The following is a 43659-nucleotide window of genomic DNA, read 5'->3' on the forward strand; positions in this document are numbered from 1 at the left end:
GGACGATCAGGTCTGGTTGAATCCGGAACGGATTCGGCCAGAAGCATTAAAACGCGCAGCTTGAGATGACGCGACAACTACGTTGACAAACGCCGGTTCCACGTTGATGAAACATGGGAGCATACGTCTGAGAGAGACGTTTTCCGAAAATTCTTGGGCCAGCCGGGACTATTGCGATTTCCTGTTGTCGAGGTACCGATTAATATGCGGGTCCTTCATATACAAATTCTTCTTGAGCAGCAGGCAACGCGTGAGTCGTATCGGCGGCGGTTTATGTGTACCAGTTTGATGGACGCATTGGAGCTTTTCAAGGCATTCGAAGATTCTAGCGCAACCATGAGTTGTCAAAGTCAACACTCCGATGGCGAATCGTACGTGATTGAAGATATAGGCGAGATTTTTCGCACTACGGACAGCGCTGGGGCTGTCAATCATTTTTGCGTCGTGAGCGGGGGGAGAGTGATTCCGAACAATTTGCAAGGGAATCTTCGAACTGACAGAGTTACAACTGAGATCGTTTGGCGTGCAACTCCACATCCCAATAGCTCAGCCAATTGAGAGGTGTTGCCGTAAATATGTATAAGCCGTTTCATTTGCTTTACGTACTTTTATTTGCTGCAGTGGGCCGCTAGACTTATTACGCAGCTACGCCGGTTTCGGAAGCGCATGCGAGCCAATAGAGATGTCTGATTGCAAGGATTAGATTGATGAGTGAAACAGGTGCACCACTTCTAATCATCGATGTCGAAGCCACGTGCTTCGAGGCTACTTTCTTACTGGAGCAAATGGAAATCATCGAAGTGGGTGCAGCATGGGTGAACGAGTCAGGAAAGATCTTAGCAGAGCGTCAGTTTTTTGTTAAACCCATTGCGACCCCTCAATTGAGTCCATTTTGTAAAAGGCTGACTGGGGTAAGTCAAGAAAATGTGGATGAAGCGCTGCCATGGGCTTTGGCCATAAAAAGGCTCGAAGAGTTCGCTAGGGTATATGGCACAGTTAACAGCCGCTGGGGAAGTTGGGGTGAATATGACCGCAAACAGATCGCTCTCGACTGCTCACGCCATGCTGTTGGTAATCCACTTCGGCTTTTGGCTCATGTGAATCTCAAGGCGAGATTTGCGAAAGAACGAAAGATCAAGCAGGTGGGTATGATTGGGGCCTTGCGGATTATAGGGTACGAACATATCGGTGATCATCATCGGGCCTTGCCCGATGTTCGTAATATCGCGAAGATTCTACCGTTTTGCGGAAGAGTTTGACGGCTCGAGGCTTGTTTCGCGTGGGGAAGTACATGGAGTCGCGCTTTCCCAAATGCTGATATTCCTTGATTTCGATGGCGTTTTGCATCCTGACGGATGTAATCCGTCGAGCTATTTCAGTCAAGCTCCGCTGTTGGAGGCGATCTTACGCCAATCAGCTGATTTTGAAGTGGTTATATCATCGTCCTGGAGGCACAGACGGCCTTTTGATGAGCTTGTCCTACTTTTCAGCACGGATGTGAGGAAGTACATCGTCGGAATTACCCCCGATTCTCGCTATGTCGAGATGCCCGTAAGACTTGGACTTTACCCTCGCCAAGCGGAAATTGAAGTTTGGTTGCGAGAGAACGCACGGGCGACTGATAATTGGGTCGCAATTGACGATCGCCCCTGGCTATTTAAGCCATTTTTTCCACGGTTGATCAAGACTCAACCTGATTGCGGAATGACGTTGCAGACTTGTGAGGAGTTGTTGCGCAGGAAAGGGTCATTGTAACGGTGACAGAAGCACCCGCGAATCATAATCAATGATGTCATTCAAATTTATATCGATGCACACTCGCAGTTCAGATCGGCATCACGTGTACAGCGAACGAGGAGGCCATTGGATTAGCCTCAATGAGGCATCGCGCATGTCCGGATTCAGTTGGCCCTTTATAAGGGCTTTGACCATAAGCGGCCTCTATCGCGGCAGAGTCTTAACGATTGCTGGACGTACATTGATCAGATGTGAAGAATTCGTAGAATGGTACAAACGCCACGGGCGTTCAGCAAAACTAGAAGCTTCGGCCATTCAAAGTGTTGAGGATACTCGTTCCGCTCCTCGTGAGGAGATATTGTAGGGTGATGCTAGGGACCAAATTGGTTGCTCTTTTGAACTATTTGCGCAGATCAACTTTTAACGATGGATTGGATGCAGTGTCAATCGACAGGGCAAGTCGTATCTGTATTATTTAGCGCCGCAGTCAGGCGACATATGTTCCTTGGCGATTACGCGCAGCATTGATAATTGCTTCACGTTGATCTAGAGCGTCTTTGGGGGCTACAGGTGAAGGCCTAATTGTGTCGTCGTTTGATATCCAGCCATTACGGAAGTGAAACCACGCGGCTATAGACCACGTGTCCGTACACGCTCCGTAAGCATCTAATACGGCTTTAATGACTGGCCGCGGCTTGTACATTGAATCAAATTGATACCTAGCGAAGAACTCGTTGCCTTTATAGGAGACGCTATATACGCAGCCAGTTTGCTTCCATTCCTCTACAACCTTTTTTGCACTCGTCGTATTTCGTTGAAAGCTATTGATGTCATCGGCAGTCCACCACTCGGTGTCTTGAAAGATTTCCTCTTTCGTCGCATCGATTTGTGTTGCGTCGAGAATTTCATTTTTTGAGCTCGGTAGCATGTAACCAGTATGCCACGATTTAGAGATGTTGGAAACTGAAGACTAGTTTGGCTTAACGAGCCCCGCTCGCACAGCTGCGCTTCAAACTTGCCATTCAGCGACAACAGGCGCTTGCTATAGCTGTAGCGTTCGAATTGGCGGCCGTTCGTAAAGCGACTCGCTAATATTTACTATGCTGTTTGCATCCAGGGGCAGTAGTCCTGCTTTGTACATGCCTGGAGTTCCGATGTGATCTCGATCGGCAGAGGTCAAGGTACCGACGGGTTAGTGGACGACGTGGGGCGGTCAGTTCGAAAATCTGCAGAGGGCGGCCAAGCGGCTGCAGTTAGCTATGCCGGCTTCGCTGCTGCGGGTGTTCGCACTCCTGTTCGTCATGTTTAGTAACGCAAGGACGGCCTGCTGTTGTTTACCGGCATACCGTTTTCGCTCTGTGGATGCGTGGCGTTCCCATGTCGATCCCGGCAGCAGTTGGCTTCATTGCGGTCTCTGGCGTGGCCGTGCTGAACGGGCTCGTCATGATCGGGTTCATCAGATGCCTGCGCGAAGCTGGGAAGCCGCTTCTAGACGCAGTGCACGACGACGCGCTGACGAGGTTCGGCCCGGTTCTCGTGACTGCACTCGTCGCATCGCTCGGCTTCGTGCCGATGGCAATTGCTACCGGTGCGGATACGCAGCGGGCCCTTGCGACGGTCGTCATCGGCGGCTTCCTGTCGTCCATCGCGCCGACCCTGCTGCTGTTACTTCCATTAATGTACTACCTGGTCCATAGAAAGGACGACCAAGCCTGATGACATGTCCGGAAGACTTGGGGGTGTAGCGCAGCCCACGCCATGCCATGCCGTCCCGAAATCTGCATTCAGTCGGGCCGAATCTGCTGTGCGCTACAACGCGGTTCACTTACTGCATCGTACGACTGATGTGATGCGGCAGTAGTTCCTACGAAATGGTCGTTATGCGCGATGCATTCGATTTAACGAATCATCGGCACCGGTTCACGCTTACGTTACAAAAAGTTGCTTGTTCGTAAATTTCCATTATGTATAGTTATCAACTGCACGATTACACGGCGTTATCGGCAGCAGAGAACGACAACAACATACTGGGGAAGCAAGCATGGCGACGGCAAAAAAAACGGCAAACGTTGAACAAGAAACTGCGCCACGAGCGCGCATTCACAAACTGACGATATCGAACTTCCGATGCATCGGACAGACTCCTGTAACGATCGAACTGGACGAAATCGTCGTCTTGGTGGGACCAAACAACGCAGGGAAAAGCTCCATCCTCAGAGGTTACGAGGTAGTGATGCAAAGTGGGAACCAAGGACATCTGGAGCTCGACGATTTTCCGAATGGTGTCCTGCCTGATGCGGACTCTGGTGTAGTGCCCAGCATCGAGCTGGAAACGGTTCTGTACGCGGAAAGCAAGCCGCCTGCTGCACATTGGATCAACGAAAAGCCGTCCGGCGAGCGTCACGTGCGAGAACGCTGGACGTGGAGGAAACCTGGTGCGCCGAAAAAGGTTGGTTTCAACGTTGAAAAAGATTGCTGGGATGACGAGCACGGGCCATGGGGAGCTGCCGGTGTGGCCCAAGTCAATCGGCCGGAGCCACATCGAATTGAAGCGTTCGATAATCCGGCAACACAAGCTGCGGCAATCGTCGGTCTGCTCGAGGAGGCCATCAAGCAGAAGGTGAAGGAGGTCACGGGCTCAAAGAGCGAAGAGGGTCAAGAAAAGAGCTCTTATGAAAAACTCCTGGATTCCGTGAAGACCTTGCGGAAGGAGGTAGCCGAAGATGCCGCAACTGCGATTGACGACGTCAGGAAGAGCCTGAATGAATCGCTGGCTGAGGTATTCCCTGGCTATGCGATCGCTCTGGACGCTAAGGCGGAGGATGACGTCGAAAAAACGATCTCCTTGTTCAAAATTGCGCCATCTCTTCGTATGGGGCCCAATGACGGCTACCAGTCGTCGCTTGAACGGCAGGGAAGCGGCGCACGTCGAACGCTGCTTTGGACAGCACTACGCATTCTTGCTGAGCATAAAAGGCTGCCAACCAAAAAGGACGTTGCGGCGTCTGAACGGCCGCACTTGCTTTTGCTGGACGAGCCAGAAATGTGCCTGCATCCTAACGCGGTTCGCGATGCTTGCAACGTCTTGTACTCCCTGCCATCGACGAAAAAGTGGCAGGTGATGGTTACCACCCACTCGCCCGTTTTCATCGATCTCTCTCGTGACAACACATCGATTGTGCGAGTAGAACGTGGAACAGGAGGCAACGTAACCGGAACTACGATCTATCGTCCAACAAAGGCAAAGTTAAGTCCCGACGAAAAGGAAGAACTCAAATTGCTCAACATGTACGATCCCCATGTCGCCGAATTCTTTTTTGGCGGCCGTACAATTGTCGTCGAAGGCGATACCGAACATTCAGCATTCAGAGAAATTATTCAAGCCGAGAAGGACCGATTCAAAGACGTGCACGTTGTTCGCGCCCGCGGCAAGTACACGATCGTCGCATTGTGCAAGATCCTGAATCAGTTCGGAAATCCGTATGCCGTACTTCACGATGCCGATACCCCGACGATCACCACCAAGAAGGGTGAAGCAAAGAACCCAGCCTGGGCTGCGAACCAGCAGATCAAGGACATTGCCGCGGAAGCTCCAAACGGTGCCGTGGTTATTGCGTCGCTGCCCAACTTCGAAGTTGCCATGTTCGGCAAGCCGGCAGATGGCGAAAAGCCCTACGCGGCTTGGGAGAAGGTCAGGAAGAATGCGCAGGGCAGGGCGAAAGTAGCCCTGTTGCTGTCTTGCTTGGTGGAGGGGAAGGGCGAGACTCCAGCTGGAACCCTCAAGTGGGAAACGCAGGATGATCTCAAGACTGCCGTTTCGCTATATCTAAAAACAGTGGATCTCGTAGAGGCCGCGGATGCGATCGAGGCTGTTGTCGCCGCAGCAACTGAACAAACCGCGAACCCTGTGGCCTAGCCGAACCGGAGAATGTAGAGTGCAGCAAAAGGGATACCGCGGCACGCTACAGGGAAAGGAGTGAGCGTGCTACGGGGCAGATCAGCGTGCGCTACCAGGCGAAACTACGGAAGCCAAAGTTGGTTTCGCCTCGCATTGAACTGGTAGAGGTCAACTTCGTTTCGAGTAATAGCTGAGCCCGTTATGACAGCCTGGGACGCGTCGTAATTGAACGACCCAGCCACAGTTACCGGCAAGCCGTCTCTTGGCACCTCCACGCCGAAGAAATTAAGCGAGAATCCCTTACTGTCTCTGCGACAAGCGATCGTAAAGCGCCCGATAAAACTACCTGCCAGGTAGCTTTTGCCAAACGTGCTGCCACTGATGTCGCGCGCTTCCCCATTGACCGTCAACGTCATCTTCCCTCGCTGTTCGGTGAGCTTGATTTCACGGTCATTGCATCTGCCTTCAAGCACGGAACGCTCTACCTGAAGGACGTGAAAACTGTCGTCGGAGCTCACGATCCCCAGAATCGTCACCTATCGGCGCGAGTGCGCGCATTTGTAGAGTTCGTGCGCTCAGCAGTGAAATCATAACTTGCAGAATAAGTTCAAGATCGATGCCCTAGCTTTTTCAAGCAAGTTGGCCGTCGCTACACGTCTACTGTCGACCCGGCAGCAGACCTACCTGGGCTGTCTGCTCCCGACCCTAGGCAGACGTTGCCTCTAATCCGGGGCTCAGGTATTTCTCCTCCTCTTTAAATGATAATTGGTGTTATCACTCTAGAGCTAATTGCCTGGCTCCCACCGGGCGACAGCAGGGCCTTGTCGAGAACACAATCAGATGCGCTAAGCCCAGTTTTGACATTGTGGGAATTATGTCACTGGTTCGAAGCAAGACCTGCTTGTTTGATAACGCCTGAAAACGGTGCTTATGGCCGCGGACGTGCTTTCCAGGCGTAATCACTCAGTACTGCACAGTAGGCTCAATGGTTGGCACTTCTAAATCCAGCAGTGGCAATCGTCACAGCCCATGCCTCACCGTACTAGTGCAGCTACCGTGAGCAGATGATGTAGCGGACGAAGTTCTTTCTCCAGACTGCCGCGCCGCCCTTTGTGAAGGCAAGGGACAGGCCATCGGCAGCAATGTCACTTCAGCTTGAGAATCCGACGCGCGCCAGTAAGAACGATGACGGCAATTACAGTGCCAACGATCAGATCCGGATAAGGCGAACCGGTCCAGATGACAAGTGCCCCGGCCGCGATCACGCCGAGGTTTGCGATGACGTCGTTCGCAGAGAAGATATAGCTTGCCTTCATATGGGCTCCGCGATCGCGCTTCTTGGCGATCAACACTAGGCAGGCAACGTTCGCAACGAGGGCCACAGCGCCGACACCCATCATCAACGCCGATTCGGGTTCGCTGCCGAAGAAGGCGCGGCGAACCACTTCACTCAGGGCGCCCAGGGCCAATACGAGCTGCAACCATCCAGCCACGTGGGCTGCACGGGTCTTCAGCGCAGCCGCACGGCCAACCGCGTACAAGGCCAGACCGTAGACGGCAGCGTCGGCGAACATGTCCAGCGAATCAGCCACCAACCCGGCTGATTGTGCAATCAATCCCCACACCAGCTCGACCACGAACATCACGGCATTGATGGCGAGCAGCAGTCGAAGCGTCTTTGCCTCCGATGCGTCACCGGCCTTGTCGCTATCAGGGGCCGCTTGAGACAAGTCAGGTCGGGATCCAATCAAATGGGTGCCGAAGTTTAGCGGGGCGAGCTTCGCCAATATGGGATTGACGTCTGCCGTGTGCGAGACGTGGAGCTGCCGCTGGGGGAGATCGAAGTTGAGCGATTGGATGCCATCGACATCAGCGAGTGCCATGCGGATCATGTTTTCCTCGGATGGGCAGTCCATCTTCGGAATTCCAAGTGTGCTGATCGTACGCTGGCTGGCTGGCTTGGCCGGGCGCGATCCGCGAAGTTCGACGCCGAGTCGCAAGGATTGCAGCGCCTCGACAATGGCATCTGCGTTCCCATGGTGCAGCACAGTGACAGTGCGGGTATTGAGGTCGAAGGCGATGTGATCGACGTCGTCGACTTTGCCCAAAGCCATCCTGATCAGGTTTTCCTCGGACGGACAGTCCATTTTAGAAACGAACAGTTCGGTTTCAAGGCGGGTTGCCGCTGTGGTTTGATCTTGTGTCATGACAATGAACCTATGGTGACTGATTATCGGAGGATAAACCTTCAACCAGCTTCAAGGTCAAGTGTGTTCAGCGGCCTGCGATCGGCGCCAGGCTGAGTGAGCTACCCGGCTTCTCCCGGCGGCGTGAGGGCATCGATGATCCGGCAATCGGCAAATCGACCGCCCCGGCATGAAACCAGCAGACGGGAAAGATGTTCTTTCAATAAGTTGAGGTCTCTGATCTTTTGCTCGACCTCGGCAAGGTGTTGTTCTGTCAGCGCTGTCACGGCGCAGCAGTCGCCGTCTCGCTGGTCGGAGAAGGCCAACAGGCTTCGAACCTGATCGACCGTGAACCCAATCTCCCGCGCACGGCGAACAAAGCTCAGGCGGGCTACATCCTCGCTCCCGTACAGCCGGTAGTTGCTGCCGGAGCGGGATGGAGAGTCGAGCAACCCAATTTTCTCGTAATAGCGAATCGTCGCTGGGGGCATCTGCGCCGCAGCGGACAGCTGTCCTATCGTAAATGTGCGTGACATGTGCTTGACATTAAAGTGGGTTTAAGGTTTATAAAGCTCATTTATTAATCCGTCAAGCAAAAATCCAATCATGCGCATCAAGATGAACGCTTCCGTCGCCACGGCCCTGCTGGTCATGTGTATGGCTGCAGGCTCTGCCTTTGCTGAGGGCACTCCACTGACGCTTGCCGAGGCGGTCGCACGGGCTAGACTCCAGGCACCGCAATTGCAGGGCGCTGAAGCAAGCTTGCGCGTCGCAGATGCCAACGTGCGGCAGTCCGGACTCCGGCCGAACCCGACACTGTCCCTTGAGGCCGAAAATGTCTGGGGATCGGGACGCTACTCCGGTTTCGGTGGAGGAGAAAAGACGGTTGCGCTGTCGATGCCGCTGGAGCTCGGTGGTAAGCGCGGCGCGAGGATGCGCGTGGCACAGGCTGAACGGGTCGCCGCGGGTATTGGGGCGCGCTCCGCGGAAGCGGAGCTGACATTTCTGATTACCGAGGCGTTCGTAACCCTTGCTGCCAGCGAGCGCTATGTCGTGATCGCAAAGGCTGCTCATGAACTGGCCGCGCGTGCTCACCATGCAGCACGCGAACGGGTACGCGTCGGAAAAGCATCTCCGATAGAGGAGCAAAGGGCGGACGTGCTGCGGATCAATGCGGAGGTTCGGCTGGGCAAAGCACTACGCGCCGCCGAACTGGCCCAGAAAACGATCGCACGGCTGACAGGCTCGGCGATGCCGCTCACGATCGCGTCCACGTGGTTCGAGCAGATCGAACGCAGCGAGATGACGCCGCCGGCAGGGCAAGGCCTGGCGATCGCCACAGCAGAGGCTGAAGTGGCCGCTGCGGAAGCGCGCGTCGATGCGGCCAGGCGCGACCGGATACCGGACGTAACGCTGACCGCAGGCATGCGCCGTTACGGCGAATCGTCCGACAAGGCCGCTGTGCTCGGCCTGTCGGTCCCGCTGCCTTTGTTCAATCAGGGCACGGCCGCGCTGGCGCGCTCGCGGGCGGAATTCGATCGGGCTTCCGCCGCACGCCGCGCCGTCGCACTGGAATTCGAGCAATCCAGCGCGCAGGCGGAAGCCGAGGTGGCCGACGCATTGGCGGCCGCACGGGCCGCCAATGGCCCCGCGCTCGCCGCCGCAGAAGAAGCAGCGCGCATCGCGAGGATCGGCTACGCCGAAGGAAAATTCCCGCAACTCGAATTGATCGAGGCCGAGCGCTCTTTGGCCGAAACCCGCGAAAGCTCGGTCGACGCGCTCGCAGCACTCCATACTGCCCGGGCACGTCTGGCTCGGCTCCAAGGTTTCAACTCTCCAATTTATAAGGATTGACCCATGCAAGCGGTATTCCGATCGGGCCTGTGCGCCGCGATGATCCTGTTGAGCGCATGCTCCCCCAAGCCAGAAACAGCCCCTAAAGAAGCTGCCGAACAGGGTGAAAAAACGGCGAACGCCTCAGGCGAGAAAGCCGAGAAAGCCGAGAAGGGCGAGAAAGCCGAGAAGGCCGAGAAGAGCGGCGAAGCCGGCGAACGGGGCGAAGCTGGGGAGAGGGAAGGCGAAGCCGAAGGCAAGGAAGATTTTGTAGCGCTATCGGACCAGCAAATCAAAGCCGCGGGTATCGAGATCATGCCGGTTCGACAGTCCTTCGCTGGGGCGGTCGAGGCGCCTGCAGTCATCGCGGCAGACCCGAAGCATGCAGCCGTCGTCTCGAGCGCCGTTGGCGGCCGGGTTGTCGAGGTCCGGCGCAACCTGGGCGACCCGGTCGCTCGGGGCGACGTGCTGGCTGTAATCGAAAGCCGTGACGTAGCCCAGCTCAGGGCCGACGTTGAAATCGCCAAGCGGCAGTACGAGCTCTCGCAAGCCACGTTCGCGCGCGAAGAACGTCTGTTTGGCGAAAAAGTCACCTCGCGACAGGAATTCGAAATTGCGCGCAATGCCGCGCAAGAAGCACGCACCCGCCTTCGCCTGGCCGAGCAACAACTCGCCGCCGCCGGGGGAACGGGCGGAGGGCAGCTTAACCGGCTGATGCTGCGCTCCCCGATCAAGGGCAACGTCACGGCACGGCAGATCGCCCTGGGCGACATCGTCGCGCCGGACGCACATCTGTTCGAAGTGGCCGACCTCAACGAACTGGCCGTCGAGCTTTCGCTGTCGCCGAACGACGCCGCCCGCGTCACCGTCGGCACTGCGGTGGACGTGTCGATTGATGGCCGCACCGGCGCAGGCCGCATCACCCACGTATCGCGCGTCCTCGATCCCGCCACCCGCCAGGTACGCGCCATTGCACGGCTGTCGAACGGGCAGGGAAGCTGGCGCATCGGCGAGACGGTCAGGGCATCGATCGCGCTCGAGGGCGGTACCGGCGGCACCCAGCTGGCCATTCCACGGACCGCCGTGCAGACGGTGGAGGACAAGCCGAGTGTGTTCGTCCGGGAGAAAGAAGGGTTCGCGATCAAGCACGTCGTCCTCGGCGGTAACGCGGCCGGCTACGTCAAGGTGGTGTCCGGCCTCGACGGCAAGGAACAGATTGCGGTCAGCAATACTTATCTGCTGAAGGCGGAGCATGGCAAGGGAGAGGCAGGGGACGATGACTGATTTCCTCGTTCAACGGCTCCTGAAGGATACCCAACCATGATTGCTCGCATCGTCAACTTTTCCGTGGCGCGGCGGTGGCACGTCCTCATCGCCACCATCCTGCTGTCGATCCTCGGCGCATTCGTACTGACGCGCCTGCCGATCGACGCGGTACCGGATATCACCAACACGCAGGTGCAGATCAACGTCGTCGCACCGGCGCTCGCGCCGGCCGACGTCGAACGGCAGGTCACCTATCCGATCGAGACGGCGTTTGCCGGCATTCCCGGACTGGAATCCACGCGCTCGTTGACCAGGCATGGATTTGCACAGGTCACGACGGTCTTCAAGGACGGCACGGATATCTATTTTGCACGCCAGCAGATGGCGGAGCGGCTGCGCGCCGTCGAGCGCAACTTGCCCCCGGGTGCTACCGCCAGCCTGGGCCCGATCGCGACCGGACTTGGCGACGTCTACATGTGGACGGTGGAATACGCCTCCAAGCCGGCGCCGAAAGCCGGGACATCGGCCGGCACGTCGGCGGGCTTGCAGGCGGACGGCAGCTATATCACACCGGAAGGGGAAGTGCTGCGCAGTGCTGCCGAAAAGGCGACTTACCTGCGCACGGTGCAGGACTGGGTCGTCGCACCGCAGCTCAAGAATACCGAAGGGCTGGCGGGCGTCGACGTCATCGGGGGCTACGTCAAGCAGTATGTGGTCACACCGGATCCGCAACGACTCGCGGCCCTGGGCATCAGCCTGACGATGCTGGGCGAGGCACTGGAGCGCAACAACACGAGCGCCGGCGCCGGCGTCGTCGTCCAGAACGGCGAGGCCCTCACCGTCAAGGCCGATGCGCGCATCACCTCGTCGGAAGAACTGGCGAAGACCGTCATCACTACCCGTAACGGCACGCCCGTGCTGGTGTCGCACGTCGCTAGCGTCGGCCTGGGGCAGGAGGTGCGTTTCGGCTCGGCGTCCGAAGGCGGCCAGGAGGTCGTCGTCGGTACCGCCGTGATGCGCATTGGCGAGAACAGCCGGACCGTTGCCGCTGCCGTCGATGTCCGACTGAAGGAAATCGCGCATTCCCTGCCGCCCGACTTGCTGATCCGGCCAGTCCTCGACCGGACACGCCTGGTCGATGCCACCATCAAGACCGTGGCAACCAACCTCACCGAGGGCGCGCTCCTGGTGATCGCGGTGCTGTTCGCACTACTTGGAAACCTGCGCGCGGCATTGATCGCTGCCGCGGTTATCCCGGTCACCATGCTGATGACCTCCGCCGGCATGCTCGAAGCGGGGCTCTCCGCAAACCTGATGAGTCTTGGCGCGCTGGACTTCGGCCTGATCGTCGATGGCGCCGTGATCATCGTGGAGAACGCGCTGCGCCGCATCGCCGAACACCAGCATGCGACTGGCAAAACTCTTACCAAGGCGGAGCGCCTGGATACCGTTGCGGCCGCCGCGCGCGAAATGATCCGGCCAAGCGTCTATGGCCAGGCGATCATCATTCTCGTCTATGTCCCCCTGTTGACGTTCCAGGGGGTGGAAGGCCGGATGTTCGCACCGATGGCGGTAACGGTGATTCTGGCCCTGGTATTCGCTTTCATTCTCTCTCTTACCTTTGTGCCGGCGGCGATCGCGCTGTGGCTTTCGCGCCATGTCAATGAAAAGGAAAACCGACTGGTCAAGGCTGTATCCACGTCCTATGCACCTTGGCTGGACCGTGCACTCGCGAAGCCCAAGCTGACCGGCGTATTAGCGACCGTCGGTTTTGCGGGCGCGCTGGGACTGTTCACAACGCTGGGCCAGGAATTTCTCCCGACCCTCGACGAGAAAGACGTGTTGCTGCAGGTCGCCCGCATTCCCGGAACCTCCCTGGACCAAAGCCAGGCGATGCAGTTCGCTGTCGAGAAGGCGGTCGGCAAGCTGCCCGAGGTAAAGCTGGTCTTCTCCCGAACAGGTACGGCTGAACTGGCCGCCGACCCGATGCCGCCGAATATCACGGACACCTTTGTCATCGTTAAAGACCGTTCGGAATGGCCGGAACCCGGGATGAGCAAGGCCGAGCTTGTGGAGAAGATCGAGAAGGCGGTCGCAGGCATCCCGGGCCAGAACTACGAGCTGACCCAGCCGATCCAGATGCGCTTCAACGAACTGCTGGCCGGCGTGCGGGGCGACATCGCGGTCAAGATCTACGGCGACGATTTCGAGGCCATGATCCGCACCGCCGAGCAGGTTGCCGAAAAACTGCGTGCGGTCGAGGGCGCGGAAGACGTCCGGGTAGAGCAGGTGCAGGGGCTTCCGCTGCTCGATGTGCGTCTAGACCGCGACGCCATGGCGCGGGTTGGACTATCCGCTCAGGACGTGCACGATACACTGGCGGCAGCCATCGCGGGCCGGGAGGCTGGTTCCATCTATGAAGGCGACAGGCGCTTCGACGTGGTGGTGAAACTGGGCGAGACCAGCAGGAACGATGTGGAAGCCTTGCGCCAGTTGCCAGTGCTGACGCCAAGCGGCAGTTTCGTGCCGCTGGGGTCGGTGGCAGCGCTGGAGACGGCCAAGGGACCGAACCAGATCAGTCGCGAGAACGGCAAGCGTCGCGTCGTGGTACAGGCCAACGTGCGCGGACGTGACATCGCCAGCGTGGTCAGCGAAGCGCGCGCAAGCATCAACGCGGACGTACGGGTGCCCGCCGGTGCATGGATTACTTGGGGCGGGCAATTCGAGAACCTCGAGCGTGCGCGGATGCGTTTGGCAGTCGTGGTACCAGCCTGTTTCGCGCTCATCATCGCGTTGCTGTACTCGGCTGTTGGGTCTTGGCGTTCGGCCGCGGTCGTGTTTACGGGCGTGCCTCTCGCCCTGATCGGAGGTATCGCCGCACTCTGGCTGCGTGGCCTGCCGTTTTCGATCTCGGCGGCCGTTGGATTCATCGCACTGTCCGGCGTCGCTGTCCTTAACGGGCTGGTAATGGTGGGCTCGATCGACGACCTGGCGAAACAGCTTCCGTGGGCACAAGCGGTGCGCGAAGGTGCGCTGCGGCGCCTGCGCCCCGTCTTGATGACGGCACTGGTCGCGTCGCTGGGCTTCGTCCCGATGGCATTGGCAACCGGCGCCGGCGCCGAGGTGCAGCGGCCCTTGGCCACCGTCGTGATCGGCGGCCTGATCTCCGCCACGATCCTGACGCTGTTCGTGCTGCCGACGCTTTACCAGCGCTTCGCCCGTCCGCCGGAGAATGTGGCGGAGGGAATTTGAACAATCCGGTAGAGTGAACGCAACGACTCGGACATTGGAAGGAATCACATGAAAGCGCAATACGACCTGGTCATCGTTGGCGCGGGTTCAGGCGGGTACATCGCCGCAATCCGCGCCGGACAACTCGGCTTGTCCGTGGCCTGCATTGAATCGAATCCTTACGCCGCACCCGACGGCCAGGCGCGCCCCGGAGGAACCTGCCTGAACGTGGGATGCATTCCATCCAAGGCATTGCTTGCGTCAAGCCACCTGTACGAACAGGTCCTGCACCACACTGCCGAGCACGGTATCACCACCGGCGGCGCGGCGATCGACGTCGACAAGATGATCGACCGGAAGGACGGGGTGGTCTCGAAGATGGCCAAGGGGATCGAATACCTGTTCAAGAAGAACAAGGTCGACTTTATCAAGGCGCGGGCGCGCTTCGTCGGGATGCAGGACGGGGTATATTCTCTGGAAGTCTCGGCCGAGGATTCCGTGCAGCAGATCAGCGCGCGTAACGTGATCATCGCCACCGGGTCGAAGCCGCGCCAGCTGCCGGGCACCCGGATCGACAATTCGATCATCTGCGACAACGCTGGAGCACTCGATTTCCGCGAGGTGCCGAAACGCCTCTGCGTGGTTGGTGCCGGCGTGATCGGTCTCGAGCTGGGGTCAGTGTGGCGGCGCCTGGGTGCGGATGTCACCCTGCTCGACGCCATGCCGGACTTCCTGCCGGGCTGCGACACCGCCGTGTCCAAGGAAATGCTCAAGCTGATGTCTGGCCAGGGGCTGAAATTCGACCTTGGCGTGAGTATCGACAGTATCGCGCTCAGCGGCGACGAAGCGCAAATTTCGTATCGCGACCGTGCCGGCGCCGCCAAGGAGCTCGCTTGCGACAAGGTGATCGTGGCGATCGGGCGCGTGCCGAATACGGATGGCTTGGGAATCGAGGCGATTGGCCTGGAGCTCGACCAGCGCGGCTATGTGCCGGTCGATGAACACTGCCGGACGACATTGCCGAACCTGTTTGCCATCGGTGACGTCGTGCGCGGGCCAATGCTTGCGCACAAGGCCGAGGAAGAGGGAATCATGGTCGCCGAGATCGTCGCAGGGCAATCCGGGCATGTGAATTACCCCGCCATCCCCTTCATCATCTATACGAGTCCGGAAGCCGCGTGGGTTGGCAAGACGGAGCAGGAACTGGCCCGCGAAGGACGCGCATTCAAGTCGGGACAGTTTCCTTTCTCGGCCAACGGGCGCGCACTCGGCCACGGCGACGCACAGGGGTTTGTCAAGGTCCTGGCCGATGCCGAGTCGGACCTTGTGCTGGGCGTGCATATCGTCAGCTCGCTCGCGTCGGAAATGATCGGTGAAGCGGCAATTGCGCTCGAGTTTTCGGCCTCTTCTGAGGACATCGCCCGGATCTGCCACGCGCACCCGACATTGTATGAAGCAATCAGGGAAGCGTCGCTCGCTGTCGACGAGCGTGCGCTGAACATCTGACCGTCAACTGTTTAGGAACAGATAGTGGCCAAACCCTTTTCACCGCTCGCCGCCGTATCGGTCGCCGGGCTGATCGCCCTTGCCGACCTGGTCACCAAGGCCGCGATCGTCGAACTTCTGGCCTACGGCCAGCAGATCGACTTGTTCCCCTTGCTGAACATCGTCCATGCGATCAACCAGGGAGCGGCGTTCGGTCTTCTGGCCACGGCTGGCGGATGGCAACGCTACCTTTTCATCGTTGTAGCCGTACTCGCGTCGATCCTGATCGTCCGGATGATCCGGAAACCGGAAACAGGCTCCGCGGAAAGGATCGCTCTGGCCATGATCCTCGGCGGAGCGCTTGGCAATCTCGTTGACCGAACTGCGCGGATGGGCGTGGTTGACTGGATCGATGTGCATGTAGGAGCGCATCACTGGCCAGCTTTCAACATCGCCGATATCGGGATCACGGTCGGCGCCGCGGTCATCGTGTTGCACGCGCTGTTCGGTGCCCGCGCAGCACCTTCGGTATCCGACAAGACCCGATAGTCCGCCCCCTGGACGCGCACTGCCACCGGAAGCATGGCCTGTTGCGCGGAGCGGTCTGAACAGGGCGATGATCCGGCTCCGACAGAACAAAGATAATCAGATCTACAACAATTCAAGACCCATGTTTTTGCCCGGCGGGCGTTATAAAATTTGCCATACTCTAGTTTCCTCTTCCGTGATCAAGCAGCCAAGGACTCCATGAAGCGCCTGTTTCTGATCATATTGCTGGCGCTTCTGCCCTTACAGACTGGCTGGGCGGCAGGATGGTGCGTGATTTCCGACGGAGCGTCGGCCACCGCAGCGGTATCCGACGTAAGCGGTGCTGAAAATCCGATAGAAGTGCCGTTCGAAGCTGGTTGCAGCGCAACTTGTGTGTCGGCATGCGACTTGCAGCCCCTCGGCAGCGGTCCGCCCTGGATCGAATGGTCAGGGCAGTCGCGCTCCTATCCCGCCAGTCTCAATCAGCTGAATTACCAGTCTCCAATACTGGACGGCCCGATTCGGCCGAAATGGCGCTGATCATCGAAGCCGGCAACTATCGCCTGCGCTTGATGGGTAATCGTGCACAAGCACCGCACGACTCCATCCGTCTCTACAAATCAAGCAGCCGCATCTGACCAAGCCGATGCGCAGTTGCGCGAGTCACGGGCCTGGCCCGTGCCGTAGAAATTTGCGCTTCCCGCAATTCAGGTGCATCGCGTGCATACGTGCCTTTCTCCCGACCATGGCGGCCCAAAATCGGCCACGTCGAGAGTCAGTGCGCTTGAAAAATCAAACGTTCAACAGGAAAATTCAATGAAAACTCACATCAACTTCTTATCCGCGGTACTTCTCGCATGCATGTTCATTCCACTCGACTCGCAGGCCAGTGAGGGGGGCATACCCGCAAGGAGCGTTGCAGAAGCGAAGACTGGTCGAGCAGCACCGTTCGGATACGCCGCCAATGCAGCGCCTGACCGCGTTATCACAATAGTGGAAGGCAAGACCAGATCGATTCACGTCAAGCGACTCGAGACTGTCCGTATCGTGGACGGCTCACGAAGCGTTACCTGGACGTTCGATACGCTTGGCGTAACGCCGATCTCCTTGGCGAACATCCTTCCAAACGCAACAAATGTAACAATCTATGTTGAGGAAAGTCCAATGTACGCCCACTAAGCTTTGCCATTTAGCGTTCTGGTAGGGCGCTATCACTAGTTCGAAGCCGCCCGCGGCATCGAACTAGTGTGGAGCCTGATATGCAATCTACCGGGCAAATGCAAGCCAGGTGCGCATACCCCGCGCGCGACGCTATTGATATGAGCAGTGCTGAAACAAGCGCCGCTTAACTACGTGCGCGGGCAGTATGAAGACGGCTCAATTTGACGGAGACGCTCATGCATGAGATACCGCGAGATGGTGTTCCAGACAGTACTCTTTCGTTCGCCCGGGACGGCTATCTTTTCATTACTAAACGTTGTACGCGCCTGGGGACCGACCTGTTCCGCTCACGACTGATGCTTCAATCGACAGTTTGTATGCGCGGCGAAGAATTGGCCGGACTCTTCTATGACAATGAGAGGTTCGAACGTGCCGGTGTTGCCCCATCGAGACTCCAGGAAACACTGTTTGGCCGAGGAGGCGTGCAAGGACTGGACGGTAATCCCCATCGGTGCCGAAAGGGGATGTTTCTCTCCTTGATGAGCGCCGAGCGTATTGCGGAACTGGCGGAGCTCAGTGCCGCGCAATGGCACAGGTCCGCGGCAAATTGGGAGCGCCGCAGCCAGGTGGTTTTATTCGACGAAGCGTGTGAAAGCTTGTGCCGGGCCGTCTGTGCCTGGACAGGAATCCCGCTGGTTGAGTCCGAAGTCAGGAGTAGAACGGATGACTTCGTAGCGATGATCGATGCTGGCGCGGCGATCGGTCCAAGACACTGGTGTGGAAGATGGGCGCGAAACCGCGCTGAGCGCTGGATCGAGGGTCTGGTAGAAGATGTGCGTCATCATCGGCTAACGGTGGATGAAGACTGCGCACTAAATGCGATCTCATGGCATCGCGATTTGTCTGGGGAATTGCTCGACAAGCGAACTGCGGCAGTGGAACTCATCAACGTCGTAAGGCCAACGGTCGCGGTCGCCTGGTATATCATGTTCGCAGCCATGGCTTTGCATCAGCACCCGCAATGCCGGGAGCGTTTGCTGGCTGCCGAAGCGCCCTACCTCGATTATTTCGTTGAAGAAGTCCGCAGGTTTTATCCGTTTTTCCCGGTGGTGGCTGCGCGCACGCGGCGGGAGTTCGAATCGAAGGGCTATCGTTTTCCGAAAGGAGAAAGGGTCCTGCTCGATTTGTATGGGACGAATCACGATCCGAGGCTTTGGGACGAGCCGCACACATTCATGCCCGAGCGTTTTCGTCAATGGAAGCGTAGCCCTTTCAGCTTCATTCCACAGGGAGGGGGGGAATATCTCGATGGTCACCGTTGCCCTGGCGAGTGGATTACCGTCGAACTGATGAAAGTTGCCGTTGTGTTTATCAGCACAAGCATAAGGTACAGCGTGCCTCAGCAGGATTTGCGGATGAGCCTCTCACGCATACCGGCCATGCCGCCCAGCCGTTTTGTGATTGGTAATGTACAAATCTGATCACCTGAGGGAAAGGGAATTACCTGCCTGATGAGAATGTCCGGAGTCCCGCGCCAAGCTTCCCTGATTTGCGTCGCCGTTCATGCGCCGACCAGACAGAGAACTCGGGTTAGCAAAATACCAGTGCCTGCTTTGCACTTGGTTCAACAACTGCATTTCCGCCCGCGATATCGATCATGTACGACGGCCAGCCGCCATAAGGCGCCTTCCGTCAACTTAAGTACACCACACTGGATGTATCTCTGTTGCGCGTGCAGGATTCGAATGGAAGACCGCATATCACGACTGATGTTCTTTTGCCTCTGAGAGGATTCCATAACCTCCCTTCCCAGCAATGAACGAAACCACTGTTCCAAGCAACAGATCAGGAAGGTTCGAATTTGTCCACATTACTAACGCGCCCGAAAGCACGATTGCGCCGTTTACAAGCGAATCGTTATTCGTGAATATAGTCGAGGCCTTGAAATTGATGTCCTGGCCGCGATGCTGCTTCAGCACGCGAATGCAATAGATATTCAGTAGGGCATTTGTTGCAGCCATGGCCATCATGGCTGGTCCCAGCGGTGCCTCACCGCCAAGAAAGCGACGGACAACTTCAACCAACAACAGGCAAGCGAAACCAATGAGGAGCCAGCCAGATAGTTGCGCCGCACGCTTCTTGATTGTGCTGGATCTGCCGACCGCGTATAGACTGACGCCATAGACCGCAGCGTCACCCAGGTTGTCAAGGCCAGCGCCAACTACGGCAGTTGAAGATGCCCATATTCCGACAGCCACCCCGGCCAAACACTGGCCCAGATTGATTAGCAAGACCTTCCATAAAATGCCACGATCACGCTCGTTGGAAGCGTCCAGACCTGATTCGTCATCGCTGTCCTTGCCAATATCCGACATCGGATCTCCAAAAGATTGCAGGAAGAACGCGCCCAGCTCTTTTCTCGACCGGACGCGCTTGGATGAACACAGAATACGTCAGTTACCAAAGCGAGCGCGCACATATCAAACACGATCTAGGTAAGAGGCCTGGATTAGCGCTGCCGAGCACTTGCAGTAAACTGCCAGGACAAAGCAAGCATGGAGGGCTTCTGGGAGGCTTGAAGAACGAATTGATCCATCGCCAGAGGTATGCGACTAAGGCCGACACTGAATCGGCAATTACAAAATGAATCAAGATCTTCTAAAACCGCCAGCGGCGCCATTGGCGTCTCGGCTATCTATCGCCAGCATTGTTTGCCGAAAAGATCAGCAGACGGCAGCTGGCTGCTTGAAACGGACGTGTCCATTAATGACAGTACACCTTACTTGACCAGCGCAGGAATTGCACGGACATAGACCAGTTCACTGCCCAGTTCGAGCAGAGTTTGTGTGATCACAGCCGCCGCTGCAATTCCACGCAGATCGTCGGGTAACGCGAGCGCGAGCGGCAGCACTACCAGAGAATTGCGCGTCGACGCGCTGAAGGTCACAGCGCGGGCCGCTGCTACCGGCAGTTTGAACATGCGCGACGCGAAGGCTCCTGCCAGTGGGGCAAGCACCATAAAGCCGATATAAACCGGAATGACCGGTACCAATTGCTCGATTTCCCTGACGATCGCCCCGATCTGCGAACCGATGACGACCACCAGCACGGCGGCCATGGCTGGGACCGGGAGCCAGGCCCATCCGGTATTCCATTTCTCGACGATGGACGATCGCTTCGCCAGCCCGGCAGTAGCCACTGCAAGCAACAGCGGAGCCACGATCAGCAGCAGGAATGCTTCGACAAACGGCGCGACAGCGATGTCGACCCCGGATTCTCCGCCAGTCATTACGCTGAGGTAGATGGGCAGAAGGAGCAGCTGAAGCAGAAGCAGGATTGGCGTAGCGGCAAGGGTCAGGCGCGAGTCGCCTTTCCCGAGATGAGTGAATACGACGACGTAGTCAATACATGGGGTCAGCAGGACCAGGAGAGCGCCGATGAGCAGCGCAGGACGATCGCTCAGTCCACGCGTCAAGACCCATACCAGAAGCGGTATCAGCACAAAATTGGCGATCAAAACTGCAGATATGAACGCTCTATTACCCAACCCCTGCTTTAGCTCGAGAAAGGGAATCTGCAGGAACATCGCATACATCAGGACAGCAATTGCAGGTGTCACCAACAGCTCAAGCCTGGCCGCGGCATCAGGCGCAAGAATCCCCCCGAGCACGGCCAAGGCGGCGCTTACAACATAGACTGGAATCTGATTCCGTTCCAGGCTTTCGCGGTTCAAGCTGTTTACCTCTTGGCGATAACGTGACGATTGCGAGCGCACCGACTCGCGCCGTAGACGGCGACACCCCCCGAGTTATTGAGGCCGGTGCCGACCGCAGCGTTGAGGTTGCCCCAGTGCCGCCTACGACGCAGGCCAGGCACTGCCCTGGAATGATCAGTAGAACTTTTCGTAGAATGTTGTGATCCCGTTCTTCCGGAATGGTCACCTGCCTTCTTGTTTGGAATGCTTCAGCACCTGCACGACTTTCGGCAACGCTCCATTCTCACATGACCGCGGAGATATCTCGACCTTATCGTGAAGGTGAACTTCAATTGAATCAGGTACTACTACGCTTATATGTTTGTATGATCGGAGATAATAGTACCTAAATAAGGCGTATCGATGGCTAGCAATATCTACGTCGCTGAGATTTTCCAAGCAGGCTGGGCGGGCCTTCGAAAGCCTCTCTGCCGTGTGGAATTCGGTAACCCAGCCAGTTCTGCTGTTTCGTCCCAGGCTTGGGTCGGCACAGCCGCCCAAGAGTACGAGCAGAGCAACTGAAACGGTAACGATTGTCTTGTTTCTCATGATTGCTCCTTGTCTGCCGACTATCTGCGAGCTTTTACCAAGTTAAATCCAAAACCAAGGCCAGCTGCCAGTAGCAGGGCCAGTTGCGCTCCGTAGGTCTGTATGGTCGGGTAGATCCCAAGCACGGGCACGCGCAGCCCGGTAATTGGCGTGGCCATCATCCATCCGGCTTCCTGCAGCCCGGCGATCCCTTTACCGACTAGGACGACGGCCAGGACAGCTACAAGCACGGAGCTAAATGAGAAGAATTTACCGATCGGCATGCGTGCACTGGTACGCAGGAAAATCACAGCAATCACCGACAGCAAGACCAGGCCTGTAACGAATCCTGCCAACAGGGCAGGGCCGTTGCCGTCGGCTGCGAGCGCCGAGTAGAACAGGACCGTTTCGAAGACTTCCCGGTACACCGCAATGAAAGCCAGTGCAAACAAGGCCCATGCGGAGCGTTTTTCCATTGCCGCCGTCAGATGCTGCTTGAGGTAGGCTTGCCATTGTCCTGCCTGGCCCTTTTGGTGCATCCATAGCCCGACCGACAGCAGCACCGCGGCGGCGAAGAGCGACGACAGGCCCTCGGTCACTTCACGGCTTGCGCCACTGATGCTGACCATATAGGTCGCTACCACCCATGTCAAGGCGCCTGCCCCCAGCGCCGAGATCCAGCCGGCGTGCACGTAGTGCAAGGCCTGTGGACGCTCCGCTTTGCGGAGGAACGCGACCATCGCGATCACGATCAACAGGGCTTCGACACCTTCGCGCAGGAGAATGGTCAGCGCGCCCACGAACACCGTCGTCGCGTCGGTCTTGTTCGCGCCGGTAAGCTCCTCGACACGTACGAAATCCGCGTCCAGCTGCCCGGCATATTCGGTCGCACGTAACACATTGCCTTGTGCAACCGCGCCCCGGTACAGCTGCATGGTTCGCTCCACGTCGACCAGGAGCTGGCGGTCAGTCGCGTCGAGCCTTGCCTCGAGCGGCTCGAAGCCGTCCAGATAGGCCGATAGAGCAAGCTCGGTGGCCTTCGCCCGCTGGTTATTCTTCAAGGCATCCAGGCTGTCCTGCAGCAGCTTGCGCGCAAGGACGATGCCCTTGCGTTCCTGCTGCTCCTGTACGGCCCCGGGGTGGGTGCGTGCGTAGGCCAGAACCGCCCGTGCGGTCGACGGTTCGCTTGCCTTAGCCAGTTCTTCTTCGGTTGCCGTCACGAGCGTGTTCATGTCGGGAATCGTGGCAGATGTGGCGTTGTTCTGTGCGAATGCAGACTCGCCGGCTGCGATGTCCGTGTCCTTGAGCGCCAGGCTGCCGACATAAAACGCCAGAGACCAGCGCTCATGCTCGGACAGGCCTGCAAAGGCCGGCATCGATGTGCCCTCGACACCCTGGCTAATGACCTGATACAGGGCCATGAGAGATCGGGAGCGGGCTCTTTCCTCATCGGTAAATGCGATTGGCTTGGGTTCGAGCTTGGCCGCGAGTGCCCCATCGCCGGCGCCGGCCGCTCCATGGCATGAAGCGCATTGCACCTGGTACAGCGCCGCACCGCGGGCCAGATCGGGCAGGGCGCGCGGCGCAACAGGGAAGGGGTAGGCCTGCAGCAGCACACGGTTTGCCTCCCGCGCAAGCTGGGCAACCTGTTGCGGCGATTCCTTGCGCTCGACCGCCTGCTTTAGTTTGATGGTGGCAGCTGCCAGTTCTGCATGCAAGGGATGCGGAGGCAATGCCTGCACCTGGTTCTGCGCGCGCGTCGAGAACTCCTGCATTTCGCCATATTCCAGTTCGCTGACAATCGCTCCGTTCTGGACCGCGCCGGCGTAATCGACGGCGACATAATCGAGCAACTGCCAGAGCTGGCGGACTTCCGCTTCCGATGATGTGGGATTAGCGTGTGTCGTACCGATCACGCAGCAGCAGAACGTTACGAAGGCGATTAGCCGACGCCAAATGGGGTACGTCATATCGGGATACTTGTCTTTAGGTTCGAGAACCTGATATTAAACACCTTCTAGCTACTTGAAGGTCAAGCGCATTGTTCCGGCTGTTCGCTGATTCGGCAATGCAGTGATGGCGCGGAAAGTCCACGGCTGGTCAATGGCGCCCAAGCCTTGCTGGCTCGTCGCAAGCGTCGGCAGTGCCGAGCGCCTGCAGGATTTCACATGGGTTTGTGCTGTCGGTGGCGACGCAACGGCTCCTGAGGTCTCTGAGCTGCGTTTCCAGTACTGACAGGTTTGCTATACGGTCGACGATGTGCCCGATATGCTTGTCGAGCAGCGCGTTGACGCTCTCGCAATTTTTTCCCGGCGCCTCGCGAAAATCGAGCAGCGTCCGGATCTCATCGAGTGTCATGTCCAGGGCGCGGCAATGCCGGATGAACAGCAAGCGCTCAGCGTGAAGCTCGTTATAGGCTCGATAATTGTTCGCCGACCGCTCAGGCGGAGCAAGCAATCCAATGCGCTCATAGTAGCGGATGGTTTCAACCAGGCAGCCTGAGCGTTCTGCCAATTCGCCAATTTTCAAGAGAAATCCCGGTGCGTTAATTTAGTGCTTGACCCCGTACCCCCTACAGGGTGTTCAATGGGAACTATACACAGTTCTCAAGGAGTCGTCATGTCGGAATGCCAGACCAAATCATGTTGCGAAAAATCTGCACCGATCGAGACCGCGGGTGCCTCGTCTTCAGCCCTGGACCGTTCCCTTCTCATTCGCATCGACCAGATGGACTGCCCGACAGAAGAGGGACTGCTGCGGCAAGCGCTCGGGCGCATCGCAGGCGTCGGAAAGCTCGAGTTCAATCTTGTCCAGCGCCGCTTGCGGGTGGAGCACAGCCTCGGCGATCCACAGGCGATCCTTGCAGCAGTACGGGCGGTCGGCATGGACCCGGTGGTTGAACAGGCCGATGAGCAAAGCGGGTCAGCAGCCGGCACTGTTTTCCGCATCGAGAACATGGATTGCCCAACCGAGGAGAAGCTCATCCGTAACAAGCTGTCCGGCCTGCCGCAGGTCGAACAGCTCGACTTCAATCTCGTCCAGCGTCGTTTGGTCGTCAGGCATAGTGGACCGGCAGCGGCGATCCAGGATGCACTGACGTCCATCGGCATGCAGGCGGTGCTCGTTGCGGCTGGACAAGGACGAGCCGAGGCGGTGCGACCCGCCTCCCGAAAGCGGCAGTATGCAGTCCTTGCCCTGGGCCTGGCCGCAGCGGTCGGTGCCGAAATCGTCGCATGGACGACGGGCGATGAAAACTGGTGGCCAGTCATCCTGCTATCGGTGCTTGCGATCGCGACGACGGGCCTGGGGGTGTACAAGAAAGGCTGGATCGCGCTCAAGAACCGCAACCTGAATATCAATGCCCTGATGTCGATCGCCGTGACCGGCGCGGTACTGATCGGGCAGTGGCCGGAGGCGGCGATGGTCATGGTCCTGTTCGCCATCGCCGAGATGATCGAGGCGCGCTCGCTCGACCGTGCGAGAAACGCCATCCAGGGCCTGATGGCACTGACACCCGAGCGGGTCAGCGTGCGCCTTGACGACGGCAGCTGGAGTGAACAGGACGCCACCACGGTCGCGATCGGCGCCCTGGCCCGTGTCGCGCCCGGCGAGCGGATCGCCCTGGACGGGGAAGTGACCACCGGCCAGTCGTCCGTCAACCAGGCACCGATCACGGGCGAGAGCATGCCGGTACCAAAAACGGTGGGCGACAAGGTTTTTGCCGGCACGATCAATGAAACCGGCTCGTTCGAATACCGTGTCACCGCGGGCCACAGCAACTCGACCCTGTCGCGCATCATCCGCGCGGTCGAGGACGCGCAGGGCAGTCGCGCGCCCACGCAGCGATTCGTCGACCGCTTCTCCAGCATCTACACGCCCATCGTGTTCGCCATCGCGCTCGCCGTCGCCCTGGTGCCGCCCCTCATGCTGGGCGCCGAATGGATGCCTTGGATTTACAAGGCACTTGTGTTGCTGGTGATTGCCTGCCCCTGCGCCCTGGTGATTTCCACTCCGGTCACGGTCGTCAGCGGCCTGGCCGCCGCGGCACGGGCCGGCATCCTCATCAAAGGCGGCGTCTACCTGGAGCAGGGCGGGAAACTGCGCTCGCTGGCACTCGACAAGACCGGCACGATCACCCAGGGTAAGCCCGATGTGACGGATGTGTTGCCCCTGCAAGGCGATGCACAGACTCATCTGCAGCTCGCAGCCGCGCTCGCGGACCGGTCCGACCATCCGGTATCGACCGCGGTGAGCCGCCACTGGAAAAACGCGGCCCTGGGTCTTCCCCTCGCTTCCGTGAGCGAGTTCGAGGCGCTCACCGGCCGCGGTACGAAAGGGCACATCGACGGCAAGTGGTACTACCTCGGCAATCACCGCCTGGTCGAGGAGCTCGGCATCTGCAGCACCGCGACGGAAAGCGTCCTGTCGAAACTGGAGGGTGAAGGCAAGACTGCAGTCGTCCTCTGCGATGAAAGCGCGCCGTTGCTGGTGATCGGGGTGGCGGATACGATCCGTGAAACGAGCCGGGAAGCGATCGCCCAGCTTCACCAGTTGGGAATCCGGACAGTCATGCTCACGGGCGACAATGCGGTGACAGCTACCGCGATCGCACGGCAGGTCGGCATCGATGACGCCCGCGGGAACATGCTGCCCGAGGATAAGCTCTCTGCCATCAATGACGAAGTGGCGCGATTCGGCACCGTCGGCATGGTGGGGGATGGCATCAACGATGCCCCGGCGCTGGCCAAGGCTGATATCGGGTTCGCGATGGGCGCAGCGGGTACCGACACCGCCATTGAAACAGCAGACGTCGCGCTGATGGATGACGACCTTCGCAAGATCCCGCAGTTCATCCGCTTGAGCAGGCAGGCTGCCGCCATCCTGAAGCAAAATATCGTCGCCGCGCTGCTGATCAAGGCTGTGTTCCTGGTCCTGGCCATCGCCGGCTCAGCCACCCTGTGGATGGCCGTCTTTGCAGACATGGGCGCGAGCCTGCTCGTGGTGTTCAATGGACTTCGCCTGCTCAAAGCAGGAAACGCATGCAAGCGCGGGTAAAGTTCCGCGGCAAGCCTGTTTGGTTCCGCTTCGGTGTGTTGGCATACGGACGATATTCGGTGTCAGCATTATTCTGGTATTTCCAGGAACCGAGAGCTTATATGGAACAATCGGAACGAGTGCGGCTTGAATTGCCATTGATCCTGCCCGAGGTGGACGATGCGAACGATCCTTGCGTCGCGCGGCTCGTCAGCCTGCTGACAGGCCGGCCGGGAGTGGAACATGTTCATATAGAGACACAAGAGGGATCGCCGCCCCTGCTGTGCCTGCACTATGACCCGTCCCTCATCACGGTGTCGCGGCTGCGTGAGCTAGTCAGTGCCGTGGGTGCGCAACTCAGCGAAAAGTTCGCCCACTACATCGGGTACACGCCCTCGCCACTCCACTCGCGCAGCGCACGGCTCTTTTCGGAGCGCTTGCGTGAGATTCCGGGCGTGCTGGAGGCCGAGGTATCTGCCTCCGGCAGGATTCGTGTCGAATATGAGCGTGCCGCCGTGGCGCGAACACGGCTGGAAGACCTGGTCGACTCCCTTGGTACGGAATTGACTGACGCGAGCTCGGAAACGGAACACGACCACGATCACGCGCATAAGCAAAACGGTGCTCATGCCGGGCACAGGCATGCGCATGAGGACAAGGGCGGCCATGCGGGACACAGCCATGCCCATGGCGGAGTGTTCGGCGAACATAGCGAACTCATTTTTGCCGTCATCGCCGGCGCCTGCGTACTGGCGGGCTGGCTGCTCGACCGCGCCGCTGCCGGCCCGGACTGGCTTCCCTTGGCTTTGTATGTTGCCGCCTATTTCTTCGGAGGCTATTTTACCGTCAAGGAGGCGGTCGAGAACCTGCGTGCCCGTCGCTTCGAAATCGATACGCTGATGCTGGTTGCAGCCGCCGGCGCGGCAGCATTGGGAAACTGGGCGGAAGGTGGCTTATTGCTGTTCCTTTTCAGCCTCGGACACTCGCTGGAACACTTTGCAATGGGGCGCGCGCGGCAGGCAATCGAAGCGCTGGCCAAGCTCGCTCCGGAAACGGCAATGCGCAAGCGCGGCGAAGAGCTGGAAGAGGTTCCCGTGGCTTCCCTCGCGCCAGGCGACATCGTGCTGGTCAAGCCGAATGAACGCTTGCCCGTTGACGGCGTCGTCGTCAAAGGCACATCCAGCGTCAACCAGGCGCCGGTGACAGGCGAGAGCATCCCGGTCGACAAATCTCCGGCCCAGGATGGGGCGGGCGCGATTGCCGCCTTCGACCGGGTCGATGCGGCCAACCGCGTATTCGCCGGCACCATCAACGGCGCCGGCGCGATGGAGGTGATGGTGGCACGCCTTGCTTCGCAATCGACGATGGCCCGCGTCGTGCAGATGGTGGCGGAAGCCGAGGCGCAGCGTTCGCCCACCCAGCAGTTCACCGACAAGTTCGAACGCGTGTTCGTCCCGGTCGTCCTTGCGCTCGTGGCTTTGCTCATGCTCGCCTTCCTGGTGATCGACGAACCGTTCTCGGCCAGCTTCTACCGCGCGATGGCCGTGCTGGTAGCCGCAAGCCCATGCGCATTGGCGATCTCGGTGCCCAGTGCCGTCCTGTCGGGGGTGGCACGGGCCGGGCGCAGCGGTGTGCTGGTAAAAGGGGGCGGCCCGCTGGAAAACCTCGGCAGCCTCAATTCGATTGCCTTCGACAAGACCGGCACCCTGACCGAAGGGCGGCCAAAACTGACGGATGTGATCCCGGCGAGCGGCACCAACGAGGACGAATTGCTGGCCGTGGTCGTGGCGGTCGAGTCGCATAGCGACCACCCGCTGGCATCGGCGCTCGTCAAGGGCGGGCGCGACCGGCTCAAACCAGGCACTGCTGCGGTCCGTGCCGACGATGTGCGTGGCCTCATCGGCCGCGGTGTCCAGGCCTCGGTCGATGGCGAGACTGTCTACATTGCCAAGCCGGTACTGTTCAGTGAGCTGGACGGCATGCGATTGCCACCCGAATTAGCCGCTGCCGACGAGCAGCTGGTGCAGTCCGGCCGCACCACGATGATCGTCAGGAAGGGCTCGCGCTTCCTGGGGGTGATCGGCGTCATGGACACGCCACGCGCGGCGGCGCCTGGCGTGATGGCGCAGTTGCGGGAGCTTGGCATCGAACGGCTGGTGATGATCTCTGGTGACAACCAGCAGGTGGCCGATGCTGTCGCGCGCACCGTGGGCCTGACCGAAGCCAGGGGCGACCTGATGCCGGAACAGAAAGTCGAGGCAATCAAGACTTTGCGCGAACGCCACGGCAAGGTCGCCATGGTCGGCGACGGCGTCAACGATGCGCCCGCGATGGCGAACGCGACCGTCGGCATTGCGATGGGCGCGGCCGGCTCGGACGTCGCACTCGAGACCGCCGACGTTGCCTTGATGAGCGACGATCTCAGTCAGCTTCCGTTCGCGGTCGGCCTGTCGCGCCGTACCAAGTGGGTGATCAAGCAAAACTTGTGGGTAAGCCTGGGTGTGGTCGCCGTCCTGATTCCAGCGACCATCTTCGGCCTGAATATCGGGACCGCGGTCCTGTTCCATGAAGGCTCTACCGTGCTGGTGGTGATCAATGCCTTGCGCCTGCTCGCATACCCGGACGTGGCGAGCCGATCTGTCGACACAGCCGTGGCGGCGGATCTGGACGAGAGACCTCCTCAATCGTCGGATCTTCGCGACATCGGCTCGAAGGGGGCATCGTCGTGACAGCCACCTTGTCGAAAGTGATGCTCTATGCGGCGCTCCCTGCCGCCGCCACCCTGGCTGGCGCGCTGCTCGCGCTCCTCAAGCAACCGAGCGCCGGCTTGCGCAGCGCGGTTCAACATTTTGCCGCGGGTACGGTGTTCAGCGTCCTGGCTGTCGAGTTGCTGCCGGACCTGATGCATCGGCGCATGCCTTGGCCCACATTCATCGGATTCTCGCTCGGCGTTGCCTTCATGCTTGGCTTGAAATGGTGGAGCGAGAGAGGCGGGAACGCGGAGGGAAGCCGCGATCCGCGCGCGCTGATCACCGCGCTGGGCGTCGACGTCGTCCTCGACGGCGCATTGATCGGGCTCTCGTTCGCGGCGGGTGAGAAGCAGGGCCTGCTGCTCACGATCGGCCTTGTACTGGAAACGTTCTTTCTTGGCGCCTCCTGCGCGACGTCATTGCGTACCGCCGGCCAGACATCGCTCAGGATCGGCATTACCGCCGCAATCCTCGGTATCGGGGTGCTGGCAGGGGCGGGCGCGGGCGCAGTCATACTGAACAGCGTAACCCCGGTGTTCATCGACGCCTTGCTGGCGTTTGGCGTGGCCGCCTTGCTTTATCTGGTGACTGAGGAGTTACTGGTGGAAGCGCACGAAGGCAAGGAAACACCCGTCCAGGCGGCGATGTTCTTCCTCGGGTTCATCCTGCTCTTCATGATCGATATGCTGATATGAGGTAAGGCTGCGGCAAAAAAATCAATCACCCGGCCGCACGGTGTGTGCCTTCAATCGCTTACGGATCTGCGAAGTGCGGTCGCACAGAGGAAAATTACGATGATCAAAATTGCTGAGAGTGTGAAGATAGGAAACGACGCGCCGTTGGTTGTGTTCGGCGGAATCAATGTGCTCGAATCACTTGAATTGGCGCTCCGTACCTGCGAAGAATTCGTCCGGGTGACGGAAAGGTTGGGCATTCCCTACGTGTTCAAGGCGAGCTTCGACAAAGCGAACCGATCATCGATACGTTCGTTTCGCGGCCCTGGACTCGAGTCCGGCATGCGGATGCTGGAGAAAGTCAAAACGACCTTTGGGGTCCCGGTTCTCACCGATATTCACGAACCCGCGCAGGCCGCCGTGGTCGCTGAAACCGTCGACGTGCTGCAGTTGCCTGCGTTCCTGGCCAGGCAGACCGACCTTGTTGTTGCGCTTGCGAAAACGGGACGGGTTATCAATATCAAGAAGCCTCAGTTCCTCAGTCCAGCGCAGACTTCCCTTATCGTCGAAAAATTCAAAGAGGCGGGCAACGATCAGGTCATGTTGTGCGATCGCGGCACCTGCTTCGGATACGACAACCTCGTCGTCGACATGCTGGGTTTCGGCGTGATGAAGAAGGCCTGCCCCGGCATACCACTTGTTTTCGACGTAACCCATGCACTGCAACAGCGTGACCCGATGAGTCCGACGTCTGGAGGAAGGCGTGGGCAAATCGTGGAGTTGGCCCGCGCCGGCGTCGCCGTGGGCCTGGGTGGAATCTTCCTGGAAGCCCACCCAGATCCGGATTCCGCGAAATGCGATGGCCCTAGCGCCTTGCCCCTCAACGTCCTCGATGCATTTCTTTCGCAACTGAAGGAAATGGACGACCTTGTAAAGTCGTTACGACCAATCGAAATCGCGTAAATCGAAAGCAGTATTTTCATCCCGAGAGTTGGTTGTGAATCGGAACGGCTGGCAACCAGAGGTAATACTGATTCGTATTTTGGAGAATTTTGATGGCAACAAAAAAAATGTGCGCAAGCCCCGCACCGTCTCAAGACGGTCCCGGGTGTCCCGAGAGCGAAACCGATGTTGAGACGGCGCCTGGAATGGACGTCGCCGTCGATGTCGAGCGTGTAGATAGCGATGCATCTCCCGTGATCGACAGCGTCGAAGATTCCGGGAGGTCGGCAAACAGGCGCGATGTCGAAAGCGGGGGCGAGACAGATGCAGGTGATGTCGAGCGGGGACCGGCTTGATCGGCAGGTTCGCACGGTTTTTCTGTCTGCAGACGGCGAGGCAATTTCCAATTCCGCGCGTAATTATTGCGCTTAGGTCTAACATTGCGAATGCATGAGAATCATTCTCTTTTTTAACCCGCTATGGAGACCATATGCAAACTACCAAAATGCACGAAAACAACCTGAAGGCCTGTATCGAGGCATGTGAAGAAGCTATCCATGCAGCCCAGGCGTGTGCTGCGGCTGACATTCGCGAAGGTGGCGCAGCCAATTGCGCCTTGATCAATCTCGATTGCGCCGATATTTGTAGCGCAACCATGAATGCGCTGGCTCGCGGATCGGAGCATCACGGTGATTTCTGTACGCTCTGTGCACATATTTGCAGGGCATGTGCGGCGGCGTGTGCAGCGCATGCTGACAAGCATGCACATTGCGCCGCATGTAAAGCGGCATGCGACGCCTGTGCAGCTGCGTGCGACAAACATGCCCGTGAGCGTGATATCTAAGATCATGCTGCCGTAGCAGATAGCTCGGCTACGGACCGCGCCGTCCAGTAATTCAGTGACCTTCATTGCCTTTGCTTGGCCGCCCGCGGCAAGTACAACCGATGGGCTGCTGTCTCTCGTGCTGATTGCGAAGGGAACGTCGCCGGCGGCGCCGTTCTCTTCGGTGAACCGGGGCAAATAATTGATCTCGCCCATAATGGGTAACGATACAACTACTATTGCTCGGGTCGCTGATCGCCAACGCGGCGACAGTGGGTCGGGTAATCGCCTCCCACGAAGAGTGAGTTCAGAAGTAGAAGTTTCTACTTAGACAGAGAAAGCTCTACATGGAGACGACTTGCTTTACCAACAGCCAGATCATCGCCATTCTCAAGCAAGCTGAGGGCGGCACTCCCATACCCGAGCTGTGTCGTGAGCATGACATCAGCAATGCCACGTTCTACAAGTGGTGCGCCAAGTTTGGCGGCATGGTGGCAACGACCGACCAAGACGATGGCGACCTCAGCGACATGTTGGGCGAACTCCGCGTGCTGCTGCCCAGCGCTCAGTTGCTGTCTGCCTTTCTTATCACGGTACCTTTTGCGCCCGGGTTTGCTGCTGTGGTGGCGGTCGAAAAGCACGTGTTTCTGGCCACCTTTGTGCTTTCTGTCGCCGCGCTGGTGCTCTTCAGCGCTCCGGCCGTGCAACACCGACTTATTCGTCCGCTATCTAACCGGACGCGGTTCAAACACATTGCGACGCGACAAATCCTCGCAGGAGCCGGCGCTTTGTCTCTGGCACTCGTGCTCGCCTCGCAACTAGTGCTTTCGAGCGTACTCGGCCACACGCTGGCGAACCTGGTCGCCGGATTCGTTGCTGCGCTTATTCTGGCACTATGGTGGGTGCTGCCTAAGGCGTGGCGCGCAAGCGGGCGGTTTTGAATCCTGCCATATTGGCACAACTATGCGACGGCTTTGCCGCATATTACAGAAAATGGCTCAAGCCTGCCCATTGGTGCCAGATCGGGTGCACCCTGGAGCAGTAAGCGATGTTTTGCATCTACGGCGAACGGTTTCACCGCTTTGCAAGGACAACTTTGGTGTCCAGCCGAATTTTACTTACGAGAGCGATGGAGGGAACCATGCCACTATCGATCAATGAATTTAAGCCCTATATGCCTGCCAAAGATTTCGAAATTTCGCAGCGTTTTTACTGCGCGCTGGGATTCAATAAGGCGGAGGGTTGGGGTGGCACTGTTGACTTCGAGCTGAACGGGTATTCCTTCCGGTTGCAAGACTACTACGTCAAACAATGGGCAGAGAATTTCATGGTCGTCATTGGTGTTGATGAAGCGCATGGCTGGTATGCAAGGACCTCTGAAATGGAAGCATCCAATGCATTCCCTGGTATGAGCGTCAAACCCATCGAAATAGTTGAGACATCACTTGTTCTCCATGTAATTGACCCGTCCGGCGTCTTACTTGTTTTTGTGCAGTAGTTCCACTCGGAACCATTAGGTTTTTAACTACGGCCCTGCCGACACGCTTAGTGTCGGGTAATCCCCATATTTTTAGAGCTGAGGTACCCTGACTTTTTCGGACATTCCTGTTTGGTAAACGTCATCAACGGGAGAATTTATGAAACACCAAGAAAACATACACGCCGGAGCTTCGTGGGGAAGCGGTTAAGCTGCTTCTGACGCAGGGGCGGACGCTGGACGATGCTTCCCATCGCCTGACGATACCCAAGGGAACGCTGGCCAATTGGTAGCCGCCGCAAAGCGTGGCACATCGCCCAAAGCGGCACCTGGTAGCCGTTCCGTGCCGGAGCTGGAGGCGGGAGTGACGAAGCTCCGTAAAGAGCTGGCAGAAGCCCGTGTGGAGCGAGATATTTAAAAAAAGAGCGGCAGCGTACTTTGCGCAGGAGTCGCTGCCAGGTACGCGGTCATAAACACAATACGATTCGATTTTCCGCTCACGACGTCGTGCCGTGTTTGACGTCTCGCGTAGCGGATTCTATGGATGGGAAAGAGCTCGCCGTCGGCATGCGTGCACGAGGACGAGCGTCTCAAGGTCGCCATCCAGGCAGTGCATGTACAAGCGCGGGAAACCTATGGGCTATTGCGCATGAAGCCGGAGCTGGCCTCCCGGGGTTTTGAGGCGGGTCGCGACCACATCACACGCCTGCGGCGTGAGCTTGGCCTGCGCTGCAAGCAGAAGCGGAAATTCAAGGCAACAACGAACTCGAACCACGACTTGCCAGTCGCGGAAAATCTGCTCAATAAGACCTTCGCGCCGACCCGACCAAACGAAGCCTGGGTGACCGACATCACCTACATCGCCACTGGCGAGGGATGGCTTTACCTCGCGGGCATCAAGGATATTTTTACCTGTGAGCTGGTCGGCTATGCGATGGGTGAGCGGATGACGCAGGGACTGACCACGAAGGCACTCTGGCGCGCTGTACGCAACAAGCGTCCCGCACCAGGGCTAATTCACCACTCTGACCGTGGCAGCCAAGGCGGATTCAACCGGTCGTTGCAACACTAAATTGTTGTACAGATTTTAGGTACGCGTCCAGTGCTTCGGCAGGTGTCTTCCATCCGAGCGTTTTCCGAGGCCTCGAATTCAATGTATTCGCAACAGCCTGGATCTCTCGAGCGCTCCAGCGAGACAAGTCGGTACCCTTTGGGAAGTACTGTCGCAGGAGGCCGTTCGTGTTTTCGTTTGTACCGCGCTGCCATGGACTGTGCGGGTCGGCGAAGAAGACCTTCACACCTGACTCGACCGTGAAGCGGGCACGATCAGATAATTCTTTGCCCCGATCCCATGTCAATGACTGCCACAGAAAGGCCGGCATGTCAGTCACGGTATTCTTGAGCGCATTCGCCATCGTAACAGCTCCATAGCCAGCCAGCGCAGGGCCATTTTTCGTCCTGGGTATTAATCCGTAGCCTTCCTTGCGAGGCAGGTGAACAAGCATGGTAAATCGGCTTGATCGCTCGACCAACGTTCCGATCGCGGACCGGTTCAAGCCGATGATCAGGTCACCCTCCCAATGCCCTGGCAAAGCACGATCTTCGGCTTCTGCAGGACGTTCGGAGATCATCACATCCTCGCTAACGTGTGCCCAGGCTTTGGCTTGCGCTCTGGCCCTCGGTACGCGCAACGCCCTCCCGGTGCGCAGACAGCTAACCAGCTCGCGCTTAAGAGCTCCTCGACCTTGGATATAGAGCGCCTGATAAATGGCTTCGTGCGAGATGCGCATGGATTCGTCATCCGGAAAATCGGTTTGCAGTCGATTAGATATCTGTTCGGGCGACCAACCGATGACCCATTTGCGGTCACCGCGATGCGGCTTGTTTCTGCCTATGAACGGCGCTGGCAGGGGCCCAGAAATGTCATGACCTTCAGCATCGCGAACCTTGCCTTCCAAGCGGTCTTGCACGTAGCTGCGCAACCGTGGACTGGTCATTAGTTTCGAAGGCTTGGCTGTTCTAGCAACCAGTTCCGTCTTCCGCTGCGCAACCGAAGCTCGATACTCAAGTCGGCCGGAGCGAGTTGCAGCGTTACGTGTCAGCTCCCGGGAAACCGTTGAAGCGCTGCACCCGATACGGCGAGCAATCTCTCGTACTCCGACGCCCTGGCACGAAAGAAGTCCAATCTCTTCTCGCTCCGTGAACGACAAGTACCTCCCCGATATTGGGCTCAATATAGAAAGTGGCATGCTACCATTATGACGAAACCAGCGAGTCCCAACCGCCTGCGACACGCCAACCGCCTCAGCAGCCTTCTCACTTGTAATGCCTGTTGCTATCTGCTCCCAGAATTGTCGCTCGGTTTCCCGGCGATGCGAGGGCGCACCCGGTGAGCGCATCGCTCCTCTCCCTGTCAACTTCTGCATCCACCCCGCTGGCCGTCCCATAAACACCTCCTCAAGTTAAGGTGTTGCGACGACCGGTTGAATCCGCCCAAGTATTGCGCGCATGATTACCAAGGACTGGTTAAACAATTCGGCATGCAGGCATCCATGTCACGCAGGGGGAACTGCTACGACAACGCTCCCATGGAGAGCTTCTGGGGAAGCCTTAAAACGAGCTGGTACATCACCAGCGTTACGCCACGCGGGCCGATGCTCAAGCGGCCATCCAGCAATACATCGAGAGATGCTACAACCGCCTACGACGTCACTCACGCCTTGGCTATATTTCCGCCGGGCTGTATTTGCTGAACAATTCAGCAGGCAACAGCAGGCAGCTTGAAACAAGAGTGTCCGCTATTGACAGTACACCTCAGGTACGGCTGACCGTCAGAAAGCAGAAAATGCAAAGCGAAAGGCATTCCTCTTAATAACAAGATCGCTGCGATGAAATCGCAAGTCGCAAGTCGCAATGCTCATGGAAATAGAAGCGAAGCTGATAGAGACTGGTGAAACGCAAATCTCGCTCGCTGATCCAGACTCACGCTCAGTGATGACGCGTTGCTCAGGCATAGTCGTCTACAACGTGCAGACCGCAGTCGACGCCAAGCATCATTTGGTCATTGAGCACGCGGTAATGAACATCGGCAGCGACCGCGACCAGCTGTCCGGTTCGGCCAAGAAATCTCGTGCTGCAAACGGCACAACGGTACTGACAGCGATTGCCGACCGCGGCTACTTCAAGGGAGGAGAAATCCCGGTCCCATGAAGCAGGAATTTGCACTTCGGCGCCATCCACAAAAACCTCCGAAGCCAATGGCCGGTTTGACAAGCCCACTAATTTACGACGCGCTAGATAGCGAGTTTCGCTGCCCGGCGGACGTGGTCCTGATATAGCATTTCGCGAGCGCCGAGAAAGACGTCACGAATCATCGGTTCTGGCACTTGAACTGCAAGGGTTGCCCACTCAAGGACAAGTGCACGCCGAGCTCGCAGCGGCACGGACTGGGCCAAAAGGAGACATTTATTACCTACGGGATACGTACTTCGGCCAGAACAAGACTTGACACATGCGCTAACGCTATGCCCCGCGGCTGCCAGGCTGCAGTAATAAATCGATCGGCCATTGTCATCCGTAGATGACATGACGACTTCGATGGCGAAAACGCATGACCTGGATGGCCGCACCGGAGTGTCGATCATAAGACTGTTTGGTGGCAATCATGCACGTCGTATCGGCACCGAAGCTTGGGCGCGCCACCTCCCAGTGTGAAAATTTTGGAGTATTTATGATTATTTATCCACATTAATTTCATCTAAAGGGCTTTTTTAAAGGGCAAAAGGTCCGTTCTGTCGCGATGTCTCCAATACTGGCAAAAAATTTGTATTTGCCTTACTACATGTATTAATGCATATTGCACAACGGCCGCACCAGTTTCCACAAATACCAACGAAGAGGCTCAGGTTTATGAACCGCAAAAATCAGTTTGGCAAGCAAGGTGTGCCCCGTCGCGCACTGATCGCGATGGCATTGGCGGCACTCAATTTCGGCGTCTCCGCGCAAGATCTCAAGGAAGATCATCGCGAATTCGAAGCCACGCTGTACGCACCGTACTCGGGCGATACCCAGGGCGGCCGGAGTTTCATTCTCAATTTTTCCTATCCCTTCGTTGAAAACGCCCAGGAAATCACTTGGCGCCTCGAACTGCTCGACGCGCGAGGGAATACCGTGCAGCGCTGGCAGGGTATCGAACGCCTGACCGACGCGTCGCGCAAGGTCAATATCGACTGGGCCGCGCGCAGTGCCGATCCAAGCCTCGCCGACGGCATCTACACGCTGCGCATGGTCGCCGTGGCCAAGCCGACGACCGAAGAGGGCTCCGACACGAGCGCCGAGGGTGTCGACGCCGTCCTCGCGGCGGCCAGTGACGTCGAAGAACAGAAATGGGATATCGTCGTCGGCGAGCCGTCAGTGGCTGCCATGCCAAGCGCCGCGACGGTCGCCGCGCCCCTGCCCAAGCAGACCACATCGACCACGTCGACCAAGTCGATGCGCATGGGCGCCGCCACGACCATGGCGGTGGCCGCCACGCAGCCGGCCTACACGGTTTACTTCGGCAACCTGCACAGCCAGACCAACCACAGCGACGGCGGCGGCAACCTGGCCACCTGTTCGGGCGCACAAAATCCCCAGTCCGGCACGGCCGGCGGCCCAACCCAGGCCTACACCTATGCGATGAACAGGGGCCTGGACTTCCTGATGGCCTCCGAGCATAACCACATGTACGACGGCTCCGACGGCACCAACACCGGCGCCGATGCCGTCAAGGCGCGCGCGCTGTTCAAGTCGGGCCTGAATGCAGCCGTCGATTTCAATGCGGCCAACCCGAACTTCCTTGGCATCTACGGCCTGGAATGGGGCGTGATCAATAACGGCGGTCACATGAACATCTTCAACACGCCGCAATTGCTGGAGTGGGAATACAACAGCAGCGGAGAGCTGATCGGCGACACGTTCACGGCCAAGGGCGACTACGCCGGTCTGTACACGCTGATGGCCCAGCGCGGCTGGCTCGGCCAGTTCAATCACCCTTCCAGCAATGGCCAGTTCCTGGTCAACGGCAAGGCGCTCGGCTATACGGCCGACGGCGACACCGCGATGGCCTTGTGCGAAGTGCTCAACACCTCGGCCTTCTCGGTCAACACGACGGAAACGGAAACGGGCCGCAGCAGCTACGAGGGTGCCTGCCAGAAGGCGCTCGAGGCGGGCTTCCACGTGGCGTTCACGACCAACCAGGATAACCACTGCGCCAATTGGGGCGCATCCTACACCAACCGCACCGGTATCCTGATCCCGACCGGCACCGCGTTCACCAACGCCAGCTTTATCGAGGCCGTCAAGGCGCGCCGCCTGTTTGCGACCATGGACAAGGCTTCGCAACTGATCCTCACCAGCAAGGGCAACGGTGCGACGGTGGGCGAGACCCATATGATGGGCGAGCGCATCACCAATTACGGCTCGCTTTCCTTGACCGCGAACTATTCGAACAGCACTGGTAAGTCGGCCTCTACGGTGACTTTCTACGAAGGCGTGCCAGGCCGCAATGGCACCGTCACTGTGCTGGGAACGGGCGCATCGCAGACCATTACCCCGACCCTTGGCGACCATTTCTACTACGCCAAAGTGACCCAGAACGACGGCAATGTCCTGTGGTCCGCACCGATCTGGGTGACCCAGGTGGCCAGCGGCGACGATTTGATTGTCCCGACTGTCAGCGCCAGTGTCAGCGGCAGCAGTGGCAACATCATGCTGTCGGCCAACGCCAGCGACGACAAAGGCGTGACCATGGTTGTGTTCTATGTCGACGGCAACCCGATTTCGGGCACCGACGTGACCCCCTATACGGCCACGCTCGATTCGACCAAACTGCCGAACGGCAACCACAGCCTGGTCGCCTGGGCTTACGACGCGTCCAATAATATCGGCAAGTCGGCCCCAGTCACCTTCATGACCAGCAATACGATCATCGACCTGACCGCACCGGTCGTTTCCGCCAGCGTAACGGGTAGCGCGGGCCGCATCACCCTCAACGCCACGGCCAGCGACAACGTCGGCGTGACCAAGGTCGAGTACTATGTCGATGGCAGCCTGGTCGGTTCCAGCATGGCGGCGCCGTACACGCTGGGATACGATTCCACACTTCTGACTAAGGGCAGCCACAGTCTTGTGACCAAGGCCTACGACGCGGCCAACAACATTGGCAGCTCCAGTGCGGTTGCGTTCACGATCGACAATACGGCGGGAACATCTGCGCCCCTTGCGCCTCACCTGGTGATCAGTCAAATTTATGGTGCTGGCGGTAATTCCGGCGCAGCGCTCAGGAGCGATTACATCGAAATTTTCAACCCGACCTCGGCGCCGGTATCTCTGAGCGGCCTGAGCGTGCAATATGCCTCGTCGGCGGGCACTTCGTGGACCAACACCACGGCGCTGCCAGCGAAGACGCTACAACCTGGGCAATATTTCCTGGTGTCCGAATTTTCGGGCGGCGCCAACGGGTCTGCACTCCCTGCTGCGGATGCGACGGGCACGATCAATATGTCCGGGACCGCCGGCAAAGTGGCCCTGGTCAACGGTACGACTGCACTGCCCGCCGCAGCGAATCCAACAAGCTCGAACGTGATCGATTGGGTGGCGTTCGGCAGCGGTTCAACGCCTGCCGAGGGTGGTGCGCCGACCGCAACGCTGTCGCCGACGACGGCAGCCTTCCGCACCGATGCATGCGTCGATACCAACAACAACCGCGCTGATTTCACGGTCATGGCGGTGGCGCCGCGCAACACGTCGACGTCGCTCCATAGCTGCTTCACCAATGTTACCGCCAGCTTCGGAGTGACCAGCGTGGGTCCTGTGTACAACCGTGCGACTCAGAAGTACAGCGTGACCTATACCTTGACCAACAAAACGGCGCAAGCCATCAGCGGCCCGGTCAACGTTGTGTTCAGTAACCTGACGTCGGGCATCTCGATCGACAATGCCTCAGGCAAGCACAACGGCGCTCCGTACGTCACGTTCGGCAGTGGCGCATTCGCTCCGAATCAGAGCGCAACAGTCACGGTGATCTTCTCCAATCCAAGCAAGAGCCCAATCGGCTACAACGCTGTCATCTACAGCGGCACTCTCTAAGGAAATTACATGTTCAACGTTCAAAAACACCTGCGTCATGTCGTGCTGGCCCTGGGCTTGGTTGCGGCGAACCTGACGGCCGGCGCCGCCGTGCTGCCGACTTACCAAATCGGCATCGCCGATACCGCCACCTCGGACATCGCCTCCATTGACCTGCTATTCAGCAGCATCGACGGCGCCGCCCCCGTGACGGCGTCACTGTCTCACTTTGTCGGCGAGCCGCTGTTCGAGCTCGATCGGACTGGCGCGGTCAGCGGGACGACGGACGGTTTTACCATTGGCAATGCCGGTTCCTATAACGATCTATTCCTTGCAGTGGGCGGTCCGTTTGCGTTCTACCTGAATTTCTCGGAAGACTTCCTCGGTTTCGCCAGCAATTTTGACAGCAACAGCTTCTTCTCGATAGCGCTGTACGACTCGAACTCCAACCTCATCGGCGATCCAAACGGTGCGCTGAACTTTTCGCTATCGAAGACGGGCGTCGTCGTTACTTCGAACTCGTCGCTGCTGAGCCTGACCCAGGTAAACGCTGTCGCCGTACCTGAACCAGCGGACTGGGCGCTGATGCTGATCGGCCTGGTCTTCATGGTCTATTTGACGCGCCGCAATGGCCGCGCCATCGCGCGCCTCTTAGCTGCGGCGTAAGCCACCTCGACGAAAGCACCGTCGATTGCCAAGTGGAGCGCTTGCGCGCCTTGCAGCCGAGCTGTTGCAAGGAGCACATCGAAACCGTGCACGGCAGCGGCTACCGCTTCGTCGCTTGCCAGGCGCAGGCGACGGTCGAGCGCGAGATAGCAGAAGCGTAAATGGTAGGGGCGACAGCGAAGGACCAGTTGCTCGTCCTCAGCGGCGCGGAGCAGGAATACTTGCTGCCCGTGATCGAGGCCGCCGTGCAGGTGCGACCTGTGACGCAGTTGTTTCGGTGGCCCGTTGCAGTCCTTATTGCCGCACGCGATGCTGGTCGCCATGCGCTTCAATGCCTGCGGCGCTCTGCAGCGCCTGGAAGTCTGAACAACAATATGCTCGGCGCCGCCGCGACAGCCCATCTGTACGATCGGGAGGCTGGCGCCGAGCCGATCTGCAAGTTGATGCAGGTCGCGCCGTCGGGCTACTGGCGCCACGTTGCGCAGCAGCGCAACCCGGCATTGCGTTGTGCCCGTGTCCAGCGCGACGATGTGCTGAGCGTCGACATCGAGCGCGTTTGGCAGGCGAACTTGCAGGTTTATGGGGCCGACAAGGTGTGGCGCCAACTGCGTCGTGAGGGAACCGACGTTGCCCGCTGCACGGTGGAGCGCCTGATGCGTAAGGCCGGCCTGCGAAGTGTCATGCGCGGCAAAGTGGTGCGCACGACGGTAGCCGATGCGAAGGCGCCATGCCCGCTCGACCAAGTCAACCGCCAATTCAAGGCGCAGCAGCCGAGCCAGTTGTGGGTCAGCGATTTCACGTACGTCTCGACATGGCAGGGTTTCATGTACGTGGCCTTCGTGATCGGCGTCTTCGCCCGACGCATCGTCGGCTGGCGCGTTAGCAGCTCGATGCGGACCGACTCCGTGCTCAATGCGCTGGAACAGGCGTTGTATGCACGTCAGCCCGAGCGCAACGAGCTCGTCCACCATAGCGACCGTGGGTCTCAAATATGTGTCAATTAAGTACAGCGAGCGCCTGGCAGGAGCCGGCATCGAATCGTCTTGGGTAGCAAGGGCGACAGTTACGATAATGCCCTGGCTGAGACGATCAATGGGCTCTACAAGGCCGAGCTGATCCACCGCCGCGCTCCATGGAAACGCGTGAAGCCGTCGAACTGGCCACGCTGGAGTGGGTGTCCTGGTTTAACCACCACCGCCTGCTGCAACCGCTCGGCTATATACCTCCAGCCGAAGCTGAGGCAAACCATTAAGAGCAACTGAGCAGTCAAGCCATCACGGCCTGACTCACACTAACCGGCCTCCACGGAAGCCTGGGCGGTTCACTGGCAAGATTTCGCTCCTTGCGCTTTCAGAGTGCTGTAAGCGTGACATTCGATCGCATTGCTGATCGCGGAAAGCGGAGAATTGCCATAACCTTTGCCTGGCGACACGGCACAACCACCGCCATGATGTTTATCGCTATGATGCCCTGCCAAAACGGTCGCTCAAGAGTCGATCCAGAATGCCCACATTCAGTTCTCCTTTCTATAACCTGACTCTGCTGCTGAGACGTGCGACAACCTGGGTCTTGGTCCCGATGTTTCAATAGCATGTTAAGCCCAGAATTTCGATCGCATGTGGTGGTGCATGCAAGCACCGTTGCGCTTATCATGCTCAGGTTTGGCATAGGGACGATGGCGTATATGGAAACGATATTTGAATCAACTAGTAAGGCGTCGTCCTAAGGAGTTCTTCCATCTCTTTGTATTCGTGAGACAGTTTCTGAATGGCAAGCTCATATCGAACTGCAGTGTCCGCAAAGGCAGCCCGTTCTACGTCCATGTCCACCGTATTATTGTCCACGCTTCCCTGGGACGGGACACGATATAGGATCGGGAACGGGAGCGGATCATTTGAATGTAGCGTGCGAGACCTTTGACTGCTCTGCAGTTCTGCTTCAGACGGCGCCATCGCCTGGCTCAAGGCAGACTTGAAGTCGAGGTCGCGTGCTTTGTAATTTGGCGTGTCGGCATTGGCTATATTAGACGCAATAAGTTCCAGCTTTCTTCCGTAAATGCTCAGTGACTTCTCCCAGAAGAGGTCATTGTCCCGCCCGTTTGCTCTGCGTATTTCCATAGCCCACTCGCAATGTGTCGATGCTCCCAAGAATACAGGTGTCTTAAGAATGTAAAGCATTAAAAAGAGGCACTTTTGCCGCGCAATGTTACAGATAGTGATCCATATCTCTTTACCGCGCACTCCCGCATTCAAACCGAAGGCGCGCGACTTGGTCGAACACTCTTTGACCTGATGGTTCGACGCAACATCTGGGCAACAGAGCGGCGAGAAGGTTGTGGGGCCGATGCTAATGCAACTGACATCGTATCCGTGGATCAGGCCTCATACCAAGGTAAAAGTTCTGCCCTGTTCCGCTACGAAGTCCGCCAGACGCATGGTAGCTCGCTGTAAAGGGACTGCGTTGTCGCTCAGCTAAAGATCCCTGCGGCGTTTGTCAACGTAGTTGTCGCGTCATCTCAAGCTGCGCGTTTTAATGCTTCTGGCCGAATCCGTTCCGGATTCAACCAGACCTGATCGTCC

The 43659-nt window shown here is 58.4% G+C and carries 30 protein-coding genes and 5 pseudogenes; 26 read left to right on the top strand and 9 right to left on the bottom strand.

Annotated elements, in window-relative coordinates:
- Nucleotides 1-707 precede the first annotated feature (707 nt).
- The 4 genes and pseudogenes from BM031_RS23015 to BM031_RS23025 all read left to right on the top strand — a co-directional run bounded on the left by BM031_RS23015 (nt 708) and on the right by BM031_RS23025 (nt 5653).
- Nucleotides 708-1259 carry a 3'-5' exonuclease gene (locus BM031_RS23015; protein ID WP_091876980.1) on the top strand — a complete coding sequence of 184 codons (552 nt, stop codon included), beginning with the start codon at nt 708-710 and terminating at the stop codon, nt 1257-1259.
- Between the two features lie 52 nt (nt 1260-1311).
- The gene (locus BM031_RS26405; protein ID WP_177207877.1) at nt 1312-1755 is read left to right on the top strand and encodes an HAD domain-containing protein; all 444 of its coding nucleotides are present in this window, start codon (nt 1312-1314) and stop codon (nt 1753-1755) included.
- A gap of 1154 nt (nt 1756-2909) precedes the next feature.
- Nucleotides 2910-3453 (top strand): annotated as a pseudogene (locus BM031_RS23020) (efflux RND transporter permease subunit); the annotation flags it as partial.
- 325 nt (nt 3454-3778) lie between these two features.
- The gene (locus BM031_RS23025) at nt 3779-5653 is read left to right on the top strand and encodes an ATP-dependent nuclease (protein WP_091876983.1); all 1875 of its coding nucleotides are present in this window, start codon (nt 3779-3781) and stop codon (nt 5651-5653) included.
- 104 nt (nt 5654-5757) lie between these two features.
- Here BM031_RS23025 and BM031_RS25720 read toward each other — a convergent pair whose 3' ends face one another.
- The 3 genes from BM031_RS25720 to BM031_RS23040 form a co-directional block, all read right to left on the bottom strand.
- The gene (locus BM031_RS25720; RefSeq protein WP_177207878.1) at nt 5758-6153 is read right to left on the bottom strand and encodes a hypothetical protein; all 396 of its coding nucleotides are present in this window, start codon (nt 6151-6153) and stop codon (nt 5758-5760) included.
- Between the two features lie 627 nt (nt 6154-6780).
- Complete coding sequence (locus tag BM031_RS23035) at nt 6781-7842, bottom strand: cation efflux transmembrane domain-containing protein (protein WP_091877039.1); 1062 nt, start codon at nt 7840-7842, stop codon at nt 6781-6783.
- Between the two features lie 101 nt (nt 7843-7943).
- The gene (locus BM031_RS23040; RefSeq protein ID WP_091876987.1) at nt 7944-8357 is read right to left on the bottom strand and encodes a MerR family transcriptional regulator; all 414 of its coding nucleotides are present in this window, start codon (nt 8355-8357) and stop codon (nt 7944-7946) included.
- Nucleotides 8358-8427: 70 nt separating this feature from the next.
- On the opposite strand from BM031_RS23040, the gene BM031_RS23045 reads away from it, so the two are divergent.
- From BM031_RS23045 to BM031_RS23075, 8 genes are all read left to right on the top strand, one after another.
- Nucleotides 8428-9675 (top strand): TolC family protein, encoded by a 1248-nt coding sequence (locus BM031_RS23045; protein WP_218147635.1) that lies wholly within the window; start codon nt 8428-8430, stop codon nt 9673-9675.
- A gap of 3 nt (nt 9676-9678) precedes the next feature.
- A complete protein-coding gene (locus tag BM031_RS23050) occupies nt 9679-10938 on the top strand; it encodes an efflux RND transporter periplasmic adaptor subunit (RefSeq protein ID WP_091876989.1) in 1260 nt (419 codons plus the stop codon).
- Nucleotides 10939-10974: 36 nt separating this feature from the next.
- Nucleotides 10975-14172, top strand: coding sequence for an efflux RND transporter permease subunit (locus BM031_RS23055; RefSeq protein WP_091876991.1), 3198 nt, complete (start codon nt 10975-10977; stop codon nt 14170-14172).
- Nucleotides 14173-14220: 48 nt separating this feature from the next.
- On the top strand, nt 14221-15657 hold the full coding sequence (gene lpdA / locus BM031_RS23060; protein WP_091876993.1) for a dihydrolipoyl dehydrogenase: 1437 nt from the start codon (nt 14221-14223) through the stop codon (nt 15655-15657).
- Between the two features lie 24 nt (nt 15658-15681).
- A complete protein-coding gene (gene lspA / locus BM031_RS23065) occupies nt 15682-16185 on the top strand; it encodes a signal peptidase II (RefSeq protein ID WP_091876994.1) in 504 nt (167 codons plus the stop codon).
- A gap of 198 nt (nt 16186-16383) precedes the next feature.
- On the top strand, nt 16384-16704 hold the full coding sequence (locus BM031_RS25320) for a hypothetical protein (protein ID WP_143084688.1): 321 nt from the start codon (nt 16384-16386) through the stop codon (nt 16702-16704).
- Between the two features lie 276 nt (nt 16705-16980).
- The gene (locus BM031_RS23070; RefSeq protein ID WP_091876996.1) at nt 16981-17343 is read left to right on the top strand and encodes a CzcE family metal-binding protein; all 363 of its coding nucleotides are present in this window, start codon (nt 16981-16983) and stop codon (nt 17341-17343) included.
- 218 nt (nt 17344-17561) lie between these two features.
- Complete coding sequence (locus BM031_RS23075; RefSeq protein ID WP_091876999.1) at nt 17562-18806, top strand: cytochrome P450; 1245 nt, start codon at nt 17562-17564, stop codon at nt 18804-18806.
- 279 nt (nt 18807-19085) lie between these two features.
- Here BM031_RS23075 and BM031_RS23080 read toward each other — a convergent pair whose 3' ends face one another.
- The 4 genes from BM031_RS23080 to cadR form a co-directional block, all read right to left on the bottom strand.
- Nucleotides 19086-19700, bottom strand: coding sequence for a cation efflux transmembrane domain-containing protein (locus BM031_RS23080; protein WP_091877001.1), 615 nt, complete (start codon nt 19698-19700; stop codon nt 19086-19088).
- 404 nt (nt 19701-20104) lie between these two features.
- Entirely contained in the window at nt 20105-21058 is a 954-nt protein-coding gene (locus tag BM031_RS23085) for an arsenic resistance protein (RefSeq protein ID WP_091877003.1), read from the bottom strand.
- A gap of 590 nt (nt 21059-21648) precedes the next feature.
- Nucleotides 21649-23577 (bottom strand): cytochrome c/FTR1 family iron permease, encoded by a 1929-nt coding sequence (locus BM031_RS23090; protein WP_091877006.1) that lies wholly within the window; start codon nt 23575-23577, stop codon nt 21649-21651.
- Between the two features lie 130 nt (nt 23578-23707).
- Nucleotides 23708-24136 (bottom strand): Cd(II)/Pb(II)-responsive transcriptional regulator, encoded by a 429-nt coding sequence (cadR, locus tag BM031_RS23095; RefSeq protein ID WP_091877009.1) that lies wholly within the window; start codon nt 24134-24136, stop codon nt 23708-23710.
- A 90-nt stretch (nt 24137-24226) separates the two neighbouring features.
- Here cadR and BM031_RS23100 point away from each other — a divergent pair, with 90 nt between their 5' ends.
- From BM031_RS23100 to BM031_RS26160, 9 genes and pseudogenes are all read left to right on the top strand, one after another.
- On the top strand, nt 24227-26662 hold the full coding sequence (locus tag BM031_RS23100; RefSeq protein WP_091877011.1) for a heavy metal translocating P-type ATPase: 2436 nt from the start codon (nt 24227-24229) through the stop codon (nt 26660-26662).
- A gap of 101 nt (nt 26663-26763) precedes the next feature.
- Nucleotides 26764-29370, top strand: coding sequence for a heavy metal translocating P-type ATPase (locus BM031_RS23105; protein WP_091877013.1), 2607 nt, complete (start codon nt 26764-26766; stop codon nt 29368-29370).
- Nucleotides 29367-30086 (top strand): ZIP family metal transporter, encoded by a 720-nt coding sequence (locus BM031_RS23110; protein WP_091877015.1) that lies wholly within the window; start codon nt 29367-29369, stop codon nt 30084-30086. The genes BM031_RS23105 and BM031_RS23110 overlap by 4 nt, the downstream gene beginning before the upstream one ends.
- Before the next feature lie 99 nt (nt 30087-30185).
- Nucleotides 30186-31028: a 3-deoxy-8-phosphooctulonate synthase gene (gene kdsA, locus BM031_RS23115; RefSeq protein ID WP_091877017.1), complete on the top strand. Its 843-nt coding sequence runs from the start codon at nt 30186-30188 to the stop codon at nt 31026-31028.
- Between the two features lie 484 nt (nt 31029-31512).
- Complete coding sequence (locus BM031_RS26450; protein ID WP_502501503.1) at nt 31513-31851, top strand: four-helix bundle copper-binding protein; 339 nt, start codon at nt 31513-31515, stop codon at nt 31849-31851.
- A gap of 326 nt (nt 31852-32177) precedes the next feature.
- A pseudogene (locus BM031_RS25725) lies at nt 32178-32328 on the top strand (transposase); the annotation flags it as partial.
- The gene (locus tag BM031_RS23125) at nt 32319-32771 is read left to right on the top strand and encodes a DUF6328 family protein (protein ID WP_177207880.1); all 453 of its coding nucleotides are present in this window, start codon (nt 32319-32321) and stop codon (nt 32769-32771) included. The pseudogene BM031_RS25725 and the gene BM031_RS23125, both read left to right, overlap by 10 nt.
- Before the next feature lie 200 nt (nt 32772-32971).
- Entirely contained in the window at nt 32972-33328 is a 357-nt protein-coding gene (locus tag BM031_RS23130) for a VOC family protein (protein WP_143084689.1), read from the top strand.
- 191 nt (nt 33329-33519) lie between these two features.
- Nucleotides 33520-34349, top strand: a pseudogene (locus tag BM031_RS26160) (IS3 family transposase); the annotation flags it as partial.
- Nucleotides 34350-34356: 7 nt separating this feature from the next.
- Here the strand turns inward: BM031_RS26160 and BM031_RS23140 are convergent.
- Nucleotides 34357-35733, bottom strand: coding sequence for an IS30 family transposase (locus tag BM031_RS23140; RefSeq protein WP_091877029.1), 1377 nt, complete (start codon nt 35731-35733; stop codon nt 34357-34359).
- A 69-nt stretch (nt 35734-35802) separates the two neighbouring features.
- On the opposite strand from BM031_RS23140, the pseudogene BM031_RS23145 reads away from it, so the two are divergent.
- The 5 genes and pseudogenes from BM031_RS23145 to BM031_RS23165 all read left to right on the top strand — a co-directional run.
- Nucleotides 35803-36091: pseudogene (locus BM031_RS23145) on the top strand (integrase core domain-containing protein); the annotation flags it as partial.
- Nucleotides 36092-36226: 135 nt separating this feature from the next.
- Nucleotides 36227-36517, top strand: a complete 291-nt coding sequence (locus BM031_RS23150) for a hypothetical protein (protein WP_143084690.1) — start codon at nt 36227-36229, stop codon at nt 36515-36517.
- Between the two features lie 699 nt (nt 36518-37216).
- Nucleotides 37217-40435, top strand: a complete 3219-nt coding sequence (locus tag BM031_RS23155) for an Ig-like domain-containing protein (protein ID WP_091877033.1) — start codon at nt 37217-37219, stop codon at nt 40433-40435.
- 9 nt (nt 40436-40444) lie between these two features.
- Complete coding sequence (locus tag BM031_RS23160; protein ID WP_091877035.1) at nt 40445-41080, top strand: NF038129 family PEP-CTERM protein; 636 nt, start codon at nt 40445-40447, stop codon at nt 41078-41080.
- A gap of 419 nt (nt 41081-41499) precedes the next feature.
- Nucleotides 41500-42332: pseudogene (locus BM031_RS23165) on the top strand (IS3 family transposase); the annotation flags it as partial.
- Nucleotides 42333-42786: 454 nt separating this feature from the next.
- Here the strand turns inward: BM031_RS23165 and flgB are convergent.
- A complete protein-coding gene (gene flgB, locus BM031_RS23170) occupies nt 42787-43257 on the bottom strand; it encodes a flagellar basal body rod protein FlgB (RefSeq protein ID WP_307187551.1) in 471 nt (156 codons plus the stop codon).
- Between the last annotated feature and the right edge of the window lie 402 nt (nt 43258-43659).

The organism is Massilia yuzhufengensis (genome assembly GCF_900112225.1).
In the GTDB taxonomy this organism is placed as follows: domain Bacteria; phylum Pseudomonadota; class Gammaproteobacteria; order Burkholderiales; family Burkholderiaceae_D; genus Telluria; species Telluria yuzhufengensis.

Coding starts and splice junctions, on each gene's coding strand:
- BM031_RS23015 (WP_091876980.1), top strand. CDS start 708: ATGAGTGAAACAGGTGCACCACTTCTAATCATCGATGTCGAAGCCACG.
- BM031_RS23140 (WP_091877029.1), bottom strand. CDS start 35,733: ATGCAGAAGTTGACAGGGAGAGGAGCGATGCGCTCACCGGGTGCGCCC.
- BM031_RS23050 (WP_091876989.1), top strand. CDS start 9,679: ATGCAAGCGGTATTCCGATCGGGCCTGTGCGCCGCGATGATCCTGTTG.
- BM031_RS23040 (WP_091876987.1), bottom strand. CDS start 8,357: ATGTCACGCACATTTACGATAGGACAGCTGTCCGCTGCGGCGCAGATG.
- BM031_RS23035 (WP_091877039.1), bottom strand. CDS start 7,842: ATGACACAAGATCAAACCACAGCGGCAACCCGCCTTGAAACCGAACTG.
- BM031_RS25320 (WP_143084688.1), top strand. CDS start 16,384: ATGAAGCGCCTGTTTCTGATCATATTGCTGGCGCTTCTGCCCTTACAG.
- BM031_RS23075 (WP_091876999.1), top strand. CDS start 17,562: ATGCATGAGATACCGCGAGATGGTGTTCCAGACAGTACTCTTTCGTTC.
- BM031_RS23100 (WP_091877011.1), top strand. CDS start 24,227: ATGTCGGAATGCCAGACCAAATCATGTTGCGAAAAATCTGCACCGATC.
- BM031_RS23070 (WP_091876996.1), top strand. CDS start 16,981: ATGAAAACTCACATCAACTTCTTATCCGCGGTACTTCTCGCATGCATG.
- flgB (WP_307187551.1), bottom strand. CDS start 43,257: ATGCTTTACATTCTTAAGACACCTGTATTCTTGGGAGCATCGACACAT.
- BM031_RS23150 (WP_143084690.1), top strand. CDS start 36,227: ATGGAAATAGAAGCGAAGCTGATAGAGACTGGTGAAACGCAAATCTCG.
- BM031_RS23160 (WP_091877035.1), top strand. CDS start 40,445: ATGTTCAACGTTCAAAAACACCTGCGTCATGTCGTGCTGGCCCTGGGC.
- kdsA (WP_091877017.1), top strand. CDS start 30,186: ATGATCAAAATTGCTGAGAGTGTGAAGATAGGAAACGACGCGCCGTTG.
- lpdA (WP_091876993.1), top strand. CDS start 14,221: ATGAAAGCGCAATACGACCTGGTCATCGTTGGCGCGGGTTCAGGCGGG.
- BM031_RS23155 (WP_091877033.1), top strand. CDS start 37,217: ATGAACCGCAAAAATCAGTTTGGCAAGCAAGGTGTGCCCCGTCGCGCA.
- BM031_RS23080 (WP_091877001.1), bottom strand. CDS start 19,700: ATGTCGGATATTGGCAAGGACAGCGATGACGAATCAGGTCTGGACGCT.
- BM031_RS23125 (WP_177207880.1), top strand. CDS start 32,319: ATGGTGGCAACGACCGACCAAGACGATGGCGACCTCAGCGACATGTTG.
- BM031_RS23055 (WP_091876991.1), top strand. CDS start 10,975: ATGATTGCTCGCATCGTCAACTTTTCCGTGGCGCGGCGGTGGCACGTC.
- BM031_RS26450 (WP_502501503.1), top strand. CDS start 31,513: ATGCACGAAAACAACCTGAAGGCCTGTATCGAGGCATGTGAAGAAGCT.
- BM031_RS23105 (WP_091877013.1), top strand. CDS start 26,764: ATGGAACAATCGGAACGAGTGCGGCTTGAATTGCCATTGATCCTGCCC.
- BM031_RS23025 (WP_091876983.1), top strand. CDS start 3,779: ATGGCGACGGCAAAAAAAACGGCAAACGTTGAACAAGAAACTGCGCCA.
- BM031_RS26405 (WP_177207877.1), top strand. CDS start 1,312: ATGCTGATATTCCTTGATTTCGATGGCGTTTTGCATCCTGACGGATGT.
- BM031_RS23130 (WP_143084689.1), top strand. CDS start 32,972: ATGCCACTATCGATCAATGAATTTAAGCCCTATATGCCTGCCAAAGAT.
- BM031_RS23090 (WP_091877006.1), bottom strand. CDS start 23,577: ATGACGTACCCCATTTGGCGTCGGCTAATCGCCTTCGTAACGTTCTGC.
- BM031_RS23045 (WP_218147635.1), top strand. CDS start 8,428: ATGCGCATCAAGATGAACGCTTCCGTCGCCACGGCCCTGCTGGTCATG.